This window comes from Xanthomonas sp. GW (assembly GCF_014236815.1).
Lineage (GTDB): Bacteria > Pseudomonadota > Gammaproteobacteria > Xanthomonadales > Xanthomonadaceae > Xanthomonas_A.
Window position 1 is genome coordinate 1 of record NZ_CP051189.1, and the last position, 56,292, is coordinate 56,292.

Sequence of the window (56,292 nt, forward strand, 5' to 3'; positions counted from 1 at the left end):
ATGGATGCTTGGCCCCGTTGCCTGGAACGTCTGGAAGCTGAATTTCCAGCCGAGGACGTTCACACCTGGTTGAAACCGCTGCAAGCCGAACAGCGCCATGACAACAGCATGGTCCTGTACGCCCCGAACGCCTTCATCGTCGAACAGGTGCGCGAGCGCTACCTGGCGCGGATCCGCGAGCTGATGACCTATTTCGCCGGCAGCGGCGAAGTGGCGTTGCAGGTCGGCTCGCGTCCGCGCGCGCCGGAGCCGGTGGCCCCGGTCGCCAGCGATGCGGCCGCCGCGCGCACGCCGCCGGCGCCGTTGCTGGAACCGTTCGCCGGCAATCTCGATTCGCACTACACCTTCGCCAACTTCGTCGAAGGCCGCAGCAACCAGCTCGGCCTGGCCGCGGCCACGCAGGCAGCGCAGAAGCCCGGCGACCGCGCGCACAACCCGCTGCTGCTGTACGGCAGCACCGGCCTGGGCAAGACACACCTGATGTTCGCCGCCGGCAACGCCATGCGCGAGCAGAACCCCAACGCGCGGGTCATGTACCTGCGCTCGGAACAGTTCTTCAGCGCGATGATCCGCGCGCTGCAGGACAAGACCATGGACCAGTTCAAGCGCCAGTTCCAGCAGGTGGACGCGCTGCTGATCGACGACATCCAGTTCTTCGCCGGCAAGGACCGCACCCAGGAAGAGTTCTTCCACACCTTCAACGCGCTGTTCGACGGCCGCCAGCAGATCATCCTGACCTGCGACCGCTACCCACGCGAGGTTGAAGGCCTGGAGCCGCGGCTGAAGTCGCGCCTGGCCTGGGGCCTGTCGGTGGCGATCGACCCGCCCGACTTCGAGACCCGCGCGGCGATCGTGCTGGCCAAGGCGCGCGAGCGCGGCGCCGAGATCCCCGACGACGTGGCGTTCCTGATCGCCAAGAAGATGCGTTCCAACGTGCGCGACCTGGAAGGCGCGCTCAACACGCTGGCCGCCCGCGCCAACTTCACCGGCCGTGCGATCACCACCGAGTTCGCCCAGGAGACGCTGCGCGACCTGCTGCGCGCGCAGCAACAGGCGATCGGCATCCCCAACATCCAGAAGACCGTGGCCGACTACTACGGCCTGCAGATCAAGGACCTGCTGTCCAAGCGCCGTACCCGCTCGCTGGCGCGACCGCGGCAGGTGGCGATGGCGCTGACCAAGGAACTGACCGAACACAGCCTGCCGGAGATCGGCGATGCGTTCGCCGGCCGCGACCACACCACCGTGCTGCACGCCTGCCGGCAGATCAAGCACCTGATGGAGACCGACGGCAAGTTGCGCGAGGACTGGGACAAGCTGATCCGCAAGCTGAGCGAGTAGCGGGCCGGCACTGCGCCGGAAAGGCGCGGATCGGCACCCTCGCGAGCGCTCCGGTGCGGCATGCCGGAAGCGGCGGATAAATCGGTGCATGACTTCGCGACAAATCCGGTAGAAACTGTGGATAAAGTGCAGCGCGGCGGCGCCGGCAAAACTATCCACAGGTTTCCCCACCCCTACAGGGGCAGTAATACCCGGGATTGAAGGGCCGAAAAACCCTTTGAATCCAAATAGTTAATCTACCTTTGCACCGAAAATCGCTCTACCATCACCACCAAGCTTTTGATTTATTCCATATCTTTTTAAAGCATAGGGGCACGGAACCACATGCGTTTCACACTGCAGCGCGAAGCCTTCCTCAAGCCATTGGCGCAAGTCGTCAATGTGGTCGAACGCCGCCAGACCTTGCCGGTTCTGGCCAACTTCCTGGTGCAGGTGCACGACGGGCAACTGTCGCTGACCGGTACCGACCTGGAAGTGGAAATGGTGTCGCGTATCGCGGTCGACGACGCACAGGACGGCGAAACCACGATTCCGGCACGCAAGCTGTTCGAGATCATTCGGGCGCTGCCCGACGGCAGCAAGATCACCGTCTCGCAGACAGGCGACAAGATCACCGTGCAGGCCGGGCGTAGCCGCTTCACCCTGGCCACGCTGCCGGCCAACGATTTCCCGTCGGTCGATGAAGTGGAAGCCACCGAGCGCGTGCTGGTGCCGGAAGCGGCGCTGAAGGAACTGATCGAGCGCACCGCCTTCGCGATGGCCCAGCAGGACGTGCGCTATTACCTCAACGGCCTGCTGTTCGACCTGCGCGACCAGACGCTGCGCTGCGTGGCCACCGATGGCCATCGCCTGGCGCTGTGCGAGACCGAACTGGAGAACGCCGGTGGCGCCAAGCGCCAGATCATCGTGCCGCGCAAGGGCGTGACCGAGTTGCAACGCCTGCTGGAAGGCGGCGATCGCGAGGTCGAGCTGGAAGTGGGCCGCAGCCACGTGCGGGTCAAGCGCGACGATGTCACCTTCACCTCGAAGCTGATCGACGGCCGTTTCCCCGATTACGAAGCGGTGATCCCGATCGGTGCCGACCGTGAGGTCAAGCTGGATCGCGAGGCCCTGCGCGCGGCGCTGCAGCGTGCGGCGATCCTGTCCAACGAGAAGTATCGCGGCGTGCGCGTGGAAGTCTCGCCGGGCCAGCTGAAGATCAGTGCGCACAATCCCGAGCAGGAAGAAGCGCAGGAAGAGATCGAGGCCGACACCAAGGTCAGTGACCTGGCGATCGGCTTCAACGTGAACTACCTGCTCGACGCGCTGTCGGCGCTGCGCGAGGAGTTCATCGTGATCCAGCTGCGCGACGCCAATTCTTCGGCCCTGGTGCGCGAAGCCAGCAGCGCCCGCTCCCGCCACGTGGTGATGCCGCTGCGTCTCTGACGCTAGCCAAATGCCGTGTTCCACGTGGAACACAGTCGAGAAACCCGGCCTTCGCGCCGGGTTTTCTTTTGTCCGAGGCTCAGAGGCGCTTCCGAGCCCACGAAAGCCTCCTGTGGGAGCGACTCCAGTCGCGACGGGCCTTACCGACCAGGTTTGATGTCTTCACCGAGACTCAATGGGTTCCCTGGATTGCCTCGCGGTAGCAACCACCCGCCCGCCCACCGCCCGCATCGAATTCAGCCCGCCCACCAAGCTGCACTCGCGACAGGACGTTCGCAGCCGCTTTGGGTATGCTGCCGCCCTACCCTGATGAGCCGACCCGCGTGCGCCCGGTGCGAGCGCCTCGCCCCGATTCCGCGTATGCACGTCTCCCGCCTCGATCTTCATCACCTACGCCGCTTCGCCGCGTTGGAGCTGGCGCCTGCGCCCGGCTTGAACTTGATCACCGGCGACAACGGGGCCGGCAAGACCACTATCCTCGAGGCCATGCACCTGATGGCCTACGGCCGCAGCTTCCGCGGGCGGGTGCGCGATGGCCTGGTCAGCCAGGGTCAGGACGCGCTGGACGTGTTCGTCGAATGGCAGGAACGCGGTCCAGAGCCGCAGCAGCCACGCCGCCGCCGCGCCGGGCTGCGCCACAGCGGCCAGGACTGGCGTGGCCGGCTAGATGGCGAGGACGTGGCTTACCTGGGTACGCTCTGCGCCGCGCTGGCGGTGGTCACCTTCGAACCGGGCAGCCATGTGCTAGTCAGCGGCGGTGGCGAACCTCGCCGTCGCTTCATCGACTGGGGCTTGTTCCACGTGGAACCTGACTTCCTGGCACTGTGGCGCCGCTACGCGCGGGCGCTCAAGCAGCGCAACGCCTTGCTGAAAAGCGGCGGCGGTGGCGCGGCCCTGGATGCCTGGGACCACGAGCTGGCCGAGGCCGGCGAACCGCTTACTTCGCGCCGCGAGCAGTACCTGGAGCGCCTGCTGCAGCGCCTGTTGGCGCTGGGGCCTGAATTGGCGCCAGCGCTGGGCATCCAGCACCTGCAGTTCGCGCCGGGGTGGCGCCGCCACGAGGTGCCGCTGGCCGATGCGTTGTTGCTCAACCGCGAGCGCGACCGTCAGTACGGCTATACCTCGGTCGGGCCGCACCGTGCCGACTGGAGCCTGGAGTTTGCCACCATCCCCGGCCGCGACGCCCTGTCGCGCGGCCAGGCCAAGCTCACCGCCCTGGCCTGCCTACTGGCCCAGGCCGAGGACTATGCCGAGCAACGCGGCGAATGGCCGGTGATTGCCCTGGACGATCTGGCCTCGGAACTGGACCAGCATCACCAACGGCGCGTGCTGCAGCGGCTGCAGGCTGGGCCGGCGCAGGTGTTCGTCACCGCCACCGAAACCCCGCAGGCGCTGGCCGACATGGCGTTGCCGATTGCGCGGTTCCACGTGGAACATGGACAGGCCGTGGCCCGTTCCTAGCCACCGCGAGGCTTGAGGGCCGGGGCTGCTATAATTCGCCGCAATCCCCTATCCATCGGCGCGACCGGGCTCCTGCCCGCCGTCGTCCGACTCGTGGAGCCTACGGCAAGCGCATGACCGAAGAACAGAATCCGCCAACCTCGCCCGCCAACACCACCTACGACTCCAGCAAGATCACCGTGCTGCGTGGGCTGGAAGCGGTCCGCAAGCGTCCCGGCATGTACATCGGCGACGTGCACGACGGTACCGGCCTGCACCACATGGTGTTCGAGGTCGTCGACAACTCCATCGACGAAGCGCTGGCCGGCCATGCCGACAACGTGCTGGTCAAGATCATGGTGGACGGCTCGGTGCAGGTGTCCGACAACGGTCGCGGCATCCCGGTCGACATCCACAAGGAAGAAGGCGTGTCCGCGGCCGAGGTGATCCTCACCGTGCTGCATGCCGGCGGCAAGTTCGACGACAACAGCTACAAGGTTTCCGGCGGCCTGCACGGCGTCGGCGTATCGGTGGTCAACGCCCTGTCCGAGCACCTGTGGCTGGACGTGTGGCGCGACGGCCACCACTACCAGCAGGAATACAAGCTGGGCGAGCCGCAATACCCGCTCAAGCAGCTGGAAGCGTCCGACAAGCGCGGCACCACCCTGCGCTTCAAGCCGGCGGTGGAGATCTTCAGCGACGTCGAGTTCCACTACGACATCCTGGCGCGGCGCCTGCGCGAGCTGTCCTTCCTCAACTCCGGGGTCAAGATCACCCTGCAGGACGAGCGCGGCGAAGGCCGCCAGGACGTGTTCGAGTACGAAGGCGGCATCCGCAGCTTCGTCGAGCACCTGGCGCAGCTGAAGACCCCGCTGCATCCGAACGTGATCTCGGTGACCGGCGAGCAGAACGGCATCGTCGTGGACGTGGCCCTGCAATGGACCGACGCCTACCAGGAAACCATGTTCTGCTTCACCAACAACATCCCGCAGAAGGACGGCGGCACCCATCTGGCCGGCTTCCGCGCCGCGTTGACCCGCACCCTGACCAATTACATCGAACAGAACGGCATCGCCAAGCAGGCCAAGATCACCCTATCCGGCGACGACATGCGCGAAGGCATGATCGCGGTGCTGTCGGTCAAGGTGCCGGACCCGAGCTTCTCGTCGCAGACCAAGGAGAAATTGGTCAGTTCCGAGGTCAAGCCGGCCGTTGAGAACACGTTCGGTGCCCGTTTGCAGGAATTCCTGCAGGAAAACCCCAGCGAAGCCAAGGCCATCGCCGGCAAGATCGTCGATGCCGCGCGCGCCCGCGAGGCTGCGCGCAAGGCGCGCGATCTGACCCGGCGCAAGGGCGCGCTGGACATTGCCGGCCTGCCCGGCAAGCTGGCCGACTGCCAGGAGAAGGATCCGGCGCTGTCCGAGCTGTTCATCGTCGAGGGCGACTCGGCCGGCGGCTCGGCCAAGCAGGGCCGCAACCGCAAGAACCAGGCGGTGCTGCCGCTGCGCGGCAAGATCCTCAACGTGGAACGCGCGCGCTTCGACCGGATGCTGGCCTCCGACCAGGTCGGCACGCTGATCACCGCGCTGGGCACCGGCATTGGCCGCGACGAATACAACCCGGACAAGCTGCGCTACCACCGCATCATCATCATGACCGACGCCGACGTCGACGGCGCGCACATCCGCACCCTGCTGCTGACGTTCTTCTACCGGCAGATGCCGGAGCTGATCGAGCGCGGCTACATCTACATCGGCCTGCCGCCGCTGTACCGGCTCAAGCAGGGCAAGCAAGAGCTGTACCTGAAGGACGACAACGCGCTCAATGCCTATCTGGCCAACAGCGCGGTCGAGGGCGCGGCGCTGATCCCGGCCACCGACGAGCCGCCGATCACCGGCAGCGCGCTGGAGAAGCTGCTGCTGCTGTTCGCCAGCGCCAACGACGCGGTGGCGCGCAACGCGCACCGCTACGATCCGGCGCTGCTGACCGCGCTGATCGACCTGCCGCCGCTGGACGTGGTGCAGCTGGAGGCCGAAGGCGAGCAGCATCCGACCCTGGACGCGCTGCAAGCCGTGCTCAACCGCGGCAGCCTGGGCACCGCCCGCTATCAGCTGCGCTTCGAGCCGGGCAGCGAACAGCGTCCGGCGACCCTGATCGCGGTGCGCCGCCATATGGGCGAAGAGCTGACCCAGGTGCTGCCGATGGCGGTGTTCGAGAGCGGCGAGCTGCGCCCGCTGCGCGAAGTCGCGCTGGCGTTGAATGGGCTGGTCCGCGAAGGCGCGCAGATCGTGCGCGGCAACAAGACCCAGTCGATCAGCAGCTTCGCCCAGGCGCATGCCTGGCTGTTCGACGAGGCCAAGAAGGGCCGGCAGATCCAGCGCTTCAAGGGCCTGGGCGAAATGAACGCCGAGCAGCTGTGGGAAACCACGGTGAACCCGGATTCGCGCCGCCTGTTGCAGGTGCGCATCGAGGACGCGGTGGCCGCCGACCAGATCTTCAGCACCTTGATGGGCGACGTGGTCGAACCGCGCCGCGATTTCATCGAGGAAAACGCGCTGAAGGTCGCCAACCTCGACATCTGACGCGGCATCGCCGCCCCCGGCGCGCGCCGGGGGCCGGCCTCGTTCCGCTTCCCTACGCCTGCTCTCGCCCAGGATCGCGATGACCTCGCTGCCGTCGCACATGCCCGCCCCGCCCCCGCTGACCAATGCCGCGCCACCGCCGTCCGGCTGGGGCAAACCGGTGCTCGGTTTCGTCCTCGACGTGCTGCTGGCCGCGGTCGTGCTGTTGGCCGTCAGTGTGCTGTCCGGCCTGGTGTGGGGCGTGGTGCGCGGCTTCCAGATCACCATGGAACTGCGTGCGCAGGGCATTCCCGCCGATCGGCTGGCCACCGCCGTCGCCTCCCAGATCGGCCAGCCGGGAGCGCTGGCGCAGCTGCTGATCGCCCTGGTCAGCACCCTGTCCGCGGCCTTGCTGCTGTACTTCCTGCGCCGCCCGGCCAACGCCGCCGAGCGCCGTGCCTCCTGGCAGGCCGCGCGCGCGCCGGCGACCTGGGGCTGGGTGCTGCTGGTCGCGGTGGCGGTATTCGTGGGCAGCAGCGTGCTGTCCAACCTCGGCGCGCAGCTGGGGATCAAGCCGGTGCCGACCAACCTGCCGCTGATGCGCGAAGCGATGACGCAGATGCCGCTGTTCCTGGTCGTGTTCGCCGTGCTGATCGCCCCGGCCTACGAGGAACTACTGTTCCGCCGCGTGCTGTTCGGGCGCCTGTGGGATGCCGGCCGGCCGCGGCTGGGCATGGCGCTCAGCGGCGCGGCCTTCGCGCTGGTGCACGAATTGCCCGGCACCACCGGCAATGGCGTGGCCGAAACCCTGCAGCTATGGTTGGTCTACGGCAGCATGGGCGCCGCGTTCGCATGGCTGTACAAGCGCACCGGCACCTTGTGGGCGCCGATCGCCGCGCACGGGCTGAACAACGCCGTCGCTGTAGCGGCTTTGTACTGGTTTGGCACAACTTGAAGATTTGTTTGACGAAAAGTTAAGACGTGTGCCACCACACTGCGATGCGTGTCATAGGGGGACCCGTATGAAGAGTGTTGTACTGGGGGCATCGATCGCGGTGCTGCTGACAGCGTGTGCGACTACCACCTCGCCGACCGGGCGTACCCAGGTCGTGGGTGGCGTATCGCAGCAGGAACTGGATCAGCTTGGCCTGAAGGCCTTTGCCGAGACCAAGGCCAAGGAGCCGATCGACAACGATCCGAAGCGCAACGCCTACGTGCGCTGCGTGGTCAACACGCTGGTCGCGCAATTGCCGCCGCAGTGGCGCGGCACGGCGTGGGAAACCGCGCTATTCGACGACAAGGAACCCAACGCGTTCGCGCTGCCCGGCGGCAAGGTCGGCGTCAACAGCGGCATCTTCACCGTGGCCAAGAACCAGGATCAGCTGGCGGCGGTGCTCGGCCACGAGATCGGCCACGTGATCTCGCGCCACCACGAAGAACGCATCACCCGCCAGATGGGCACCCAGACCGGCCTCAGCGTGCTCGGTGCGCTGGCCGGCGCGCGCTACGGCAGCGCCGCGGCCGACACGGTGGGCCAGGTCGGCGGCATGACTGCGCAGGCCGCGTTCCTGCTGCCGGGTTCGCGCACCCAGGAGAGCGAGGCCGACGTGGTCGGCCAGCGGCTGATGGCGCAGGCCGGTTTCGACCCGGCGCAAGCGGTGGATCTGTGGAAGAACATGATGGCTGCCGGCGGCCAACGCCCGCCGCAATGGCTGTCCACCCACCCCGATCCCAGCGCCCGCATCGGCGAACTGCAACGCGATGTCGCTACGCTTGAGCCCGTGTATGCGCAGGCGCGCAGTGCCGGGCGGACCCCGAAGTGCGGTTGAGCGCATCGGCGCCGCCGCGCATGGGCGTGCGCCGTGCATGGCAATGCGTCCTAAAAACGTTTTCACCGCGTATAGGTTTCTGTTAGTTTTGCTGGCTCGGCCCAGGATGGCCGCTCCGTCTTCCGTGCCGCTCAGGGCGGTTCCACCGAGGTGATCCATGAAATTCAGTATCCGCAAGCAAGCGCTGTTGTCCCTGGTGATCACTGCTGCCCTCGGCGGCGCGGTGGTGACCGACGCCGTCGCGCAGTCCGATCGCTCCGAGCAGCGCTCCTCGCGCAAGTCCAAGAACGAAAAGGCCGCGGTGATGTTCCCCAACGCCACCCGCCAGGAGCCGACCGGCAAGCCGTCGGCCAAGCTCGGCAGCAAGCTGCAGAAGCTGATCGACACCTACAACAAGGGTGAGGACTACGCCGGCGTGCGCACCCAGGCCGACGAGATCCTGGCCAATAGCGCGGCCAACGAATACGACAAGTCCATCGCCGCGCAGCTGGCCGCGCAGGCCGCCTACAACCTGGACGACAGCAAGGCCGCCAAGCAGTACCTGCAGCAGGCGATCCAGTTCAACGGCCTGGACAACAACGGCCACTTCCAGTCGATGCTGATGCTGGCGCAGCTGCAGCTGCAGGACGACGAAACCGCCGCCGGTCTGGCCTCGCTGGACAAGTTCCTGGCCGAGTCCAAGTCGACCCGCCCGGAAGACCTGATCCTCAAGGGCCAGGCGCTGTACCAGACCGAGCGCTACCAGGAGGCGATCCCGGTGCTGCAGCAGGCCATCGCCGCCTCGCCCGAGCCCAAGGACAGCTGGAACCAGCTGCTGATGGCGTCCTACGCCGCCGCCGGCCAGACCGGCGAAGCGGTCAAGGCCGCCGAGACGCTGGCGGCGAAGACGCCGAACGACAAGAAGGCCCAGCTCAACCTGGCCAGCATGTACATGCAGGCCGACCAGATGGACAAGGCCGCCGCGGTGATGGACAAGCTGCGTGCGGCCGGGCAGTTGACCGACGAGAAGGAGTACAAGCAGCTGTACTCGATCTACGCCAACACCGACAAGAAGGAAAAGGACGTCATCTCGGTCATCAACGAAGGCCTGCAGAAGGGCATCCTCAAGCCCGACTACCAGACCTATCTGGCGCTGGCGCAGTCGTATTACTACACCGACCAGGTGCCGCAGGCGATCGAGAACTGGCAGAAGGCCGCGCCGATGTCCAAGGACGGCGAAACCTATCTGAACCTGGCCAAGGTGCTGCACCAGGAAGGCCGCACCGCGGAAGCCAAGCAGGCCGCGCAGCAAGCGCTCGCCAAGGGCGTCAAGAAGCCGGAAGACGCCAAGAAGATCATCAATCTGAAGTAAAAAGCAAAAAAAGCCCCCGAAAACCAGTGCTTAAAGTAGTGCAGGTCACAGGGATTGGTATAAGCTTGGAGGTTCCTGCGGTGTCAAGCCGCCTGAACTGGGATTCAGATTCTTCGCGAATCCCGGCCCCCCTAAATCGAGTCATTGGCGCATGACGGAACAATTGGTCATCAATCGGCATTACGACAGAGATGAAGCTTCCGGCCTCAGCTGGCCGCGCATCATCGGTATTGCCTTCGTAATCGCGCTGCATCTAGCAGCGCTGATGTTGTTGCTGATTCCAGCCGTTGCGCCGAAGGCGGCAGCGGAGAAGGAACGCAACATCGTCGTCACCCTGGTCGACGCCCCGCCGCCGCCGCCACCCCCGCCGCCGCCGCCGCCGAAGCCGCCGGAGACGCCGCCGCCGCCGGTCAAGAACCTGGCGCCGCCGAAGCCGACCCCGTTGCCGCCGCCGCCGGAAGCCCCGGTGATCGACGTGCCGGAGCCGCGCCCGAGCGATATCGCCACGCCGCCGTCGCCGCCGGCACCGCCGGCACAGCCCAGCGATATCGGCGCCAGCGTCGATATCTCGTCGAAGAACATGAACCCGCCGAAGTACCCGCCGTCCGCATTCCGGTCGGGCGCCGAAGGCGAGGTGATCCTGATCATCGACGTCGACGCAAACGGTAACGTCACCAACGTCGCCGTCGAGAAATCCAGCCGCAACCGCGACCTGGACCGCGCCGCCATGGAAGCAGCGCGCAAGTGGCGGTTCAACGCCGCTACCGCCAATGGACAGAAGACCGCCGGCCGCGTCCGCGTTCCGGTCAACTTCGCGCTGAACTGATACAAAGGCAGCAGGCCGGCGCACCCGCCGGTCTGCAGGCCCTGTCTACTCTTTGCACCACCCTCATCACCACACACAACAAAGGTAAGCGTCATGCTGCAGGAAATTTTCATCGCCGCTGCTGCGGGGGGCAACAACGCATCGAACGCCCTGTCGCAGATGGGCTTCGAGCACCTGATCACCGAGATGACCTCCAAGCCGGGTGACTTCGCCGTCTCCTGGGTGGTGCTCATCACCCTTATCATCATGTCGGCGTCGTCCTGGTACTGGACCGTCATCAACATCTTCCGCGCCACCCGTCTGAAGGGCCAGGCCGACCGCGTCACCAGCCTGTTCTGGGACACCCCGAACGCGCAGGACGCCATCCGTGCGATGGAAGAGCAGCCGGCCAGCGAGCCGTTCTCGAAGATCGCGCTCGACGCCGCTCAGGCCGCTGCGCACCACCAGCGCGCCGAAGCCGGTGCCGGCACCGGCCTGGGCGAGACCCTGAGCCGTTCGGAGTTCGTCGACCGCGCCCTGCGTCAGGCCGTGACCCGCGAAAGCACCAAGCTGCAGTCGGGCATGACCCTGCTGGCCACCGTCGGTGCGACCGCGCCGTTCGTCGGTCTGCTGGGTACGGTGTGGGGCATCTACGGCGCGCTGATCAAGATCGGTGCCACCGGCTCCGCCTCGATCGACGCCGTTGCCGGCCCGGTGGGTGAAGCGCTGATCATGACCGCGATCGGTCTGTTCGTCGCGATCCCGGCCGTGTTCGCGTTCAACTTCTTCAGCAAGGTCAACAGCTCGACGATCGCCAAGTTCGATACGTTCGCCCACGACCTGCATGACTTCTTCGCCACTGGTTCGCGCGTTCGCTGATCCGCGGTCGAGTAGTCCACGCAACGATTAACGGAGCCCGTTATGGCTTTCAGTAGTGGTAACAGCGGCGGCCCCATGGCCGACATCAATGTCACGCCCCTCGTGGACGTGATGTTGGTGCTGCTGATCATCTTCATCATCACGGCACCGCTGATGTCCCACAAGGTCAAGGTGGAGCTGCCCCAAGCCAACCTGAAGCAGGATCCGGACAAGGACGAAAAACGTTCCAATCCGATCACGCTGTCGGTCAAGGAAGACGGGTCGCTGTACTGGAACGACGAGCCGGTTTCCAAGGAAGCATTGGAATCGCGCTTCTCCACCGCTGCCCAGCAGACCCCGCAGCCGCCGCTCAACCTGCGTGGCGACCGCACGACCAAGATGCGTACGATCAACGAGATCACCAAGATCGCGCAGGGTCAGGGCATGCTGGACGTCGGCTTCGTTGCGACCAAAGAGAAGGGGAACTGAGCCATGGCATTCAGCTCAGGAGGCGGCCGTGGTCCCATGGCCGACATCAACGTAACGCCGCTGGTCGACGTGATGCTGGTGCTGTTGATCATCTTCATCGTGACCGCGCCGATCATGACCTATCCGATCGACGTGGACCTGCCGCAGCGAGTGATCAACCCGCCGCCGCAGTTGCGCGACCCGCCGCCGCCGATCGATCTGCGTATCGATGCGTCGAACCAGCTCTTCTGGAACAACAGCCCGGTGGCTGTGACGGCGCTTCCGCAAATGATGGAAAACGAAGTACAGCGCGATCCGACCAACCAGCCGGAACTGCGCATCGATGCCAATCCGGATTCCGAATACGAAGTGATGGCCAAGGTGCTGGCCGCCGCCAAGAATTCGGACATGAAAAAGATCGGCTTCGTGCAGCAATAAACTCTACCGCAACACCTCAGTCATGACGCGACTGCAACGCCACCGGAAACGGTGGCGTTTTTTTTGCGATGTCGTGCACACCGGCAGGATATCGACGCGGGCATACAACTGCGCGCAAGTTCGGCAATGCGCCGTGGGACCGATCGTGGGAGCGACTCCGGCTGGCCTCGGGCCATCAGTCCCGACGGGCTGCACCTTCAATGCAATGTCTGCCCCGACCGAGGCCATTTGCGCCGGAAGCCGCTGCTTCCCCGTCTGCGGCCTTCAAGCAGAAAAACGCGTTGGCAGACAGCTGTGCGATGAGCCACGATGCCGCAACGCCACCGATCCCGCCCCACTGCATCTCCAGTTTCTTGCGCCTGGCCCCTCGCCCGACGTCCCGTCTCAGGTGTAGGCTGGAGACGCAACACCACAACCACAGGACAGGAGGCACGCCATGGCTTTCAGTACCGCAGGGAACCGGGGACCGTTGTCGGAAATCAATGTCACGCCGCTGGTCGATGTCATGTTGGTGCTGTTGATCATCTTCATCGTGACCGTACCGCTGGTGACGCGGCCGATCACCATGAACCTGCCGCAGCGTGTCGACACGCCGCAGCGGCCGCTCGAGCCGCCGCCGCCGATCCAGTTGCGCCTGGACGCCAGCGGCCAGCTGTTCTGGAACGCCAGTCCCCTGCCCCTGGCCGAGCTGCAGCCGCGGCTGCAAGAAGCGATGGCGCAGGCCGCCGGCAACACCCCGGAGCTGCGCATCGAAGCCAACCCCGATGCCGAATACGAGGTGATGGCCAAGGTGCTGGCCGCGGCCAAGAACGCGCAGGTGGACCGCATCGGCTTCGTGCAGTGATGCGCTTTTAGCGCAGCAGCTCCGCCATGACGGACTGCAAACGCCACCGGCAACGGTGGCGTTTTTCCGATGCAGGGTGCGCAAGCCGATCCCGGGGTCCCGCCAATGCCGGCGAGGCGTGATCCGCGAACGAGGCGTCAGCTATCGCTAGCTAGGCCACGCGAAGTAGTCGCAATGACCTTTTCCGCCGTGGCAGAAAAATACCCAGGCAGTGTTGCTGTCCTCATAGGTCCAGGCAGAGAATCCCCTGTCCGAGTAACCCTGGACGGTTGCTGCCCAGCCCTCGAATGGGGCGTCTGCTCTGATTCCGGACACCAAGGCATGGAAGAGGACCGGTGCCTCCGCCGGGATGAAGTTGAATGCTCCCACGGACGTGCTGAGGTCGAGATTGTTCGACGTGCGAATGCGAACCGTCGATGGGGGAAGAACGTCGGGAAGCCACCCCCGTTCGAATAGACGGTCGGCGCGGGCATCAGCCAACGTGGAATATCGAGTGGTCACCGTGTCCAGGGAGCAGCCGTACAGGCCCAAGGTAATAGATAGGACGAGACCAGTTGCTCTCATACGGCCGACACCCCTAGTTCAGCAGACCCACGAAGCGGGTCCAGCTTGAACGTCGCGATGAAGAACAACGAAAACAGCATGCCAAAGCCCAGCAACACGAGCCTGAGGAGATGTGCGATCACAACGTCTTCGAAGTACTGCTTGTCCAGTTGCGGCATCGGCTCTCAGTGACCTGACGCGCTAGCGAATGGTGGCCAGGATCGCCAGGTAGGTTTTCACTGTAGCGCCCAACCCTGCATATAGCGCCTCGCCGATCAGCGCATGCCCGATCGACACCTCCAGCACCTGCGGCACCGCGGCCAGGAACGCGCCGAGGTTGGCCTGGGCCAGGTCGTGGCCGGCATTGACGCCGAGCCCGGCGGCTTGCGCGCGGCGCGCGGCGGCGGCGAAGGCGGCCGGCGCTGCGGCGTCGCCGCGGTCGAACGCTTCCGCATACGGTCCGGTGTACAGCTCGACGCGGTCGGCGCCGAGTTCGGCGGCGCGTGCCAGGTCGGAGTTGTCGGCATCCACGAACAGGCTGACCCGGCAGCCTAGCGCCTTCAGTTCGGCGATCAGCGGACGCAGCCGTTCGCTGTCGCGAGCGAAGTCGAAGCCATGGTCGGAGGTCAGCTGGCCGTCGCCGTCCGGAACCAGGGTGGCCTGCGCCGGGCGCACCTGCGCGCACAGCGGGATCAGCCCTGGGTAGCCCGGCCGTGGCGGCGCGAACGGGTTGCCTTCGATGTTGAATTCCACGCCGCGCGCGCGGGTCAGCTCGGCCAGCGCCAGCACGTCCTCGGCATGGATGTGGCGCCGGTCCGGGCGCGGGTGCACGGTGATGCCGTGCGCGCCGGCGTCCAGGCAGGCGCGTGCCGCTTCGAGTACGCTCGGCAGCTCGCCGCCGCGCGAGTTGCGCAGCACCGCGATCTTGTTGACGTTGACGCTGAGTCGGGTCATCGGCGGACGACGCTTACGAGGACAGCGCGTCGTCGCTGGCCGCGGCGGCCGCAGCGCGGCGCGCCTCGGCCTGTTCGCGCAGCCGGCGCAGCTCGGCCGGGTCGATCATCGGCGCGGCATCGCGTTGGCTGGCGTCGCCGATCTTGGCCACGTACCAGCCGCGCGCCCAGGCCAGCAGGAATCCCAGCGCCGCCAGCAAGGCCAGCACCAACAACGACATGTGCGGCGTGGAGAACGCCAGGACGAAGGCACCCAACGCGAGCAGCAGAAAAAGCCAGTACATGACGATCTCCCCAAGGATGCGCGCAGTGTAGCGCCGCCCGGGTGACCGGTTCCACGGCGAACCGCCGGAACGGGCGCCACGCGGCCATCCAAGCCGGACCCGCAGGGCCGCACGCATACGGCGGAGGCCCATTCGTCGCCCGGGCGTGGACGGGACGTACCCGTTCGGTGGCAGGTGCAGGCACGGCGCGACCTATCGGGGAGCGACGGCGTGGCTACAGCAGCGGGGAGGTCAGCCGCGCCATCGCCTCGGGCAACCGGTAGCGCCACAGCGAGCGCTTGCGATCGTCGCGCACCTGCACCGCATCGGCGATCTCGCGGGCGATCAACGCGGCCAGTTCCTGGGTCATCTGCCGGTCGCGGAACATCGCCGAGACTTCGAAATTGAGGCGGAAACTGCGGTTGTCGAAGTTGGCGCTGCCGACGATGCACAGTTCCTCGTCGACGATCAGCGCCTTGCTGTGCAGCATGCGTGGACCGTACTCGTAGATCTTGACCCCGGCCTGCAGCAACTCGTCGAAATACGAGCGCGCCGCCAGCGTCACCAGCCGCGAATCGCTGCGCTTGGGCACCAGCAGGCGCACGTCGAGCCCGCCCAGCGCGGCCGAGGTTAGTGCCATGCGCGCGGCCTCGCCCGGGACGAAGTACGGCGTCACCAGCCACACTCGCCGCTGCGCCTCGTAGATCGCCGCCACCTGCATGCGGTGGATGCTTTCCCACGACGAATCCGGACCGGACACCAGTACCTGCGCCTGGATCGCGCCGTCGTCGCGGCCGGGCATGTCGTGCGGCCAGATCTGCGCCATGTCGAAGGCATCGCGGCCCTGCCGGGTGGCGTACAGCCAGTCCTCGACGAACACCAGCTGCAGGCTGCGCACCACGTGGCCCTCGCACCGCACGTGCAGGTCGCGATAGGCGTCGGGGCGCAGCGCCTCGTTCTCTTCGTCGGTGACGTTGATGCCGCCGGTGAAGCCGATGCGCCCGTCGATCACCACGATCTTGCGGTGCGTGCGCAGGTTCACCCACGGCCGCTTGAACTTGAACGGGCGCAGCAGCTGGGTGGGATGGAACCAGGCCGCCTCGCCGCCGGCGTCCAGCAGCGGCTGCAGGAAGCGCTTGCGTACCTGCGAGGAGCCCACCGCATCCAGCAGCAGGCGCACCTTGACCCCGGCGCGGGCGCGTTCGACCAGCGCGTCGCGGATGCGCGTGCCGCTGCGGTCGGGGTTGAAGATGTAGTACTCCAGGTGCACGTGGTGCTGCGCGGCGGCGATGTCGCGCACGATCGCGTCGTAGGTGGCGGCGCCGTCCACCAGCCATTGCGCGGCGGTCGCCGAACTGGGCGCCAGGCCGGTGGTGGCCTGGGCGATCTTGGCCAGCTCGGTGCAATCGGCGTCGGGCGGGCAGACGCTGCTGTAGTGCTCCATGCCCGAGCGCGAACGGCCGCGGCGCAGGCGTTGCCGCTTCACCTTCTGCGGCCCGAGCAGGTAGTAGATGACGAAGCCCAGGTACGGCAGCGCGGCCAGCGACAGCACCCAGCTCAGCGTCGCCGCCGGCTCGCGTTTCTGCAGCACGATCCAGCCGCTCAGCCACAGGATGTACAGCAGATAGGCGGCGGTGAGGTAGGCGCCGAAATGGGGAATGCCGGTCAGCCAGTCCCAGGTGTTCTGCAGGGTCGCGAATACGAACATCGGCGGATTCTACGGGGCCGGCGCGGCTCCTGCGCGTGGCGCTGAAAGATTCAGCCCCGCAGCGTCGCCGTCGCAGCGGCCGAGACGGCAGCGGCGTAGCCTGTGCGGATGAGCACGGCCATCAAGGGACGCGGCGCCGGCAGCCACCTGCCGGGCCGCTTCGAACGCACCATCAGCCAGGCCGAGGACGACGGCTGGCATCCCGACGACAGCGAGGAATTCGCCGCGCCGCGGCTGCGCACCGAGGTGCGCGAGGAGACCGCGCGCAGCATCATCAGCCGCAACCAGTCGCCGGACGTGGGCTTCTCGCAGTCGGTCAATCCGTACCGCGGCTGCGAGCACGGTTGCAGCTACTGCTTCGCCCGGCCCAGCCACGCCTATCTGAACCTGTCGCCGGGGCTGGACTTCGAGACCCGCCTGTTCGCCAAGACCAACGCGCCGGAACTGCTGCGCCGCGAACTGGCCAAGCCCGGCTACGTGCCCAGCCCGATCGCGCTGGGCATCAACACCGACGCCTACCAGCCGATCGAGCGCAAGCTGCAGCTGACCCGCCGGCTGATCGAAGTGCTGTGGGAAACCCGCCATCCGTTCTCGCTGATCACCAAGAACGCGCTGGTCGAGCGCGACCTGGACCTGCTGGTGCCGCTGGCGCGCGAGAACCTGGTCAGCGTGCATTTCTCGGTGACCTCGCTGGACCCGCGCCTGTCGGCGCGGCTGGAGCCGCGCGCCTCGGCGCCGCATGCGCGGCTGCGCGCGATGCGCACGCTGCACGAAGCCGGGGTGCCGGTGGGGGTGATGGTGGCGCCGGTGATCCCGTGGATCAACGACCACGAACTGGAAGCGGTGCTGGAGGCGGCGCATGCCGCCGGCGCCGACTCCGCCGGCTACGTGCTGCTGCGCCTGCCGCACGAGGTCGCGCCGCTGTTCCGCGACTGGCTGCAGGCGCACCATCCCGACCGTGCCGCGCACGTGATGAGCACGGTGCAGCAGCTGCGTGGCGGCAAGGACTACGACGCCACCTTCGGCAAGCGCATGCGCGGCGAAGGCGTCTATGCCGACCTGCTGACGCGGCGCTTCGCGCTGGCGCACAAGCGCCTGGGCTATGCCGAACGCGCGCGCCCGGCGCTGGACTGCAGCCGCTTCGTCAGGCCGCTACCGCCGCGTGCGCCTTCACCGCAGGGGGAATTGTTTTGAAGCCGGGATTGGGGATTTGGGATTGGGGATTCGTAAAAGCAAGCAAGGCTTGCTGCACTAGCCGCTGACTTCATCCCGAATCCCGGCCGGAAGGCGGCCGCGTTGATCGAAACAGATCCGACTGGCGACGAGAACGTGCGCCAACCCGCAGCCAAACGAAGGCCGACAGACGAACAGCCGCCGCATCCCGCTTTTGCGAATCCCCAATCCCCAATGCCTAATCCCGGCCGTAAAGCGCCTGCGCCGACTGGAACAGGATCCAGCTGGTAGCGATGAACTTGTCGCCGCCCTGCGGGCGGTTGCCGCGGTGGGTGTGGGTGAACGCGGTCGGCGCGATCAGCAGGCTGCCGGCGCGCGGCGCGATCTTGCGCTGCTGGAACAGGAACTCGGTTTCGCCGTCCTGGAAATCGTCGTTGAGGTACAGCGTCCACAGCAGATGCCGGTGCAGGGTTTCGCCGCCGGGATCGCGCGGGTACAGCTCGCAGTGCCAGTATGGATAGCCGCCCTCGCCCGCGGCGTACCACTGCAGGTTGATCGCGCCCGGACGCAGACAGGTGCGGGCCAGGTTGGACAGCGCCGCGTCGTCGAGCAGCGCAAAATCGTCGGCGCCGAGCCGGTGCGGTTGGCCATCGGCGCCGGGCACCTGCAGCATCAGCGGCGAGATCAGTGCCTGCGGGTACTTGCGCAGATAGCCGAGCAGGCCGGCGAACACCGCCTGCTGCAGCCGCTGTTCCACGTCGCGCCACGGCTCCAGGCCGCTGATGCGCAGGTCGCGGCTATGCTTGAGCTCGGGGAACACGCCGCTGCCCACCTCGCCGGGCTGCAACTGCGCACTGCCGCGCAGGCGGCGCATGATCGCGGCGCAGTCCTCGCGGGACATGGCGTCGTCGAAGACCTCGATGAAATCGGCATTGGGTTCGGACATCGCGCGACCTTACCAGCGATCCCGCGGCATCGCAGCTGTGGCGTTGGCATGCCTCCATGTGCGCGCCGACAATGAGAGCCCCTCTGCCCACCTGCCCGTGCCGATGATCCGCACGCTGTACCTCGCCGGCCCCGACGTGTTCCGCCCCGATGCCGCCGCCCGCGGCGATGCCTTGAAAGCGCTGTGCCGCGAATTCGGATTCGAAGGCCTGTTCCCGCTGGACCAAGCGCTGCCGGCGCAGATCGCCGATCCCGCCGCGCAGGCGCGCTGGATCTATGAGGCCAACATCGGACTGATCGCGCAGGCCGATGCGGTGCTGGCCAACCTGGACTTCTTCCGCGGCCCGGAGCCGGACAGCGGCACCTGCTTCGAAGTCGGCTACGCCGTCGCTCTGGGCAAGCCGGTGTACGGCTACATCCCCGACGACGGCAGCTTCGCCCAGCGCATCCGCGCCCGCCATCCCGGCGCGATCGGCGCCGACGGCCGCGTCGACACCCACGGCTGGCACTTCGAGGAATTCGGCCTGCCGCTCAACCTGATGCTGGCGGTCCCGGCGCCTCTGGTGGTCGGCGACGCGCGGCGCGCGTTGGCGCGGTTGCGGGAGGATCTGGACATGGAGGGATAGGTACAGGCGCGCTGGGCGAAGCAGCATAAGGACCGGTCGCGCGCGCCGTTCGTGTCAACCAACAACCATAGAAATCGTGACCATAGATTCGACCGGATGGACCAGCCGCAACCACTACCGGTACCGCCACGAAGGAACGTTGATCTCATGGAAGCTCAGCTTCCTTTCGAAGAACTTCCACGAATCGAATAGCCGAGCAACACCAGCCACGCGATCAGGGCCAGCAGCGTCGGCAACTGGAACTTGCTCGACGTGCCGAGGGTGAAACTCCTCGCCGCAAAGAAGATGAGCACCCACAGCGCCAGGTTGGCGATCACGATCGGCCGGCGCGAACGGTGCCGGGTGAGCCAGGAAATGACGCTCGGCATCAGCGCGACCGGCGCCGTGGCGAAGAAGAACATGAGAAAGACCGTCTGGTTCATCGCAATCTTGTTCCCTGCCGCCCTCCCAAGGTGGGGCGTTTCACGTTGAATGGTGCCTTCTTGGGCGGGCTCAGGCGACGCGAACGGACGGCGCGACGGACCAGAACGCGGCGGCACCGGCAGGCAGTGTCGCCAATACCCGGTCCAGCTCGGCGTTGTCGACGTTCCTGCGCAATGCCTGGGCGACCGCCTGCACCGCATTGGGCGGAGCGAAATTGTGCGCGGCGCGAACCGAACGGACTTCCGCCAACAGCTCCTCGTCCGGGCCGAACGCCAGAATCGGCGCTTCGCTGTCCCAGCCTTCGACGAACAGCGCGCGCAGCACCGGCGGCAGGATGTCGGCGAAACGGAGCCCTTGCTGGACAGTGAGGCGGCGCCGGAAGGCATGCAGCACGCCGACCACCATGTTCCAGGCCATGTTGGTCGTGGCCAGATCCGAAGCGTCGCGCGCATCGACCATGAAACGTTCGAACTCCAGCGATGCGTTTTGGTATGCGAAGGGCCATGTCATGCGTGGATTGCCTGATGCTGTGGCCAAACCGGGCGCCGCAGCGGCCTGGCCGGAGTGAAGGGGTCCCTGCTTGCCAGCGCAATCGACGGCGGGCTGCGGCACCCCGTCCGCCGCCGCGATCCTGTCGCTACTGCGGCCGGAAGCGCAGCAGCACGATGCCGAACCCGATGAAGATGGTCCCGACGACGCGGTCGAACAGCCGACGCAGGCCAGGCCGGGACAGGTAGCGGCGGATGCCGTGCCCGCCGATGCCGTAGACCGCGTACCAGAACAGCTCGCACGCGGCGAAGGTGGCCACCAGGATCGCGAATTGCGGCCACTGCGGCTGGGTCTTGTCGACGAACTGCGGCAGGAACGCGGCGGCGAACAACAGCAGCTTGGGATTGCTCAACCCGATCGCCAGCCCGCCACGAAACAGCTGCAGCGGCGACAGCGACGCCGCCAGGGGCGGTGCGCCTTGCGGGTCCAACGGCGCTTCCCCGCTGCGCCAGGCGGCGATTCCCAGCCACAGCAGATAGCCGACGCCTGCGTAGCGCAGCACCTCGAACACGCGCGGCGACGCGTCCAGCACCGCGCCCAGGCCCGCCGCCGACGCCAGCAGCACCAGTACCACCGCCAGCAGGCAACCGGCCATCGCCAGCAGGCTGCGGCGTACGCCGAAACGCACGCTGCGCGTCATCACGTGCAGCATGTTCGGCCCTGGCGTGCCCGACAACACGAACACCGTCAGCAGGAACATCCACCAGACATGCAGGCTCATGGCGTAGCGGCTCGCGGGAAATGACATTGCATCGTAGCAACGGCGCGGAACGCACGCCATGCGGGGAGCGCCGTTCCATGGCCGCTGACGTGGCGCCGCACGAATATTGAAGATTGATGCCGCTGCGGGCCTGCGTACGGCGACAGTGAAGCGGGAATCGACGGCGGTCGTATTCAGTTCTTTTCCGGTCGCCGATGACTACTGCACGAGTCACTTCTTCCAACGAGCCAGCGACGCATATTAAATAATACGGCATGCACCATGCGTAGCCGGGACGACGCCACGGCTCTCTATCGAGGTGGTGAATCGAGAATTAGATAATCCCAAGTATTGCCGCAGCACACATTCAGGCGACTGTCCCGCGATTAATACGCGTAATGGTAAGGGTAGGAGCATTGATACGTGGAAGTCGAGAAACCTGGTTTTTGATCTCGTTGAGGGTGAAGAACATGTTGTCGAACGCCATCATGTAGCGCTTTCGTGGGTCAGATTCGACGTCATCGCGAACGTCTGGTACAGCGCTCAGATTAGGTAGCGCAAGTTTCAAGACTTTCGTACGAATATGCTCAGAGCGGAACGAAACGTTGTCCAATATGCCATGAGCGAACGAATTTCGAATCTCGATCAGAAGCCTTAGGTTTGATGCGACTTCATCGGAAATGAGGCCGAGTCGATGAGAATTTATGATGCCCATCGATAGCCGGCCCTTTGGCATGAATTGTTTGGCGTCCTTAAGGCCTCCAGGCAACAGCGCGCCTAGTAGATGAGCAAGCCCTTCTTCGAGCAAACAAACCGTCAGGATCGCGCAGCCACGGTCAGACTCGCCGCTAAATTCTTCGTCAAGTCGATTTCGTAAGTCAAATGTTGTCGTCATTGCATAAGATCCGTCTAATACCCTACTAAGCGGGCCCGCATCATAGCGGCGACTGGACGAAAATATGGCCGCACGCTTCAACCTAGGAGCCGCCCGATTTTGGCTAGATTTGAATAAATTATTGGCTAATTATCTATCCCGAGATCCGTCCAGTGCCGACGCACATGTTGCATTCCTGCCCTTTGAAAGTACCTGAGCCCTCGCAGTCATGGCAGATAATGGTATTTGATGGTGATTTTGCCTCCTCTAAATCAAATTCCCAATCTGCTTCTGCTAAATCAATTGCGTTCTCGGCATCTTCCTCAGATTCAAAATACCCAAGATCACGATCTTTCTCTCCGAGTCTTACGGTGGCGTGAAATTTGCACGTAATCACGCCGTTGCCATAATTTGTCATGCAAATCTCCTTGGCCTAAAATTATTAAACTACCCAATCAAAGTTTAAATGCCAGCCTTATCGATAATGGTGGACTTCTGAATTTGTTCTGACCCTTCGAACTGTCGGACTACCTCTGGGCTCAGCCCCAAACGACAGTTTTGCTATGCGGCTTTTTGCTAGTCTAACTATTACACCCGCTAGAGAGCGGGTGCAATGGACATATCCAGATTGTCGACGGCTTGAAGCGAAGATTCAGCCCCCTGCCCGGTCATGCTCCACGTGGTACCGCACCGCCTCAGCCACTTCATTCTTCGAGCCCAGGAACACCGGCACGCGCTGGTGCAGCTGCTCCGGTTGCAGGCCGAGGATGCGTTCGCGGCCGGTGCTGGCGGCGCCGCCGGCCTGTTCGACCAGCAGGCCCATCGGGTTGGCTTCGTACATCAGGCGCAGCTTGCCGGCCTTGCCCGGGTCCTTCTTGTCCCACGGATAGATGAAGATGCCGCCGCGGGTCAGGATGCGGTGCACGTCGGCGACCATGCTGGCGATCCAGCGCATGTTGAAGTTCTTGCCGCGCGCGCCCTCGCTGCCGGCGAGCAGGTCGGCCACGTAGTGCTGCATCGGCGCCTCCCAGTGGCGCTGGTTGGACATGTTGATCGCGAACTCGGCGGTGTCCTCGGGAATGCGCATGTTGGCCTGGGTCAGCAGGAAGCTGCCTTCCTCGCGTTCCAGGGTGAAGGCGTGGGTGCCGTGGCCCAGGGTCAGCACCAGCATCGTGCTGGGGCCGTAGATGCAGTAGCCGGCGGCGACCTGGGCGGTGCCCGGTTGCAGGAAGTGTTCGTCGCCGGGCTTGTCGGTGCCGGGCGGCGCGCGCAGCACCGAGAAGATGGTGCCGACGGAGACGTTGACGTCGATGTTGGAGCTGCCGTCCAGCGGGTCGAACAGCAGCAGGAAATCGCCGCTGGGATACTTGTCCGGCACCGGCTGGCTGTGATCCATCTCCTCCGACGCGCACGCGGCCAGATGCCCGCCCCAGGCGTTGGCCTCGAGCAGGATGTCGTTGCTGAGCACGTCCAGTTTCTTCTGCGCCTCGCCCTGCACGTTGCCGGTGCCGGCGTCGCCGAGCACGCCGCCCAGGGCGCCTTTGCTGACCGCGATGGAGATGCGCTTGCAGGCGCGCGAGACGATGGTGATGAGCTGGCGCAGTTCCGGGCCGATGCGGCCGGCGTGCTGTTCTTCGATCAGGAAGCGGGTCAGCGAGGTTCGCGACATGGGCGCAGGCAGCCTTTCGTGGGGGAAGGCGCCTATTGTCGCGGCTGTTGCATGAGATTTCGATTAGCGGCAGAGCGATGGCGTGCAGACGCGCTGCATCGCCAAGGGCCGAGGGAGATTGGTGCGTGCGGAAGGTGCCATGCGTCGGGGCTGCAGCCTCTCCCACACCAGGCGGGCAATCGCAGGCACAAAAAAGCCGGAAGCGCGCGCTTCCGGCTTGGTGTTGCGGTACCGCGTGCGATCAGCCCTTGTGCACGGTGGCCACGGCCTGGGTCACGTAGTCCAGGTTGGCCTGGCTCAGCGCGGCCACGCAGATGCGGCCGGTACCGACGGCGTAGATGCCGAACTCTTCGCGCAGTCGGTCCACCTGCGCCTTGCTCAGGCCCGAGTACGAGAACATGCCGGCCTGCTGCTGGATGAAGCCGAACTCCGGGGCGCCGAGGGCGGCCAGCTTCTGCACCATGCCGGCACGCAATGCGTGGATGCGCTCGCGCATCTCGGTCAGCTCCTGCTCCCACATCGCGCGCAGCTCGGGGCTGGTGAGCACGCCGGCCACCAGCGCAGCGCCGTGCGTGGACGGGCTGGAGTAGATGGTGCGGATGATGCGCTTGACCTGCGACTGCACCGCCTTGCTCTCGGCCGCGGTGGCCGACACCACCGACAGCGCGCCGACGCGCTCGCCGTACAGCGAGAACGACTTGGAGTACGAGCTGGCGACCACGTAGCTGTCCACGCCGGCTTCGGCCAGCAGGCGCACCGCGTAGGCGTCTTCGTCGATGCCCTTGTCGAAGCCCTGGTAGGCGATGTCGACGAACGGGAACAGGTTGCGTTCCTTCAGCAGCGCGGCGACGGTGCGCCACTGCTCCTGGGTCAGGTCGGCGCCGGTCGGGTTGTGGCAGCAGGCATGCAGCAGCACCACGGTGCCCGGCGCGAGCTTGTTCAGGTCGGCGAGCATGCCGTCGAAGTTCAGGCCGTGCGTGGCCGCATCGAAATAGGTGTAGTCGACCACGTCGAAGCCGGCGGCCGAGAACACCGCGCGGTGGTTCTCCCAGCTGGGGTTGCTGATGGCGATGGTCGAGGTGGACAGCAGCTTCTTCAGCAGGTCCGCGCCCACGCGCAGCGCGCCGCTGCCGCCGATGGTCTGCGAGGTGGCGACGCGGCCGGCGGCCAGCAACGGCGACTCGGCGCCGAACAGCAGCTTCTGCGTGGCCAGGTCGTACGCCGGCAGGCCGTCGATCGGCAGGTAGCCGCGCGGTTTGGCGTCCTGCGCCAGCTGTCGCTCGATCTGCTGGACGGCGCGCAGCAGCGGGATACGGCCGCTCTCGTCGTAATAGATGCCCACGCCCAGGTTGACCTTGGTCGGGCGGGAATCGGCGTTGTAGGCCTCGGTCAGGCCCAGGATCGGGTCGCCTGGGACCTGTTCCACGTTTGCAAAGAAGGACACGGCGGTACTCGTTTGGTGGCGAAAGGTGGGGGCCGGGAGGGACCGGAGCCGGCACGGTCAAACACCCCATCCTAGCAAACGCAGGCCTTGCGTGGCGGGGCTTTGCGCTAAGGCGGGTCATCAATCCCCAAGCAGATCGCGCAGCTCGTGTGCGTGCACGAGGCAAGCAATAGAAGGCGTGGAGGATGGTTCCGCCCGGGCGATGACGTAGCGCCGATGGCGCACAAGAGCGGCCCTGTGGGTTGGGTCTGTCAGGCCGCCAGTCGGCACCGCGCGGCTTGACCTGACCGCCAGTCAGGCGCTGCGCCACGCAGCACCGGCTGGCGACCTGACGGCCCAACGCGATCTACTCGGGAATCGATGACACGCCCTAGGCCGCGTGCGGCCGGGCGGCGCATGCGCGATGATGCGCGCATGCCCAATCGCCATCCTCTCGCTCTGCTCTGCGGCCTCTGCGCCGCGGGGCTGTCGCCCGTCGTCTGCGCCGCCGAGGCCGATGCCGATCCCGCCACCCTGCCGGTCGTGCAGGTGCAGGCCGCACGGGTCAGCGGAGTGGACGATTTCGACCTGCCCGCCTCGCTAACCGCGATCAGCGTCGGCGACAGCAACCGCACCGGCGTGCAGGTCGCCGAGGCCTTGGCCGGCGTGCCCGGGTTGCTGGCGCGCGACCGCCAGAACTATGCGCAGGACACCCAGTTGTCGATCCGCGGCTTCGGCGCGCGATCGGCGTTCGGGGTGCGCGGCGTGCGCTTGTTGCTGGATGGCATCCCGGCGACGATGCCGGACGGCCAGGGCCAGCTGTCGCACTTCAACATGCTGGGCGCCGAGCGCATCGAGGTGCTGCGCGGCCCGTTCTCGGCGCTGTACGGCAACTCCTCCGGCGGCGTGGTGCAGTTGTGGAGCGCCGACGGCGCGCCCGACGACCCGTGGCGGCTGCGCAGCACCGTCGGCAGCAACGGCACGTATAGCGCCGGGGCGCAGCTGCAGGGCCAGCAAGGCGACGTGCACTACAACGTGGCCGCCACCCATTTCCGCACCGACGGCTACCGCGACCACAGCCAGGCGCGGCGCGAATCGGTCAACGCCAAATTCGGGTTCGACCTGGCCCCCGGCCGGCGCCTGGACCTGGTGCTGAACTACCTGGACGCGCCATGGGCGCAGGATCCGCTGGGCCTGACCCGCGCCCAGTTCCATGCCGATCCGCAGCAGGCCACCGCCGTGGCGACCCAGTTCGATACGCGCAAGTCCACGCGCCAGGCGCAGGCCGGGGCGATCTTCACCCAGCAGGTGGACCAGCAGACCTGGCGGCTGATGGGCTATGCCGGGCGCCGCGACGTGCAGCAGTACCTGGCGGTGCCGGTGGCGGTGCAGGCCAACCCGCTGCATGCCGGCGGGCTGATCGACCTGGACGGCGACTACGGCGGCGTGGACGCGCGCTGGGCGTGGCAGGGCGAGCTCGGCGGGCGCCCGTTTCAGCTCACCGTCGGCGCCAATGCCGACCGCCAGAAACAGCACCGCACCGGTTACGAGAACTTCGTCGGCAGCACGCTGGGGGTGAAGGGCCGGCTGCGCCGCGACCAGGAAGACCAGGTGCAGAACGTGGACCAGTTCGCCCAGGCCTGGTGGCAGTTCAGCGAGCGCTGGTCGCTGCTGGCCGGCCTGCGCCACAGCCAGGTGCGCTTCCGCTCCGACGACGCCTACATCGTTGGCCGCAATCCGGACGACAGCGGCCGCACCGATTATTCGGCGACCACGCCGGTGGCCGGGGTGGTGTTCCGCGCCAGCGACGACCTGCGCTTCTACGCCTCGGCCGGCCGCGGCTTCGAGACGCCGACCTTCAACGAGCTGGGCTATCGCAACGACGGCGGCGCCGGCCTGGCGCTGGACCTGTCCGCGGCCAAAAGCGAGAACCTGGAACTGGGCGCGAAATGGCGCGACCAGGCCGGCGCCGCGTGGGAAGCGGCGCTGTTCCGCGCCAATACCGACGACGAACTGGCGGTGGCCAGCAACACCAACGGCCGCAGCACCTACCGCAACATCGGCCGCACCCGCCGCCAGGGCGCCGAGGCCAGCTATCTGCTGCCGCTGGGCGACACCGCGCAGCTGCAGCTGTCCTACACCTGGCTGCAGGCGACGGTGCGCCAGGCCTACCTGACCTGCGCCAGCAGCGGCTGCGCCACGCCCACCGCGCAGGTGGCGGCCGGTTCGCGCCTGCCCGGGGTGCCGCGCCAGCAGTTCTTCGCGCGCTGGCAGTGGCAGCCGCGCGCGTGGCAGTTCGCGGTCGCCGCGGTCGCCGCGGGCGACACCGTGGCCAACGACCTTGCTACCGAAACCGCACCCGGCTACGCGCTGCTGAACCTGGAGGCCTCGCGCCGCTGGAGCACCGCGCACGGCGCGCTGCGCACCTTCGCGCGCATCGACAACGCGCTCGATCACGCCTACATCGGCTCGGTCATCGTCAACGACAGCAATGGCCGCTACTACGAGCCGGGACCGGATCGCGGCTATACGGTCGGGCTGCAGTGGGATTTCGCGCATTGAGGTTGTCGTGGCGGTGGCGCTGCGCGGACACGGGCGCTGCGCGACCGCCCTCGCCCGTTCTTTGGATAGGCCTCTTCCGGAGACGCTCATGAAGATTGCCGTGCTGCTGATTCTCGCCGCCCTCGCACCGGCCACTGCGCTGGCCGCCGCCGTCACCGGCACGCTGGTCGGCGGGGGCGGCGTCGACGACATGACCATCGTCGTGCGCGCGGCCAATGGCCAGGAAGTCGAAGCGTATTGCGCGACCCGCTGCGGCGACTGGTTCGTCGCCGAGCCGGAGAGCGACGTGTTCGCGTTGAAGAAATCGGTCAAGGGCAAGCGGGTGGCGCTGGATTACGCGACCGAAGCCAACGGCGACCGCATTGCTGGCCCGGGTCCTGACGATCGGTTTCTGTTCGTGAAGAGCGTCCGCATCGTTCCGTGAGGCCATGCTGGCGCGACGCGACGCGACGCGACGCGTTGCGCATCGCCGTGACGTGCAGGTGTCCAGATGACGCAGTCGCGACGCGTCTGCGCGCCAGCGCCAGCCGCGCCGGATGCACCGCATCGCGCATGTTGTTTCACAAACGGCCGCTAGCGACGCTTAGACGTTAGCACCGATCGCGAACGGCGCTCCACGTGCGGGCGGACATACGTCTACGGCCCGAATGCCGCGTGGAATGCCGTCGCCATGGGTGCCGCTGCATGGATGGTCCATGCAGGCGCCGACCTCGCCGAGGCGTTGCCGTGGAAGACAAACTCGATCGGCTGCTGGCCGATATCGCTCGCCTCAAACAGACGCTCGAGGCGGACAAGACCCCGGCCAAGCGCCTCTTCTGGATCATGGAGAAGACGCTGGCGCCGCTGGCGATCGCGGTACTGGCGTTCTACGGCAATGCCGCCGCCGACAAGATTTCCGCAGGCCAGCTGGCGCTGGCCAGGCTCAGCGTGCAGGACAAGCAGAACGAGTTCGCGCGCACGCTGCAGAGCAAGTACGTCGAGCTGTTCTATGCCGATATCACCTCGGGCGACCCAGATCGGCAAGGCAATGCGCTGGGCCTGCTGCGGCTGATGGATCCGCAGCTGGCGCTGCAACTGGCGACGTTCGTCGCGTCCAATCCCGCCGCGTCGCCGGCAATCAGAACTCGGGCCGAAGCCACCCGGCTGCAGATCCAGCGCGATGGCAGGCACGGTGGGTTGGCGCCGCAAATGCATAGCTCGCCGCCGCCGGATGTCGCATCTGCGCCGAACGAGGACGAACGTATCCGTGCGGCATTGCAGTGATATGCAGCTGTCCATGGCTGCTGTTTCTCGCGCACGCTTACGGCAGGTCTGTAGGAGCGGCTTCAGCCGCGACAGACATTCCGGCAGAGCCTGTCGCGGCTGAAGCCGCTCCTACAGGGTGCATTGCCGGCACGTGCACGAGAAAACGTTGCCGCGCCGGGTCGCAGCGGATGCGGTCGATGGAGCCCATCGCCACGCATCGCGTCGTCGGCCGCGCCCGCGGTCGTGTCCGGACCGTGTGTCTCTTCGGCCGCCGGCGCTCAGTGCGTGCCGAGTCCGAGCCGGCGGTACAGCGTGCTGCGGCTGACGCCGAGCTGGCGCGCGGCGCGAGCGACGTTGCCGCCGCACGCATCCAGCGCCTGGCGCATCGCCGCCAGGGCGAGGCTGTCCAGATCAGTCGTGTGCGCAGAGGCGCGCGCAGGCACCGCAGGCAGTTCGCCGTGTGCTCCGCCCTGCCCTGGCACCGCATCGCCGCCGCCCGCGCGCATGCCGCGCGCCGCGCCGGGCAGATAGGCCGGCAACGCATCGACGTCCACCACGGCGCCGGCATCGCTCAGCGCGACTAGCGTACGCAGGCAGGCCACCAGCTGGCGCAGGTTGCCCGGCCACGGATAGGCGCTCAGCGTGGCCAGCGCCGCATCGGTCAGGCGCCGGCCCTGCCCTACCCGCGCCCACAGTTCCTGTACCAAGGCATGCCGATCCGGATGCGCGCTCAGCGCCGGAATCTGCACGCTGTGATGGGCGATGCGGTAATACAGGTCGGGGCGGAAACGCCGCTCGGCCATCGCCTCGTCCAGGTCGCGATGGGTGGCGCAGATCAGCGCGAAATCCAGCTTCACCGGCTTGCCGCCGCCCAACGGCAGCAGCTCGCGTTCCTGCAGGACGCGCAGCAGGCGCGGCTGCAGCGCCGGCGGCATGTCGCCGATTTCGTCCAGGAACAGCACGCCGCCGTCGGCCTGGCGCAGCAGGCCGGGGCTGCCGTGCTTGCGCGCGCCGGTGAAGGCGCCGTCTTCGTAGCCGAACAGTTCGGCTTCGATCAGGCCTTCCGGCAGCGCCGCGCAGTTGACCGCGACGAATGGCTTGCCGGCGCGCGCGCTGCGCCGATGCAGCTCGCGCGCGAACACTTCCTTGCCGGTGCCGGTCTCGCCCTGCACCAGCACCGGCAATTGCGCATCGAGCACGCGCCGCGCGCGTTCCAGCGCCAGTTCCTGTGCGGCATCGAACAGCGGCGCATCGGCGCCGTGCTGCGCGCGCGTGGCCGCGGACACGGTGATCGGCGGCTGCTGCGAACGCCGCCGCGGCCGCGCGTCGCCGATGCTGTCGACACGTCCGTGCAGGGCGCGGCCTTGCAGGTCGAACACGCTGCCCTGCTGGCGCAGCCGCGACAGCGGCTCCTCGAACAAGGCTGCGTAGGGCGCGCGGCCCAGGTCGTGCCGCTCCAGCCCGAACAGGCGCAGGCCGGCCTGGTTGGCCGCGACCAGCTTGCCGTTGCGGAACGCGAGCAGGCCTTCGCGCGCAGTGCCGAGCAGCGCTGGATCGTGGTGCACACGCAGCAGTTCGCACTCGGCGATGCCGTCGTCGAAATAGCGGTGCTCGATGCTGGCCACTGCCATCCGCGCCAGGCCCAGCGCGTGCATGTGCTGCACGCTGGCGTCGCCGGAAATGTCCAGCACGCCGGCCAGCTGGCCGTAGGGATCGAAGATCGGCACCGCGGCGCAGCTGAGGATCTGGTGCGGCGCGAAGTAATGCTCGCCGCCGCGCACTTCCAGCGAGCGGCTCTCGACGATGGCGGTGCCGATCGCATTGGTGCCGACCTGGGTCTCGCTCCAGCATGCGCCCGGCATCAGCGCCACGCGCCCGGCCTTGTCGAGGAAGCCCGGGCTGCCTTCGGCGTCGAGGATCCAGCCGGCCTCGTCGGTCAGCAGCACGATGCTGCCGGTGGCGGCGGCATCGCCGGCCAGGCCTTCCAGTTCGGCGCGGGCCAGCCGCCACAGGCGCTCGTGCGCCTCGCGCAGTTCGCGCAGGCGCGGCGCGCTGACCGGCTCGATCGGCGGCGTGCCCTGCGCCGCCAGGCCCAGGCGCTGGCAGCGCTGCCACGACTGCAGGATGGTGTCGGGCACCTGGCCGACCGGGGCGCCGCCGCGCTCGAAGAAGATCCGGCGAGCGTGGCCGAGCTGGTGCTGCGATTGCTGTTGCGCCATGACGGCTCCGCTGTCGCAAATTGCGACAGGTGTTGGGACAGGTGTTCCGATAAACACCACATCCGCCGCCGCCGCGCAATCGCCACGCGTGACGCGCTGCAACAGGAATGCAGGCGCCGAGTCGACTGGCCGCGGCGCGCAGCCATGACGCAGCGCAACAGCCAAAACCTGGCATCGCTCTTGCGGTTACCGCCTACCTGGATGGGCGTGTCCCATTCCTTTCCCACCGCCGCAGGAGACCACCGATGAACGCCGTCACCACCGCCAAGCCGCATGCCACCGATCCGCAATCCATCTTCAAGTCGCGCTACGGCAATTTCATAGGCGGGCAATGGGTGGAACCCAAGAGCGGCCAGTACTTCGAAAACACAACGCCGATCACCGGCAAGGTGTTCACCTCGGTGGCGCGCTCCAACGCGCAGGACATCGAGGCCGCGCTGGACGCGGCGCACGCGGCCAAGGACGCCTGGGGCAAGACCTCGGCCACCGAGCGCAGCAACGCGCTGCTGAAGATCGCCGACCGCATCGAGCAAAATCTCGAGCTGCTGGCCTATGCCGAGACCTGGGACAACGGCAAGCCGCTGCGCGAGACGCTCAACGCCGACGTGCCGCTGTGCGCCGACCACTTCCGCTATTTCGCCGGCGCGATCCGCGCGCAGGAAGGCGGCATCTCCGAGATCGACAGCGACACCATCGCCTACCACTTCCACGAGCCGCTGGGCGTGGTCGGGCAGATCATCCCGTGGAACTTTCCGCTGCTGATGGCGTGCTGGAAGCTGGCGCCGGCGATCGCCGCCGGCAACTGCGTGGTGATGAAGCCGGCCGAGCAGACCCCGGCCTCGATCCTGGTGCTGATGGAGGTGATCGGCGACCTGCTGCCGCCGGGCGTGCTCAACGTGGTCAACGGCTTCGGCCTGGAAGCGGGCAAGCCGCTGGCCAGCAGCCCGCGCATCGCCAAGATCGCCTTCACCGGCGAGACCACCACCGGCCGGCTGATCATGCAGTACGCCAGCCAGAACCTGATCCCGGTGACGCTGGAGCTGGGCGGCAAGTCGCCGAACATCTTCTTCGCCGACGTGATGGCCGAGGACGACGATTTCCTGGACAAGGCAATCGAAGGCTTCGTGTTGTTCGCCTTCAACCAGGGCGAGGTATGTACTTGCCCGTCGCGCGCGCTGATCCAGGAATCGATCTACGACAGGTTCATGGAAAAGGCGCTCAAGCGCGTGGCCGCGATCAAGCAGGGCAATCCGCTGGACCCCAATACCATGGTCGGCGCGCAGGCCTCCAGCGAGCAGCTGGAGAAGATCCTGTCCTACATCGATATCGGCAAACAGGAAGGCGCCGAGGTGCTGATCGGCGGCGAGCGCAACGCCCTCGACGGCGAGCTGGCCGGGGGCTTCTACGTCAAGCCGACCGTGTTCAAGGGCCACAACAAGATGCGCGTGTTCCAGGAGGAGATCTTCGGACCGGTGGTGTCGGTGACCACGTTCAAGGACGAGGCCGACGCATTGGCGATCGCCAACGACACCTTGTACGGATTGGGCGCCGGCGTGTGGAGCCGCGATGCGTCGCGGCTGTACCGCATGGGCCGCGCGATCCAGGCCGGACGGGTGTGGACCAACTGCTACCACGCCTATCCGGCGCATGCCGCGTTCGGTGGCTACAAGCAGTCGGGCATCGGCCGCGAGAACCACAAGATGATGCTCGACCACTACCAGCAGACCAAGAACCTGCTGGTCAGCTACTCGCCGAAGGCGCTGGGCTTCTTCTGAGCGCGGCGCGGGGCGGGGCGGCGGCGCGCCTGGAACCGCCGCCCGCTGCTGCGCGGCCCGAATGATCTGGATCAAGGCACCCCGTCGCCGGACGCGCGATGGTGACGGCATCGTTTTCCACAGGAGCGTTTCGATGGACAAGACAATGAAGGCCGCGGTGGTGCGCGAATTCGGCAAGCCGCTGACGATCGAGGAAGTGCAGGTGCCGCGGCCGCAGGCCGGCGACATCCTGGTCAAGATCGAAGCCTGCGGCGTATGCCATACCGACCTGCACGCGGCCGAGGGCGACTGGCCGGTGAAGCCGAACCCGCCGTTCATTCCCGGCCACGAGGGCGTGGGCCATGTGGTCGCGGTCGGCGCCGGCGTGGGCCACGTCAAGGAAGGCGACCGGGTCGGCATTCCGTGGCTGTATTCGGCCTGCGGGCATTGCGAGCACTGCCTGGGCGGCTGGGAGACGCTGTGCGAGGCGCAGCAGAATTCCGGCTACTCGGTCAACGGCGGTTTCGCCGAGTACGCGCTGGCCAACGCCAACTACATCGGCCACCTGCCGAAGAACATCGGTTTCGTCGAAATCGCGCCGATCCTGTGCGCCGGCGTCACCGTGTACAAGGGCCTGAAGGTCACCGATACCAAGCCCGGCAACTGGGTGGTGATCTCCGGCATCGGCGGACTCGGGCACATGGCCGTGCAGTACGCCAAGGCGATGGGCCTGAACGTGGCCGCGGTGGACGTGGACGACGCCAAGCTGGCGCTGGCCAGGCGGCTGGGCGCCACGGTGACGGTGAACGCGCTGACCACCGACCCGGTGGCCTACCTGAAGAAGGAGATCGGCGGCGCGCACGGCGCGCTGGTCACCGCGGTGTCGCCGAAGGCGTTCGAGCAGGCGATCGGCATGGTCCGCCGCGGCGGCACGGTGTCGCTGAACGGGTTGCCGCCGGGCCAGTTCCCGCTGGACATCTTCGGCATGGTGCTCAACGGCGTGACCGTGCGCGGCTCCATCGTCGGCACCCGTCTGGACCTGCAGGAATCGCTGGAATTCGCCGAGCAGGGCAAGGTCGCCGCGACCGTGGCCACCGCCACGCTGGAGAACATCAACGAAGTGTTCGCACGCATGCGCGCTGGCCAGATCGAAGGCCGCATCGTGCTGGACATGGCCGCCTGATGGACGCCGCCGCGCCCGAATCCGGCGTGCCGCTGCAGGTGCTGGCGACGTTGCCGGCGCTGCAGCTGATCGACACGCTGCGTGCGCGGCACGGGCCGGTGCTGTTCCACCAGTCGGGCGGCTGTTGCGACGGGTCCTCGCCGATGTGCTATCCGCAGGACGACTTCATTGTCGGCGACCGCGACGTGCAGCTGGGCGAGATCGGCGGCGCGCCGTTCTACATCAACGCCTCGCAGTTCGAATACTGGAAGCACACCCAGCTGATCATCGACGTGGTGCCCGGGCGCGGCGGCATGTTCTCGCTGGAGAACGGCGAGGGCGTGCGCTTCCTGGTGCGCTCGCGTCTGTTCGGCGACGCGGAGTATGCGGCGTTGCAGGCGGCGGGGAAGGTGTGAGAAGCCGGGATTGGGGATTGGGGATTCGTTGACGGCGGGAGCTGCCGAAGAGCTGTAGGAGCGGCTTCAGGGCACCTCTAAAAACCTCCTTCTTTGGCATCATATGGTCAGAAGAGAGAGCCGAGGCCCCGCGATGATCAGCCTGTTTGCCGGACACGAACGCGAAGCCAAGCGCCAGCAGATAGGCGACCCGCTGACCCTGCTTTCGCGCCATATCGATTTCGCAACGATTGCCCAAGCCGTCGATGCGAAGCTGTCCTTGGGCACCGGCACGCGCGGGGGCCGTCCGGCCTGGCCGACGGTGGTCATGATCAAACTGCTGCTGTTGCAGCAGCTATACAACCTCTCTGACGATGCGCTGGAGTACCAAGTGCTGGATCGGCGCAGTTTCCAGCAGTTCCTTGGACTGGAACACAGCGGCAAGGTGCCTGACGCCAAGACGATCTGGGTGTGGCGCGAGCGGCTCAAGGCGCAGGATGTGATGGGCGACATCAGCGCAGCGGTCGGCGTGCAATTGCAGCGGGCGGGATTCATCGCGCGTGGCGGTCAGATCATCGATGCGAGCATCGTCAGCGCCCCGATCCAACGCAACACGCGCGAGGAGAACGCACAGATCAAGCAGGGTGGCGAGGTAGGCCAAGACTGGAGCGACGCCAAGCGGGCACAGAAGGATGTGCAAGCCCGCTGGACCCGCAAGCACGGCAAGGCGCATTACGGCTACAAGCTGCACGCCAGCACCGATCGGCGTTGGGGCTTCATCCGCCGACATGCGGTGAGCGCAGCCAACGTGCATGACAGCCGACACTTCGAGGAGGTGCTGGACCCCAGCAATCACGGACGCACGGTGTGGGCCGACAGTGGCTATGCCGACGCATCGAGGGAGGCCGATCTGACGCAACGCGGCTATCGGGCGGCCATTCAGCACCAGGGCCAGGCGCGCAAGCCGCTAAGCGCGGCCGAACAGCGCCGCAACCGGCGGCTTGCCAAGGACCGGGTGTTCGGCGAACACCCGTTCGCGCGGCTGGCGCAGCAGGGCGGTAAATACCTGCGCACCATCGGGTTGGCACGGGCCACGGTGGTGATCGGGTTGAAGGTCGCCAGTCACAACCTGATGCGGCTGGCACGACTGCAGCAGCGGGCCATGGCGCCCGCGTGAGCGGGTGAGGCGGCCAATCCGGCCGCTCTTCCTACATCCAGGACCCCTGCGAAGCACGTTGGCTTCCTCGAACAGCCGTAACGGCAGCGCCTTTGCAGCTCACTTCAGTGAAATGACGGGTTGTTCGAGGTGCCCTTCAGCCGCGACAGGCTGCATGAAACGACAGATCCTGTCGCGGCTGAAGCCGCTCCTACATGGGGCGACGGCCGACAGGCCTACGGCGCCTTGGATGGCACGAACGGCGAGACCGGATCGCTGGCCGGGAAGGTCTCTTCCAGCGCTTCGTCCTGGTTGGCATCGGCATGGTGCTTGTGCGCGTGTTCCTCGGTGGCGCTCTCCGCCGCGTGGGTGTCGGGCGCAGGGCGGTCCGCCCCGGTGCGCGGCTCGTGTTCGACGATGGTGTCGGGGCGGTCGCCGGCGCCGCGGTCCTCGCGGTCCTGGGCGTCGCGCTTGCCGCGTTGTTCGCCGGGAACCGGGTCGTTGCGACGCAGCGGGTCGGTGGGTGTGGACATGGCCGATTCCTCCTGTTGGGGTTGGGAACGTGCGTACAGTGCAGCGCGATGGCGGTGAAGCCGCTGCGAATCGCAATGCGTCCACATCGCTGTCACGAACGCCTAACGGCGCCGGCGCTACTGCTGCCCATCCCCATGCCGCCGATGCCGCCCGGAGCTTCCGCCATGTGCCCCAGCGCCCGCCCCGATCCACTGTTGTTCAATGCCCACTTGGATCCATTGCCGGCCACGCTGCCGCACGGTCCCGACGCTGCAGGTCCGCGTCCGCACGACGCCGCGGACTACCGCCAATACAGCCTGGCCGACTATCGCCAGCGCCGCGATCGCCACGGCACCCCGTGGCGCGACCTGTGCCCGGCCTATGCGTTCGCGCTGCGCACCCATGCCGGCGGCTGGCCACGCGCGCCCATGGCCGACACCGACGGCGAACTGGCCGCGCACTGGGAGCAGGTCCGCGGCGAATCGCAGCTGGACTGGGGCCAGGCACGGCCGGTGATCGAGGATGCGTGGCAGGCGCTGGACCATCTGCCGGCGCCGGCGCTGCACCTGGAGGCGCACTGATGGCGCGTCCGATCTGGACCGGCACCCTGTCCTTCGGCCTGCTCAACGTGCCGGTGGCGCTGATGTCCGGCGAACGCCGCGTCGACCTGCAGTTCCGCATGCTCGATGCGCGCGACAAGCGCCCGATCCGCTTCGAGCGGGTCAACGCCGACACCGGCGAAGAGGTGCCGTGGAAGGACATCGTCAAGGCGTTCGAATACAGCAAGGGCAACTACGTGGTGGTCGAGCAGAAGGACATCGCTTCGGCCGCGCCGGAAAGTCACGAGACGGTGGAGGTCGAGGCCTTCGTCGACGCCGCCGACATCGACCTGCGCTATTTCGAGAAACCCTACGTGCTGGTGCCGGGCAAGAAGGCGGAGAAGGGCTACGTGCTGCTGCGCGAGACGCTGCGCGCCACCGGCAAGGTCGGCATCGCGCGGGTGGTGATCCGCACCCGCGAATACCTGTCGGCGGTGCTGCCGCAGGAAGACGCGCTGGTGCTGATCCTGCTGCGCTATCCGCAGGAACTGGTCGCGCTGGACGACTACACGCTGCCCAGCGGCAAGGCCGCCGACTACCGGATCAGCGCCAAGGAAACCGAGATGGCCGCACAGCTGATCGACTCGATGTCCGGCAAGTGGGACCCGGCGTCCTATCACGACGAATTCCGCGAGCGCCTGCAGGCGGTGATCCAGAAACGGATCAAGGCGCAGGAAGGCACCGCGCAGGTGGACGACGAGGCCGACACGCCGCAGCGCGAGGATGCCGCCACCAACGTGGTCGATTTCATGTCGCTGCTGCAGAAGAGCCTGGACGCCAAGCGCCGCACTCCGGCGAAGAAGGCGGAGGTGGCGCTGCCGGTCAGCAAGACCGCGAAGAAGCCGGCCAGGAAAGCGGCGAAGAAGGCCGCCAAGCCCGCCGCGAAATCCGCGAGCAAGGCCAAGCCGGCGAAGAAGACCGCCGCAAGCAAGGCGCCGGCGCGGCGCAAGGCGGGGTAGGGCACGATGACGCTGCGCGAGTACGCCCGCAAACGCCGCTTCGGCGCAACCCCGGAACCGGCCGACGACAGCGTCTCGACGCCGTCGCGGCGCCCGATCTTCGTGGTGCAGCTGCACCAAGCCAGTTCGCGCCACTACGATTTTCGCCTGGAAGCCGACGGCGTGCTGAAGAGTTGGGCGGTGCCGAAGGGGCCGTCGCTGCGGGTCGGCGAAAAGCGGCTGGCGGTGCAGGTGGAAGACCACCCGCTGTCCTATGCCGGCTTCGCCGGCGATATTCCCGAGGGCCATTACGGTGCCGGCCATGTCGATGTGTTCGACCACGGCACCTGGTCGTGCGACGGCGAACCGCTGGCCGCGATCGCCGCCGGCAAGCTGGATTTCGTGCTGCACGGCGAGCGCCTCAACGGCAACTGGAAACTGGTGCGCACCGCGTTGCGCGGCAAGCAGCCGCAGTGGCTGCTGATCAAGCGCGACGACGCGTTCGCCGCCGATCGCGATGCCGACGACCTGCTGCAGGAGCCGGTCTCCGCGCCTGCGCCGAAGCGCGCGGCCAAAGCCGCCAAGCCCACCAAGGCCGGCAAGGCCTCCAAGCGTGCGCGCGATGCAGCCACGGCCAAGCCTGCCGCCGCTGGCGCTGCGGCTCCGTCGGCCGCGCGGCCGCGGCGCAGCGATGCGGCCTGGCGCAAGCGCGCGCTGGCGCTGGACGGTGCGCGCGATCGGCCGTGTCCGCCAGGCGAGCGCGCGCAGCTGACGCTGCTGCGCGACCGCGCCCCCGACGGTGCGCAATGGCTGCACGAGATCAAGTGGGACGGCTATCGCCTGCTCGCCGATCTCGATGCCGGCCAGGCGACGCTGCGCTCGCGCAACGATCAGGCCTGGACCGAGACCTTCCCCGAGGTCGCGCACGCGGTGCAGGCCTTGCCGGTGAGCGAGGCGCGGCTGGATGGCGAACTGGTGGTGCTCGATGCCGACGGCCGCAGCGATTTCTCCGCCTTGCAACGGGTCATCGAGGGCAGCTCCAAGCAGCCGCTGCGCTACCTGGTGTTCGACCTGCTCGGCGTGGCCGGCGTGGACCTGCGCGAGGTCCCGCTGCTGCAACGCAAGCAACTGTTGCGCGCGCTGCTCGGCGACACGCCGGGCGTGCTGGCCTACAGCGACCATGTGCTCGGCCATGGCCCGGAGGTGTTCGCCGCGGCGGCGGCGAAGGGCTACGAAGGCGTAGTCAGCAAGCGCGCGGACGCGCGCTATCACGGCGGCCGCGGCGGCGACTGGGTCAAGACCAAGCACGAGAACAGCGACGATTTCGTCATCGTCGGCTACACCGATCCCAAGGGCGCGCGCAGCGGCTTCGGTTCCTTGCTGCTGGCGCAGCGCAGCGATGGCGGCTTGCGCTATGTCGGCCGGGTCGGCACCGGTTTCGACGAATCGGGCCTGCGGCGCTTGCTTGCGCAGCTGCAGGCGCTGCACAGCGAGCAGGCGGTGGTGGATATTCCCGCGCATGCGCCATTCCCGCGACGCAGCGTGCACTGGGTGCGGCCGCAACTGGTGGCCGAAGTCGCCTTCCGCGGCTGGGCCAAGGAAGGATTGTTGCGCCAGGCCGCATTCAAGCGCCTGCGCGAGGACAAGCCGCTGCAGGATCTCGGCGGCGATCGTGCGCCGGCACCGGCGGCAGCCCCAGGCAGCCATGTCGTGGCGGCGCGCGCTGCGGCATCGGCGAAGAAGACCGCGCCGGCCGCGCGCGGGCCGGCCACGCCGGCAAAACGCAGCACATCGAAAGGCGATGCTACGAAAAACGGTGCCGCCAAGCGCAAACCGGCAACTGCCAAGTCCGCGCCGCGCGCAAGCACCGCGGCGCGGAAGGTCGCTTCCTCCGCCAGCGCCGACGCCGATGCCGCGGCGGTCGTCATCACCCACCCCGAGCGCGTGGTGTACCCGGGTGCCGGCATCAGCAAGGGCGAGGTCGCCGAGTACTACCGTGCCATCGCGCCATGGTTGCTGCAGGAAGTCGCTGGGCGTCCGCTGTCGTTGCTGCGCTGCCCCGATGGCGCCGGCGGCGAATGCTTCTTCCAGAAGCACAACAACCGCGCACTCGGCGAGCATGTACACGCGATCGCACTGAAGCAGAAGAGCGGCACCGAGGACTACCTGTACATCGACGATCTCGCCGGCCTGCTGGAGCTGGTGCAGATGAACACCCTGGAGCTGCATCCCTGGGGGTCGACCGTGGATGATCCCGAGCATCCCGACCGGCTGGTGTTCGACCTGGACCCGGGCGAGGGCGTGAGCTGGACGCAGATCAAGGCCGCGGCGCGCGAGATCCGCATCCGCCTGCGCGAGACCGGACTGGAAAGCTTCGTGCGCCTGTCCGGCGGCAAGGGCCTGCACGTGGTGGTGCCGATCGTGCCTGGCGCGGATTGGGAGCAGGCCCGCGATTTCTGCGAAGCCTTCGCCCAGGCGCTGGCCGGCTCTGCGCCCGAGCGCTACGTGGCCACGATGAGCAAGGCCAAGCGCAATGGAGTGATCTTCGTCGATTGGCTGCGCAACGGCCGCGGCAACACCAGCGTGTGCTCGTGGTCGCTGCGCGCGCGCGAGCACGCCACCGTGGCGGTGCCGCTGCGCTGGGAGGAACTGGCGCGGATCGCCTCGCCGCAGGCGTTCCCGCTGGCCAAGGCGCTGCAGCGCGCCGCGCGCCTGCGCGAGCATCCGTGGAAGGAGATGGAGACGTTGCGGCAGCGGCTGCCCGGAAGCTGATTCCTCCGGCCCCCGTGTGTGCCGCCCGCGCTGCGCGCCCGATGCCGCCACGGCGCCCGCGCCGGCACCGCGCGCGGCCATGCTAGGCTGCGCCGCTTCTGGATAGCGACGAAAGGATTCGACCATGCTGCGGATGCGACTGTGCGTTTTCGTGCTGGCCTGGCTGTGCGCCGTGCCGGCCTTCGCCGCGGACCGCCTCGATGCGGTGCTGACGGCGATCCAGGGCAGCGCCACCGACGCCGAGCAGGTGCGTGCCTCGGTGCAGGCCTCGCCGTCGCTGCGCGGGCAACTGCTGCAGTTGGCCGATGCCGGTCAATTGCAGCGCATCCGCATTGTCGCCGAGCAGCCGGTGGTGAAGGACCATGCGTTCGCCGCCGCGGCGCTCGACAACGACCTGGTGCTGACCAGCGCGCTGCTGCAGCAACTGCGCGACGCGCCACGCCCGCATGAGCTGCGCAGCGGCGACGTGGCCGCCGACAACCTGGTGTTCGTGCTCGCGCACCTGGCGGTGCACCTGGCGGTCGGCGAACGCCAAGCCCAGTTCGATCGCGCGCTGGCCGAAAAGGTCGCCACCGGCATGCGCGAAGCGCAGGCCAAGGGCACCGACTTCGACGCCACGCCGGTGGCGCAGGAGGCGCTGAACCACAACATGGCGATCGAGGCCAACGCCTACATCGCCGGCTGGAATGCGGTGGTCGACGCCGCGCAGCAGCAACAGCGCGGCACCGCCGACACCGCGCCGGACGAAGCGCAGCGCGCCATGCTGCTCGGCCCGCTGATTCTGAGCCTGCGCTACGGCAAGGTGCTGGAGCGAGCGATGGACGGTGCCGAGGACAAGCGCGTGGTGCTCGGCGCCGATGGCATCCGCCCCGACGCCCGCAACGTGTACGCCATCGCCACGGCGCTGATGGACGGCGGCATGCTCGAGATCGAATGACCACGACGCGCAGCGGTGTTCTCCTGCCGCGCGCGGTGCGTATCGGTGCGCTCAGCCATGGTCGCCGTCGCAGGCGTGCCAGTGCTTGCCCTTCGGCGTCTGCCCGATCCCCGGATTGAAGCTGTTGGTCGGGTCCAGCGCGCGGTAGAACGCCGCCAGCGCCGGCTTGGCGCGGTACAGGTGGCCGACGTTGTGCTCGGCCGGATATTCGGCGCCGCGCCGGTCCAGCAGCGCCCACATCGCATGCTCGATCGCCAGCGGATCGTGGCCCTTGCGCACCAGGTAGTCCTGGTGGAACACGTGGCAGAAGAAGTGGCCGTAGTAGAGCTTGCCCAGCAGCGCGCGCTCCAGTTCCGGCGGCAGCGTCTCGCGCCAGTCGCGGTCGTTGCGTCGCAGCGCCACGTCCAGCGCCACGATGTCCTCGACCGTGTCGCGATGCACCTGACGGTAGCGCACCGCCGCGCCGGCCACGGCGAAGCGGTGCAGGAACGCCTTGCGGCCTTCGTCGGCGTCGCAGCGGAAATAGGCGCCGCGGTCGCTGCCGGCGAAGTTGTCGGCCAGGAACGCGTCGGTCGCGGCGGCGTCCCGCGCGGACACGCGCAGCAGCAGGTGGTGTTCGAAGCGGTCGCGGTAGGCGCGCAGGCGCGGCGGCAGGTGTTCGGGCAGCCGGTCGGTCAGCGCCTGCAATGCGCGGTCAGCCAAGCCGCGCAGGCCCAGCGCCTCGCACCAGCCGTCCACGCGGCTCTTCAGCGCGAACGCCTTGGGCACCGCGCCGGTGCCGAAGCGGTCGATCAGCAGGAAGGTGTCCTTGCCGTAGCGCGCGCCGATGTCGAACGCGTCGCGGTGCAGGTATTCGCCGCTGATCGGCGGTTGCGCGAAGGCGGTGAGTAGGCCGCGGCGCAGCGTGGTCAGGTCGTCGGTGGCGTTGCTGCCGATGTAGAAGACCGTGCTGTCCTCGCGCGGGAACGTGTCCAGCCGCACCGCGAACACGCACAGCCGCCCGGCCGAGCCGGACGCCTCATAGTGCCGCGCCGGGTCGGCGTTGAAGCGGGCCGGCGTATCCGCGTCCACGTCGCGCACATGCGCGGCGTAGTCCGGGTCGGAGGCGGCGAGGGCAGGGTCGTCGTGGATGTCGGCGGCGCCGTAGTCGCCCGTCTGCAGCCGGGCCAGGATCTGCTCGGGCGTGTCGCCCAGCGCGATGCCGAGATGGTTCACCAGGCGTAACTGGCCGTCGGCGCCGAGCTGCGCGAACAGCGCCAGCTGGGTATAGGCAGGGCCGCGCCGCACCAGCGCGCCGCCGGAGTTGTTGCACACCCCGCCCAGCACCGAGGCGCCGATGCACGAGGAACCGATCACCGAATGCGGCTCGCGCCGCAGCGGCTGCAGCTGCCGTTCCAGCGCGTCCAGGGTGGCGCCGGGCAGGCAGACGACCTGGCGGCCGTCGTGCAGTAGCTGCACGCCACGCAGGCGCAGCGTGCTGACCAGCACGATCTGCCGGTCGTAGCCGTCGCCGTCCGGAGTGGAGCCGCCGGTGAGGCCGGTGTTGGCGGCCTGCACGATGACGATGCGTTCCGCTGCCACCACGGCTTGCAGCACGTTCCACAGTTCCAGCAGCGTGCCCGGCCGCGCCACCGCCAGCACCCAGCCCTCGCCGAAGCGGTAGCCCTTGCGGAAGCGACGCGTGGCGCGGTCGCCGACCAGCACGTGGCGACGGCCCACCGCGTCGCGCAGCTGGCGCAGCAGGCGTGCTTCGGCGAGCGGCGCGTGCATGCGCTCAGCGACCCTACGGCGACACGGTGCTTTCGCGGGTGACCCGCGCCAGCGAATCGCGCGAGATCGCCGCGATCGACTTGGCCCCGGTCAACGTCATCGCCACCCGCATTTCCTTCTCCACCAGGGTCAGCAGGTTCTCCACCCCGGCCTGACCGGCCGCGGCCAGCGCGTAGACGAAGGCGCGGCCGAGCAGCACCGCATCGGCGCCGAGCGCGAGCATGCGCACCACGTCCAGGCCGCTGCGGATGCCGGAGTCGGCCAGGATCTTCAGCTCGCCCTTCACCGCGTCGGCGATCGCCGGCAGCGCGCGCGCACTGGACAGCACACCGTCGAGCTGGCGCCCGCCATGGTTGGAGACCACGATGCCGTCGGCGCCGAAACGCACCGCGTCGCGCGCATCGTCCGGGTCGAGGATGCCCTTGATGACCATCGGCCCGGTCCAGAACTCGCGAATCCATTCCAGGTCCTTCCACGAGATCGACGGGTCGAAGTTCGCGCCGAGCCAGCCGATGTAGTCGGCCAGCCCGGTCGGGCTGCCGCGGTAGGTTGAGATGTTGCCCAGGTCGTGCGGGCGCCCCAGCAGGCCCACGTCCCAGGCCCAGCGCGGATGGGTCACGGCCTGCAGCATGCGCCGCAGCGGCGCGTGCGGCCCGCTCATGCCCGAGTGCGCATCGCGGTAGCGCGCGCCGGGCGTGGGCATGTCCACGGTGAACACCAGCGTGGTCACGCCGGCGGCCTTGGCCCGCTCCAGCGCGTTGCGCATGAAGCCGCGGTCCTTGAGCACGTACAACTGGAACCACATCGGCCGGTCGATCGCCGGCGCCACTTCCTCGATCGGGCACACCGACACCGTGGACAGGGTGAACGGCACGCCCTTGGCCGCCGCCGCGCGCGCGGCCTGCACCTCGCCGCGGCGCGCGTACATGCCGGTCAGCCCGACCGGGGCCAGGGCCAGCGGCAGCGCCAGGCGCTCGCCGAACAGCTCGGTCTCCAGGCTCAGCGCGGCCATGTCGCGCAACACCCGCTGGCGCAGCGCGATGTCGGCCAGGTCGGTCACGTTGCGGCGCAGCGTGTGTTCGGCATAGGCGCCGCCGTCGATGTAGTGGAACAGGAATGGCGGCAGCCGCGCTTCGGCGGCGGCGCGGTAGTCGGAAGCGGCGGAAATGATCATCGGCGCGGGTCGTCGGGAGAGGAGGGGAGGCGCGAGGCGCGCGCACGGCGCGCTTCGTCTTCGTCGAGGCTGCGCAGCGCGGTGTGCACGAAGGACAGGTGCGCGTGCGCGGCGTCGCGCGCGCGCTCCGGCTCGCCGGCCAGGATCGCGTCGCGCAGCGCGCGGTGTTGGGCCAGCAGCGGGGCGAAGGTGCGCGGCGACTGGAACAGCTTGTGCCGGCTCTGCGAGATATTGGTCTGCAGCAGGTCGAACAGCCCGCGCATCACCTGCAGCAGCACGCGGTTGTGCGCGGCCTCGGCGATGGCCAGGTGGAAGTCGGCGTCGGCGCGCGCCTCGGCGGCCGCATCGCCCTGCGCATGCGCCTGCAGCATCGCCTCGAACGCGGCGGCGATGCGCGCGCGGTCGGCGTCGGTGGCGCGCAGCGCGGCGTGCCAGGCGGTGGCGCCTTCCAGCGCGTGGCGGGTCTCCAGCACGTCGAAGCGGTATTCCGGATCGCCCTGCAGCAGCGGCAGGAACGGCTGCAGCGGCGCCACCACCTGCTCTTCGGGCGTGTGCGGGCGCTGCACATAGGTGCCGCCGCCGGCGCGGGCGCGCAGCAGTCCCTGGCTGGCGAGCTGGGCGATCGCCTCGCGCAACGCGGTACGCGACACGCCCAGTTCCAGCGCCAGCGCGCGCTCGGCCGGCAGGCGCTGCTCGGGCTGCAAGCCGCGTTCTGCAATCAGCGCACGCAGCTGCGCGGCAACGCGATCGCTGAGGCGGCCGCCGCCGGGAGACGACGCGACAGCCGGCGGCGGTGCATCGCGCGAGCCGCGACTTGCCGCTGGCGGGGTCGTCCCGCCTGTCGTCGCGGGTGCTGATGGATTGGTCATACCAATAATGCCGATGGCGTACCGAGGCAGCCATTAGATCGCCGCGCATTCCGCAAAGTCAACTGCGGAAGGGAGTTTGCCTCAAAATTTGGTCATACCAATCACGGCATGCCATAGCGCGCCATCGTCGCGGCCAGCACGAACAGCAGTGCCAGCAGGGTCAGTTCGGCGCTGACGATGCGGTGCAACGCGGCCACCTGCGCCAGCGGCGGCACGAACCCCGGCTGCAGGCGGGCCTGGCGGCGCCAGCGCAGCAGGCGCCGCGTCGGCAACAGCGACAGCAGCCCGACCGCCGCGAACACCCCCAGCTTGGCCCAGAACCAGGGGTTGTGCAGGTAGTAGTCCGGGCCCTTGAGGCCGTAGCGCACGCGCAGGCCGCCGACGACCAGGATCAGAAACGCCGCCACCCCGTACGCGGCGTCCGCGCGCAGCAGCCGCGGCAGTCGCAGCGCGTACGGCGGCTCGCGCAGCAGCGTCCACTCGACCACCAGCGCGGCGGTCAGCAACAGGAACGCGAGGTGGTGGAGGACGGCGAGGGTCAGGTCGAGCGCGCGCATCGCCCGTCCCTCACCAGACGAACGGCAACAACCGCCAGCTGTGCGCGGCGTAGTCGGGGTACTCGTGCGGGAACGCCTGAGTCAGCGCCGCTTCCTCCACGCGGATGCGGCGCAGGAACGCCCAGGTCACCGGCAGCACGATCGCCAGCAGCGACAGCACGTTGCCCAGGCCGATCGCCAGCCCGTAGAACGCCAGCAGCGCGCCGGTGTACGAAGGATGCCGCAGGTAGCGGTATGGCCCATGGCGGATCAGCCGGTGGTCGTCCTGGATGGTCACGTCCACCGTGAACCAGCGCGCCAGCACCCGGATCGCCCACAGCCGCAGCGCCAGGCCGCCGGCCAGCAGCGCGCAGCCCAGCCAGCGTGCCGGTTCCTGCAGCGCCGGCGCATAGCGCCACACGCCGACGAAGGCCAGCAGCACGCCCACCGCCACCGCCGCGTACAGCACGCGCCACAGCAGCTGCAGCGTGCCCTGGTCGCGCGCGCCGCCATCGGCCGCGCGGCGGCGGTAGCTGAGCAGCATCTCGTAGACGCCCCAGCACACGCCCAGCACGGTGAACCACAGATCGGGATGTCGCAGGGTCAGGTGCATCGTCGTTTCCTCGTAGGGAGCAGTGTCGGTGTACGCCATCGCGCTGCAGGCTTGGTGAACATGCCGCCGCGGCATGAATGGCATGGCGTCAGTGTGGTCGCCATGCCGTGGCGGCACAGTGGCCGCTGGTCATCGATCCGACCTGCCGGAAGTCACTTTCTGCGCCGGCCCCATTGCCGGCGCCGCGCTGCGCGGTCAGCATCCGCGGCATGCACCGCGTCCTGCACGATCTGATCGACCCCAAGCGCCTGGCCGGCCTGGCCACCGTAGCCACCGTGCTGTGGTCGTTTCAGCTGCAGCACCAGGCACCGGCCGCCTTGCGTTGGCCGGCGGCCGGCCTGTTCGTGCTGCTGTTGCTTGGCTACCGCTACCTGCCCGCGCCGCGTCTGCGCGATGCCGCGCTGTGGCTGCAAGCCGCCGCGGCGCTGGTCCTGGTGTGGCTGGAACCGGGCGTCGGCACCGCGCCGGTGCTGCTGGTGGTGGTGGTGACGCAGGTGGCCTTGCTGTGGGAGCCGCGCTGGGTGCTGATGCTGGCGCTCCTGGTCAACCTGGGCACGTTCCTGTTGCTGTGCACGGCCGGTTTCAAGCGCGCGTTGCTGACCACCCTGATCTACGCCGGCTTCCACGCCTTCGCCGGGCTGTCCGCGCACTACGCGCGCACCGCCGAGCGCGCCCGCGAAGCGCTGGCCCGGGTCAATGCCGACCTGCTGGCCACGCGCGCGCTGCTGGCCGACAGCGCGCGCGATGCCGAACGCCTGCGCCTGGCGCGCGAACTGCACGACGTGGCTGGGCACAAACTGACCGCGATGCGGATCAACCTGCGCCTGCTGCTGACCGATCCGGACCTGGCGCGGCGCGAGGAACTCGGCGTGGTCGAGCGCCTGTCCGGCGAGCTGCTGGCCGACATCCGCAATGTGGTGCAGTCGCTGCGCGACGACCGCGGACTGGACCTGGAGACCGCGCTGCGCGCGCTGGCCGCGCCGTTCCCGCGGCCGCAGCTGCGGCTGCAGATCGCGCCGGACGTGCGCATCACCGATCCGCAACTGGCCGAGACCCTGCTGCGGCTGGTGCAGGAAGCGCTGACCAACGCCGCGCGGCATGCCGATGCCGATGAGGTCCATGTACGTCTGCATCACCAGGAGGGGCACTTGCGCGTGGACATCGAGGACGACGGCCGCCGCGCCGAGCGCATCCAGGAAGGCAACGGCATCGCCGGCATGCGCGAGCGCCTGGCCGCGCTGCGCGGCCGGCTCGACCTGGGCCGCACGCCGCTGGGCGGCATGCAACTGACCGCGCGGCTGCCGCTGTGAACGGCTTGCGCATCGCCCTGGCCGACGACCAGATCCTGGTGCGCGCCGGCCTGCGCGCATTGCTGCAGACCCAGGGCATCGTCGTGGCCTGCGAGGCCGACGACGGCGAAGCGCTGCTGGCCGCGCTGGCGGCCACGCCGGTGGACGTGGTGCTCAGCGACATCCGCATGCCCGGCCTGGACGGCATCCAGGCGCTGCAACGGCTGCGCGCGCGCGGCGACGCCACCCCGGTGCTGCTGCTGACCACCTTCGACGATGCCGACCTGCTGCTGCGCGCCACCGACGCCGGCGCGCAGGGCTTCCTGCTCAAGGACGCCGCACCCGAAGACCTGCGCGATGCGATCGTGCGCGTGGCCGCGGGCGAGACCCTGCTGCAGCCGGTCAGCACCGACCCGGTCCGCGCGCGCTACCGCTACCGCGACGAGGACGCGCCGCGCGACACCTTCAACGAACGCGAAGTGGCGATCCTGCGCCTGCTGGCCGGCGGCTACTCGAACAAGGAAATCGCGCGCAGCCTGTTCCTGGCCGAAGGCACGGTGAAGAACTACGTCTCCACGATCCTGGACAAGCTCGGCACCCGCGACCGCACCCGCGCGGTGCTCAAGGCGATCACGCTACGGATCATCTGAGCGGCTGTGGGTGCCGGTCGCGGCTGAAGCCGCTCCTACAGTGGTGGCAGAGGCCGCGGCGTACCCGTGGCAAGAGGCCGCGGCGTGCTCGCTGCACGCAGGTCATCGTGTAGGAGCGGCTTCAGCCGCGACACAGACCAGACGAACGCAGTCAAGCCAGCACATCACGCGACACGCACCGCCAACGCCAGCCAGCCATGCTTCGTCGCACGCCCGCACCAGCATCGCCGGTGCATAACGCCTCCATACCCCGCCGTCTGCAGCCTTCGGCCCTTCTGCATGCGCGCCGCAGACATTAAGATGCCGCGGGGCATCTTGCCGAGAGGACACCACGTTGATCATCCACCCGAAAGTTCGCGGTTTCATCTGCACCACCACGCATCCGCTCGGCTGCGAGCGCAACGTGCTCGAACAGATCGAGGCCACGCGTGCGCGCGGCGTGCGCAGCGATGGGCCAAAGAAAGTGCTGGTGATCGGCGCCTCCAGCGGCTACGGCCTGGCCTCGCGCATCACCGCCGCATTCGGCTTCGGCGCCGACACGCTGGGCGTGTTCTTCGAAAAGCCGGGCAGTGACAAGAAGGCCGGCACCGCCGGCTGGTACAACTCGGCCGCGTTCGACAAATTCGCCAAGGCGCAGGGCCTGTACAGCAAGTCGATCAACGGCGACGCGTTCTCCGACGAAGCGCGCGCACAGGTGATCGAACTGATCAAGACCGAGATGGGCGGCCAGGTCGACCTGGTGGTGTATTCGCTGGCCTCGCCGGTGCGCAAGCTGCCCGGCACCGGCGAAGTGAAGCGCTCGGCGCTCAAGCCGATCGGCCAGACCTACACCGCCACCGCGATCGACACCAACAAGGACGCGATCATCGAGGCTTCGATCGAGCCGGCCACCGAGCAGGAGATCGAAGACACCATCACCGTGATGGGCGGCCAGGACTGGGAACTGTGGATCGACGCGCTGGCCGCCGCCGGCGTGCTCGCGCCGGGCGCGCGCAGCGTCGCCTTCAGCTACATCGGCACCGAGATCACCTGGCCGATTTACTGGCACGGCGCGCTGGGCAAAGCCAAGGTGGACCTGGACCAGACCGCGCAGCGCCTGCACGCGCGCCTGCAGCAAAGCGGCGGCAGCGCCAACGTGGCGGTGCTCAAGTCGGTGGTGACCCAGGCCAGCGCGGCGATCCCGGTAATGCCGCTGTACATCTCCATGGTCTACAAGATCATGAAAGAGAAGGGCCTGCACGAAGGCACCATCGACCAGCTCGACCGCCTGTTCCGCGAGCGCATGTACCGCGCAGACGGCCAGGCCCCGGCCACCGACGAGCAGAACCGTTTGCGCCTGGACGACTGGGAACTGCGCGACGACGTGCAGGACGCCTGCAAGGCGCTGTGGCCGCAGGTCACCACCGAGAACCTGTTCCAGCTCACCGACTACGCCGGCTACAAGCACGAATTCCTCAAGCTGTTCGGCTTCGAGCGCAAGGACGTGGATTACGACGCCGACGTGAATCCGGACGTGAAGTTCGATTGCATCGAGCTGTAGGAACGGCCGGGATTCGGGATTGGGAATTCGGGATTGGAAGAGCCGGGATTCGGTATTGGAGAAGCGGCCGGCAGCGATGCCGGCCGTTTTGCGTTGGGTGTCTGTCGCGGCTAAAGCCGCTCCTACAGAAGCACGCATCTCCCCTGTAGGAGCGGCTTCAGCCGCGACCGGAACGAGGAAACGCCAGCGTCGAATCGGATTGGAGATGTGGCCGGCACCTAAGGCCGCCTTTCGTTGGGGTGCCTGTCGCGGCTGAAGCCGCTCCTACAGAAGCGCGCATCTCTCCTGTAGGAGCGGCTTCAGCCGCGACCGGAACGAGGAAACGCCAGCGTCGAATCGGATTGGAGATGCGGCCGGCGCCCGAGGCCGCCTTTCGTTGAGGTGCCTGTCGCGGCTGAAGCCGCTCCTACACAAGCGTGCATCTCCCCTGTAGAGCGGTGCCAGCCGCCACGGCCGGCATCGATCTTCGGCCACCGCGCGCTCAGCGGAAAAGAGCGATGTCGATCGCGTCCGCCATGGCGGCGTAGCCGGCATCGTTGGGATGCAGCCGGTCGCGCGAGGCGAAGCGGGCTTGAAGCTGGAGCGGATGCTCGGCATCGCGCAGGACCGTATCGAAATCGATCACTGCATCGAATGCGCCGCTGTTGCGTATCCATGCGTTGACCGCCTGCCGCGTCGCCTCTTTCTGCGGCGAGTAGAAGCCCGGGACTGTATTGCCGGCAAAGGGCGTCAGGGTCGCGCCGATCGCCTTGATCCCATGGTCGTGCGCGCGCGCGATCAATTGCCGGTAGGCCGCGATGACTTGCTCCGCGGTCCTGACCTCCGCCGGCGGCGCAAAGTAGCGCGATCCGATCTTGACCCCTGGTGCGGCGATATCGTTGATCCCTTCCAGGAGCACGAGATGCGTCACGCCCGGCAGCGACAGGACATCCCGGTCGAAGCGGGCCAAGCCGCTCGCGCCGTACCCCTCATGCGACAACTGGTTGCCCGCGATTCCGGCATTCACCACGGACAAACCGGGATCGGCGGCCGCCACGCGCCGCGCGAATTGCGCCGGCCAGCTGCGGTCCGCGTCGGTGGTGGATCCCGCACCGTCGGTGATCGAATCCCCGAATGCCACCAGCAACCGCTGCGAGCGCACCTGCGGCACCAATACCGCGGTGAGCGCGATGGACGAGGTGGATGTCGCGGCCGGCGCGATACTCGGCTCTCGCGTGTGGTCGCCGGGCGCGCTCACCACGGCGCGCTTCAGCGCCAGGGAGTGCAGCGTGCTGGATGCGACCCGCTCCGGAAAGAACAGGCTGATGCTGACCTGCGCGCCCGGCGCGACCGCCAGTTCGACCGGATCGCTGAGCATGGGGGCGCCCGCGGGAACGCTGACGGAGGAATTCCCGCCGAAGGTGAGCGGCCGCAGCGAATCTGGTTGCACGGTCGAAGCATCCGTCGCCACGGCGATGGATGCCGCACCGATCGTCAACGGCGATGAACCGAATTCGTTGGATAACCGGACCCGCAACCGGGCACCACCGACGGACATGCGAACCCGCTGCCGCACCGTCTGCCCGTCGAGGTTCGCCAGCGGCTCGTCCGCATCGGCTTCCCCGACCTGAGGACTGGTGGCCCAGCTGGCGATCCATCCCGGCTGCGCCGACGCCGCCTGTGCGTAGGAAGGGCGGGGGCATGCGCCGCCCAGCAGTGCAGCGACGAGGGCGGCGGCGATCGAGATGCGGCTCATGGGCGCACGACGGCCTGACGGGAAGCGTCCATTGAGGTCTCGGAAATGGCGGGAAGGGCCTGCAGTCTAGCGAGAACCGCCGGCCCCCCGGCGCGGCGCGGGAAACCAAGGCGGCCGCTGCGCCGGGCATTGCAGGACGGGCCGCGGCAATCCGCACATGGAAACCGCCCGGTACCTGAAGCGTGTCGCAGCTCGCGGCTGAAGCCGCTTCTGCAAAGGCGGGGATTTGGGATTGGGGATTTGGGATTCGTGTTGGCGTCGATGCCGCGTTTCCCATGGGCGCCTCGGCATCGCGACCGTCTCATTTTCCTGTCGCGGCTGAAGCCGCTCCTACAAAAACCGCGCGCGCTGCCCTGTAGGAGCGGCTTCAGCCGCGACAGGAAAAACGAACCGCCAACAACGCTGCACCACGCACAAAAAACCACCGCAACCAACGCTCTACGAATCCCCAATCCCAACTCCCCAATCCCAGCCCCTCACCGCTTCACATCGAACCGCGACGTCCCCACGCAGGCCTGCACGTCGGCCTCGCCCAGCGGATGGAAATCGCCCGGCACCGAGTGCTTCAGGCAGCCGGCGGCCAGGCCGAAGCGGATCGTGGCAGTGTCGTCCCAGCCCTGGCTCAGGCCGTGCAGCACGCCCGCGGCGAACGCGTCGCCGCCGCCGATGCGGTCGACGATGCCGGTCAGCTCCTCGCTCGGCGCCTGCGCCACGCTGCCGTCGCGGCGCAGCAGCATCGCGCCCAGGCTGTGGTGGTCCACGCTGTGCGCCACGCGCTGGGTGCAGGCCATCGCCTGCAGCTGCGGGAACGCGGCGAAGGCGTCGCGCGCGCCGGCCTCTACCCGCGCCTGCGCGCTGTCCTGCGGATACTGGTGGCCCAGCACCACGCCCAGGTCGCGGTAGTCGGCGAACAGCACGTCGGCCTGCGCCAGCAGCTGGTGCAGGATGCCCGGCGCGTCGCCGTTCCAGGCCTCCCACAGCTTGGGCCGGTAGTTGCCGTCGAACGACACGCGCACGCCGAGTGCGCGCGCGCTGCGCGCCGCCGCCAGCGCCGCGGCCGCGCCGCGTTCGCCCAGCGCCGGAGTCACCCCGGACAGGTGCAGCCACTGCGCACCCTGCAGCAGCGCCGGCCAGTCGTAGGCATCCGCCTCGGCCAGCGCGAACGCCGAGCCGGCGCGGTCGTAGGTGACCTCGCTGGGGCGGTGCCCGGCGCCGGTGGTCAGGAAGTACAGGCCCATGCGCCCGGGCACGAAGCGCACGCCGCGGGTGTCCACGCCGTGCCGGCGCAGTTCGCCGGCGGCCGCCTCGCCCAGCGGGTTGTCCGGCAGCACGCTGACCATCGCCACGTCGTGGCCGAAATGCGCCAGCGACACGCCGACGTTGGCCTCGGCGCCGCCGACATGCACGTCCAGCCGCGGCGACTGCAGCAGGCGTTCGTGGCCGGGGGCGCCCAGGCGCAGCAACAGTTCGCCGAAGCAGACGATGCGGGATGCGGTCATGGCGGGGAAGATCCTGATCGGTCGAAGAGGGCGCCCAGCATGCCGGGAACGGCGGCCCCGGCCAAGTCCATTGGCTATCGGTGTCATTTTTTGCGGCGTCCAATATTCCGCCGTCGCAGCGGCCGCGCCACGCCAGGCAAGGCTTTGTGTCGAAAGCCTGCAAATCCGCTGGATTTTCTGTTGCGCTGCAAGATGCCGCAATGTTTCGCAACTGTTAACGTCGGTTTTGACCAGCGGTGTCATCCGCGGCAACAGCCCGAAATATCACGCAGTTCATGTAACCCTTGGGAGGGGAGGACATGCAATCTCGTACCGAACGCCGGAAGACACCGGTTACCTTGCTCGCATTCTCGATCGGTCTGGCTCTGCAGGCCGGCGTGGTCCACGCCCAGGACGTTCCTGCGCAGGATCCTGCGCCCGCCGCCGGCTCTACCGAACCGGCCACCCAGCTCGACACGGTCACCGTCACCGGCTACCGCGCCAGCGTGGAGAAGGCGCTGGACCTCAAGCGCGGCGAGACCGGCATGGTCGACGCCATCGTGGCCGAGGACATCGCCGACTTCCCCGACCTCAACCTGGCCGAATCGCTGCAGCGCATCCCCGGCGTGGTCATCACCCGCGACGCCGGCGAAGGCCGCAGCATCTCGGTGCGCGGCCTGGGCCCGGACTTCACCCGCGTGCGGGTCAACGGCATGGAAGCGCTGACCACGGTCGGCGGCTCCGACCAGTCCGGCGGCTCCAACCGCAGCCGCGGCTTCGACTTCAACGTGTTCGCCTCGGACCTGTTCACCCAGCTGGTGGTGCGCAAGACCGCCTCGGCCGACGTCGAGGAAGGCTCGCTCGGCGCTACCGTGGACCTGAAGACCGCGCGCCCGTTCGACTACGACGGCTTCACCCTGGCCCTCAACGGCCAGGCCGGCTACAACGACATGGCCGACAAGGCAGACCCGCGCGTGGCCGGGCTGATCGCCAACACCTGGGCCGACGGCACCTTCGGCGCATTGCTGTCGGTGGCTTACTCGGAGCGGCAGATCCTGGAAGAAGGCAGCAACAGCGGGCGCTGGGCCAACGGTCCGAGCAACGGCAACTTCAGCGCCACCTCGCCGTTCGCCGCCGCGCGCGGCGCCAACGTGTTCCACCCGCGCTTCCCGCGTTACACGCTGATGGAGCACGAGCAAAAGCGCACCGGCGTGACCGGCTCGCTGCAGTGGAAGCCGAGCAAGGACACCCAGTTCTCGCTGGACGGCCTGTACTCCAAGATCGACGCCAAGCGCACCGAGAAGTACATCGAGGCGATCTCCTTCAGCCGTGGCGCCTCGCAGGGCGGCAAGCCGCAGACCATCGTCAAGGATGGCTACATCGATCCGAAGACCGGCGCGCTGCTGTACGGGCAGTTCGACGACGTGGACATCCGCTCCGAGCAGCGCTACGACGAGTGGAACACCGTCTTCAAGCAGCTCACCCTCAACGGCGAGCACAAGTTCAGCGACTCGTTCAAGATCGACGGCCAGATCGGTACCTCCAGCTCCAAGCACGAGAACCCGATCCAGACCACGATCATCATGGACAAGCTCAACGTCGATGGGTACTCATACGACTACCGCGGCAACAGCCGTTCGCCGGTCTTCAACTACGGCGTCGATCCCACCGACGGCAGCGGCTGGACCCTGGCGGAAATCCGCCTGCGTCCGCAGTACGTCGAGAACACCTTCGACACCGGCAGCCTGAACTTCGAGTGGACCCTGAGCCCGGGCTTCAGCCTGCGCGGCGGCGTGCTGGCCAAGGACTACTCGTTCAAGACCAAGGAACTGCGCCGCGCCTCGGAAGTGTCGGTCCCGGCCTTCGCCGGCGGTACCCGCATCGTGCCGGTCAACATGACCGAGCTGGCGACCCTCGGCGGCGTCAGCGGCAGCCCGGGCAGCTGGGTGGTGCCCGACCTCAACGCGGTGGGCAATGCGCTGGACATCTACAGCGGCACCGGCACCTTCGCCCTGGCCGAGCGCGCGGTGAACTCGCGCAGCGTCGAAGAGAAGGACCGCGGCGCCTGGTTGATGGGCCAGTTCGGCTTCGACATCGGCTCGATACCGGTCAACGGCAACCTCGGCGTGCGTTACGTCAAGACCAAGCAGGAATCCACCGGCTATGCCACGGTCGGTACCGGCGTGGTGCAGACCACGGTCAACCGCGAGTACAACGACACGCTGCCGTCGTTGAACCTGGTCGCCGAACTCTCGCCGGACTTCCTGGTGCGCTTCGGCGCGGCCAAGGTGATGTCGCGTCCGGGTCTGGGCAGCCTGACCCCGGGCGTCACCGTCAATGTGTCCGGCGGCGCGCGTACCGTCAGCGGCGGCAATCCGGATCTGGAACCGATCCGCGCCAAGACCGCCGACCTCGGCTTCGAGTGGTACTTCCAGGACGGCGCGATGCTGGGCGCGGCGGTGTTCTACAAGGACATCGAGAGCTTCGTGCAGACCACCCGCGTGACCCAGCCGTACTCGGCCAGCGGCCTGCCGGCCAGCCTGCTCGACGGCACCGGTGCCAGCGTCAACGACGACTTCGTGTTCAGCGTGCCGCTCAACACCCCCGGCGGCGACCTGAAGGGCGTCGAGCTCAACTACACCCAGCCCTTCGCGTTCCTGCCGGGCAAGTGGAGCAACCTCGGCGTGCAGTTGAACTACACCTACGTCGATTCGAAGATCCAGTACCTGACGGCGACCGGTGCGGCCTCGCTGGAAACCGACCTGACCGGCCTGTCGAAGAACTCGTACAACGGCACCCTGTTCTACCAGGGCGAACAGCTCAGCGCGCGGGTGTCCTACACCCACCGCGACGAGTACCTGACCCAGGTGCCGGCCACTGAAACCGGCTTCGACGTGCACGGCATGACCGCGGTCAACACGGTGGACGCCTCGATCAGCTGGAAGATCGACGAGCACCTGGAGCTGAGCCTGGAAGGCATCAACCTGACCAACGAACCGTCCGACGAATGGGTCGGCTCCACCTCGCAGCTGCCGTTGCAGTACAGCGAGACTGGCCGCCAGTACCTGCTGGGCGTGCGCTACAAGTTCTGAAGTCTGCGCCCGCCGGTGTCGCGCCCCGTGCGCGGCACCGGCAGCGCGCCGCTGCCTGCATACTCGCCGGATCGGGGGTAGGGAG

50 protein-coding genes are annotated in these 56,292 nt (G+C 67.7%); 29 read left to right on the forward strand and 21 right to left on the reverse strand.

Translation table 11 applies throughout. The features are described 5' to 3' along the window. The 12 genes from dnaA to HEP73_RS00060 all read left to right on the forward strand — a co-directional run bounded on the left by dnaA (nt 1) and on the right by HEP73_RS00060 (nt 13,360). Nucleotides 1-1,341 (forward strand): chromosomal replication initiator protein DnaA, encoded by a 1,341-nt coding sequence (gene dnaA / locus HEP73_RS00005; RefSeq protein ID WP_179570243.1) that lies wholly within the window; start codon nt 1-3, stop codon nt 1,339-1,341. 324 nt (nt 1,342-1,665) lie between these two features. Then, entirely contained in the window at nt 1,666-2,766 is a 1,101-nt protein-coding gene (dnaN, locus tag HEP73_RS00010; protein WP_179570245.1) for a DNA polymerase III subunit beta, read from the forward strand. 360 nt (nt 2,767-3,126) lie between these two features. Continuing rightward, entirely contained in the window at nt 3,127-4,227 is a 1,101-nt protein-coding gene (gene recF / locus HEP73_RS00015) for a DNA replication/repair protein RecF (RefSeq protein ID WP_185814641.1), read from the forward strand. A gap of 113 nt (nt 4,228-4,340) precedes the next feature. Next, complete coding sequence (gene gyrB / locus HEP73_RS00020; protein ID WP_185821639.1) at nt 4,341-6,788, forward strand: DNA topoisomerase (ATP-hydrolyzing) subunit B; 2,448 nt, start codon at nt 4,341-4,343, stop codon at nt 6,786-6,788. 79 nt (nt 6,789-6,867) lie between these two features. Beyond that, nucleotides 6,868-7,722: a CPBP family intramembrane glutamic endopeptidase gene (locus HEP73_RS00025; protein ID WP_458309638.1), complete on the forward strand. Its 855-nt coding sequence runs from the start codon at nt 6,868-6,870 to the stop codon at nt 7,720-7,722. 67 nt (nt 7,723-7,789) lie between these two features. Next, nucleotides 7,790-8,596, forward strand: a complete 807-nt coding sequence (locus HEP73_RS00030) for a M48 family metallopeptidase (RefSeq protein ID WP_185814643.1) — start codon at nt 7,790-7,792, stop codon at nt 8,594-8,596. A 157-nt stretch (nt 8,597-8,753) separates the two neighbouring features. After that, nucleotides 8,754-9,947, forward strand: a complete 1,194-nt coding sequence (locus HEP73_RS00035) for a tetratricopeptide repeat protein (protein WP_185814644.1) — start codon at nt 8,754-8,756, stop codon at nt 9,945-9,947. A 151-nt stretch (nt 9,948-10,098) separates the two neighbouring features. Continuing rightward, nucleotides 10,099-10,773: an energy transducer TonB gene (locus HEP73_RS00040; RefSeq protein WP_458309639.1), complete on the forward strand. Its 675-nt coding sequence runs from the start codon at nt 10,099-10,101 to the stop codon at nt 10,771-10,773. A 93-nt stretch (nt 10,774-10,866) separates the two neighbouring features. Further along, nucleotides 10,867-11,631 carry a TonB-system energizer ExbB gene (gene exbB, locus HEP73_RS00045; protein ID WP_179570259.1) on the forward strand — a complete coding sequence of 255 codons (765 nt, stop codon included), beginning with the start codon at nt 10,867-10,869 and terminating at the stop codon, nt 11,629-11,631. A 42-nt stretch (nt 11,632-11,673) separates the two neighbouring features. Continuing rightward, nucleotides 11,674-12,099 (forward strand): ExbD/TolR family protein, encoded by a 426-nt coding sequence (locus tag HEP73_RS00050; protein WP_003470008.1) that lies wholly within the window; start codon nt 11,674-11,676, stop codon nt 12,097-12,099. Nucleotides 12,100-12,102: 3 nt separating this feature from the next. After that, nucleotides 12,103-12,516 carry an ExbD/TolR family protein gene (locus tag HEP73_RS00055; protein ID WP_003470010.1) on the forward strand — a complete coding sequence of 138 codons (414 nt, stop codon included), beginning with the start codon at nt 12,103-12,105 and terminating at the stop codon, nt 12,514-12,516. Nucleotides 12,517-12,952: 436 nt separating this feature from the next. Continuing rightward, nucleotides 12,953-13,360 (forward strand): ExbD/TolR family protein, encoded by a 408-nt coding sequence (locus HEP73_RS00060; RefSeq protein WP_179570263.1) that lies wholly within the window; start codon nt 12,953-12,955, stop codon nt 13,358-13,360. Between the two features lie 560 nt (nt 13,361-13,920). Here HEP73_RS00060 and HEP73_RS00065 read toward each other — a convergent pair. The 4 genes from HEP73_RS00065 to cls all read right to left on the reverse strand — a co-directional run bounded on the left by HEP73_RS00065 (nt 13,921) and on the right by cls (nt 16,827). After that, complete coding sequence (locus HEP73_RS00065) at nt 13,921-14,082, reverse strand: hypothetical protein (protein ID WP_185821641.1); 162 nt, start codon at nt 14,080-14,082, stop codon at nt 13,921-13,923. Between the two features lie 22 nt (nt 14,083-14,104). After that, nucleotides 14,105-14,857 carry a pyridoxine 5'-phosphate synthase gene (locus tag HEP73_RS00070; protein WP_185821642.1) on the reverse strand — a complete coding sequence of 251 codons (753 nt, stop codon included), beginning with the start codon at nt 14,855-14,857 and terminating at the stop codon, nt 14,105-14,107. 13 nt (nt 14,858-14,870) lie between these two features. Beyond that, entirely contained in the window at nt 14,871-15,140 is a 270-nt protein-coding gene (locus tag HEP73_RS00075; RefSeq protein WP_185821643.1) for a hypothetical protein, read from the reverse strand. Between the two features lie 214 nt (nt 15,141-15,354). Next, the gene (gene cls, locus HEP73_RS00080; protein ID WP_185821644.1) at nt 15,355-16,827 is read right to left on the reverse strand and encodes a cardiolipin synthase; all 1,473 of its coding nucleotides are present in this window, start codon (nt 16,825-16,827) and stop codon (nt 15,355-15,357) included. A gap of 108 nt (nt 16,828-16,935) precedes the next feature. Between cls and HEP73_RS00085 the strand changes: the two genes are divergently transcribed. After that, nucleotides 16,936-18,021: a PA0069 family radical SAM protein gene (locus tag HEP73_RS00085; RefSeq protein ID WP_185821645.1), complete on the forward strand. Its 1,086-nt coding sequence runs from the start codon at nt 16,936-16,938 to the stop codon at nt 18,019-18,021. A gap of 217 nt (nt 18,022-18,238) precedes the next feature. Here HEP73_RS00085 and HEP73_RS00090 read toward each other — a convergent pair whose 3' ends face one another. Continuing rightward, nucleotides 18,239-18,946 (reverse strand): 2OG-Fe(II) oxygenase, encoded by a 708-nt coding sequence (locus HEP73_RS00090; RefSeq protein WP_185814649.1) that lies wholly within the window; start codon nt 18,944-18,946, stop codon nt 18,239-18,241. A gap of 103 nt (nt 18,947-19,049) precedes the next feature. Between HEP73_RS00090 and HEP73_RS00095 the strand changes: the two genes are divergently transcribed. Continuing rightward, on the forward strand, nt 19,050-19,571 hold the full coding sequence (locus tag HEP73_RS00095; RefSeq protein WP_185821646.1) for a nucleoside 2-deoxyribosyltransferase: 522 nt from the start codon (nt 19,050-19,052) through the stop codon (nt 19,569-19,571). Nucleotides 19,572-19,726: 155 nt separating this feature from the next. On the opposite strand, the gene HEP73_RS00100 is transcribed toward HEP73_RS00095, so the two are convergent. The 7 genes from HEP73_RS00100 to HEP73_RS00130 all read right to left on the reverse strand — a co-directional run bounded on the left by HEP73_RS00100 (nt 19,727) and on the right by HEP73_RS00130 (nt 25,230). Then, the gene (locus HEP73_RS00100; RefSeq protein ID WP_185821647.1) at nt 19,727-19,993 is read right to left on the reverse strand and encodes a hypothetical protein; all 267 of its coding nucleotides are present in this window, start codon (nt 19,991-19,993) and stop codon (nt 19,727-19,729) included. Between the two features lie 70 nt (nt 19,994-20,063). Continuing rightward, nucleotides 20,064-20,453, reverse strand: a complete 390-nt coding sequence (locus HEP73_RS00105; RefSeq protein WP_221899290.1) for a DUF2267 domain-containing protein — start codon at nt 20,451-20,453, stop codon at nt 20,064-20,066. Between the two features lie 178 nt (nt 20,454-20,631). Then, nucleotides 20,632-21,264: a LysE family translocator gene (locus HEP73_RS00110; protein WP_185821648.1), complete on the reverse strand. Its 633-nt coding sequence runs from the start codon at nt 21,262-21,264 to the stop codon at nt 20,632-20,634. A gap of 346 nt (nt 21,265-21,610) precedes the next feature. Next, nucleotides 21,611-22,138, reverse strand: coding sequence for a hypothetical protein (locus HEP73_RS00115; protein WP_185821649.1), 528 nt, complete (start codon nt 22,136-22,138; stop codon nt 21,611-21,613). Nucleotides 22,139-22,271: 133 nt separating this feature from the next. After that, nucleotides 22,272-22,535, reverse strand: a complete 264-nt coding sequence (locus HEP73_RS00120; RefSeq protein ID WP_185821650.1) for a hypothetical protein — start codon at nt 22,533-22,535, stop codon at nt 22,272-22,274. A 234-nt stretch (nt 22,536-22,769) separates the two neighbouring features. After that, on the reverse strand, nt 22,770-23,786 hold the full coding sequence (locus HEP73_RS00125) for a class 1 fructose-bisphosphatase (protein ID WP_185821651.1): 1,017 nt from the start codon (nt 23,784-23,786) through the stop codon (nt 22,770-22,772). Between the two features lie 241 nt (nt 23,787-24,027). Next, nucleotides 24,028-25,230 (reverse strand): amino acid aminotransferase, encoded by a 1,203-nt coding sequence (locus HEP73_RS00130; protein ID WP_179570288.1) that lies wholly within the window; start codon nt 25,228-25,230, stop codon nt 24,028-24,030. A gap of 414 nt (nt 25,231-25,644) precedes the next feature. Here HEP73_RS00130 and HEP73_RS00135 point away from each other — a divergent pair, with 414 nt between their 5' ends. From HEP73_RS00135 to HEP73_RS00145, 3 genes are all read left to right on the forward strand, one after another. After that, the gene (locus tag HEP73_RS00135) at nt 25,645-27,771 is read left to right on the forward strand and encodes a TonB-dependent receptor family protein (RefSeq protein WP_185821652.1); all 2,127 of its coding nucleotides are present in this window, start codon (nt 25,645-25,647) and stop codon (nt 27,769-27,771) included. Nucleotides 27,772-27,859: 88 nt separating this feature from the next. Further along, nucleotides 27,860-28,195, forward strand: coding sequence for a hypothetical protein (locus HEP73_RS00140; protein WP_185821653.1), 336 nt, complete (start codon nt 27,860-27,862; stop codon nt 28,193-28,195). Nucleotides 28,196-28,497: 302 nt separating this feature from the next. Then, a complete protein-coding gene (locus HEP73_RS00145; RefSeq protein WP_185821654.1) occupies nt 28,498-29,034 on the forward strand; it encodes a hypothetical protein in 537 nt (178 codons plus the stop codon). 260 nt (nt 29,035-29,294) lie between these two features. Here the strand turns inward: HEP73_RS00145 and HEP73_RS00150 are convergent, their stop codons facing one another. Beyond that, nucleotides 29,295-31,235: a sigma-54-dependent Fis family transcriptional regulator gene (locus HEP73_RS00150; protein ID WP_185821655.1), complete on the reverse strand. Its 1,941-nt coding sequence runs from the start codon at nt 31,233-31,235 to the stop codon at nt 29,295-29,297. 245 nt (nt 31,236-31,480) lie between these two features. On the opposite strand from HEP73_RS00150, the gene adh reads away from it, so the two are divergent. From adh to HEP73_RS00170, 4 genes are all read left to right on the forward strand, one after another. Next, on the forward strand, nt 31,481-33,010 hold the full coding sequence (adh, locus tag HEP73_RS00155) for an aldehyde dehydrogenase (RefSeq protein ID WP_185814660.1): 1,530 nt from the start codon (nt 31,481-31,483) through the stop codon (nt 33,008-33,010). Between the two features lie 133 nt (nt 33,011-33,143). Beyond that, nucleotides 33,144-34,172, forward strand: a complete 1,029-nt coding sequence (gene adhP, locus HEP73_RS00160) for an alcohol dehydrogenase AdhP (RefSeq protein ID WP_185821656.1) — start codon at nt 33,144-33,146, stop codon at nt 34,170-34,172. Then, nucleotides 34,172-34,567 (forward strand): DUF779 domain-containing protein, encoded by a 396-nt coding sequence (locus tag HEP73_RS00165; RefSeq protein ID WP_185821657.1) that lies wholly within the window; start codon nt 34,172-34,174, stop codon nt 34,565-34,567. Before adhP ends, HEP73_RS00165 begins: the two co-directional genes overlap by 1 nt. Nucleotides 34,568-34,700: 133 nt before the next feature. Then, nucleotides 34,701-35,723, forward strand: a complete 1,023-nt coding sequence (locus tag HEP73_RS00170) for an IS5 family transposase (RefSeq protein ID WP_185821658.1) — start codon at nt 34,701-34,703, stop codon at nt 35,721-35,723. Nucleotides 35,724-35,938: 215 nt separating this feature from the next. On the opposite strand, the gene HEP73_RS00175 is transcribed toward HEP73_RS00170, so the two are convergent. Beyond that, entirely contained in the window at nt 35,939-36,235 is a 297-nt protein-coding gene (locus tag HEP73_RS00175; protein ID WP_185821659.1) for a hypothetical protein, read from the reverse strand. A gap of 165 nt (nt 36,236-36,400) precedes the next feature. Between HEP73_RS00175 and HEP73_RS00180 the strand changes: the two genes are divergently transcribed. The 4 genes from HEP73_RS00180 (at nt 36,401) to HEP73_RS00195 (ending at nt 41,461) form a co-directional block, all read left to right on the forward strand. After that, a complete protein-coding gene (locus tag HEP73_RS00180) occupies nt 36,401-36,796 on the forward strand; it encodes a hypothetical protein (protein ID WP_185821660.1) in 396 nt (131 codons plus the stop codon). Continuing rightward, complete coding sequence (gene ku, locus HEP73_RS00185; protein ID WP_185821661.1) at nt 36,796-37,773, forward strand: non-homologous end joining protein Ku; 978 nt, start codon at nt 36,796-36,798, stop codon at nt 37,771-37,773. The genes HEP73_RS00180 and ku overlap by 1 nt, the downstream gene beginning before the upstream one ends. Before the next feature lie 6 nt (nt 37,774-37,779). Next, entirely contained in the window at nt 37,780-40,524 is a 2,745-nt protein-coding gene (gene ligD, locus HEP73_RS00190) for a DNA ligase D (RefSeq protein WP_185821662.1), read from the forward strand. 124 nt (nt 40,525-40,648) lie between these two features. Further along, a complete protein-coding gene (locus HEP73_RS00195; RefSeq protein ID WP_185821663.1) occupies nt 40,649-41,461 on the forward strand; it encodes a hypothetical protein in 813 nt (270 codons plus the stop codon). Nucleotides 41,462-41,512: 51 nt separating this feature from the next. Here HEP73_RS00195 and dld read toward each other — a convergent pair whose 3' ends face one another. The 5 genes from dld to HEP73_RS00220 all read right to left on the reverse strand — a co-directional run bounded on the left by dld (nt 41,513) and on the right by HEP73_RS00220 (nt 46,423). Beyond that, nucleotides 41,513-43,231, reverse strand: coding sequence for a D-lactate dehydrogenase (gene dld / locus HEP73_RS00200; protein WP_185821664.1), 1,719 nt, complete (start codon nt 43,229-43,231; stop codon nt 41,513-41,515). 13 nt (nt 43,232-43,244) lie between these two features. After that, entirely contained in the window at nt 43,245-44,405 is a 1,161-nt protein-coding gene (gene lldD, locus HEP73_RS00205) for an FMN-dependent L-lactate dehydrogenase LldD (RefSeq protein WP_185821665.1), read from the reverse strand. Next, nucleotides 44,402-45,109 carry a transcriptional regulator LldR gene (gene lldR / locus HEP73_RS00210; RefSeq protein ID WP_458309640.1) on the reverse strand — a complete coding sequence of 236 codons (708 nt, stop codon included), beginning with the start codon at nt 45,107-45,109 and terminating at the stop codon, nt 44,402-44,404. The genes lldD and lldR overlap by 4 nt, the downstream gene beginning before the upstream one ends. A gap of 266 nt (nt 45,110-45,375) precedes the next feature. After that, nucleotides 45,376-45,831 (reverse strand): DUF2214 family protein, encoded by a 456-nt coding sequence (locus HEP73_RS00215; RefSeq protein WP_185821667.1) that lies wholly within the window; start codon nt 45,829-45,831, stop codon nt 45,376-45,378. Nucleotides 45,832-45,841: 10 nt separating this feature from the next. Then, a complete protein-coding gene (locus tag HEP73_RS00220; protein WP_185823230.1) occupies nt 45,842-46,423 on the reverse strand; it encodes a methyltransferase family protein in 582 nt (193 codons plus the stop codon). Between the two features lie 209 nt (nt 46,424-46,632). Between HEP73_RS00220 and HEP73_RS00225 the strand changes: the two genes are divergently transcribed. The 3 genes from HEP73_RS00225 (at nt 46,633) to fabV (ending at nt 49,902) form a co-directional block, all read left to right on the forward strand. Further along, nucleotides 46,633-47,733: a sensor histidine kinase gene (locus tag HEP73_RS00225; protein WP_185821668.1), complete on the forward strand. Its 1,101-nt coding sequence runs from the start codon at nt 46,633-46,635 to the stop codon at nt 47,731-47,733. After that, nucleotides 47,730-48,362, forward strand: coding sequence for a response regulator (locus tag HEP73_RS00230; RefSeq protein WP_185821669.1), 633 nt, complete (start codon nt 47,730-47,732; stop codon nt 48,360-48,362). The genes HEP73_RS00225 and HEP73_RS00230 overlap by 4 nt, the downstream gene beginning before the upstream one ends. 334 nt (nt 48,363-48,696) lie before the next feature. Continuing rightward, on the forward strand, nt 48,697-49,902 hold the full coding sequence (gene fabV / locus HEP73_RS00235) for an enoyl-ACP reductase FabV (protein WP_185821670.1): 1,206 nt from the start codon (nt 48,697-48,699) through the stop codon (nt 49,900-49,902). A gap of 481 nt (nt 49,903-50,383) precedes the next feature. On the opposite strand, the gene HEP73_RS00240 is transcribed toward fabV, so the two are convergent. Both HEP73_RS00240 and HEP73_RS00245 read right to left on the reverse strand, forming a co-directional pair. Next, a complete protein-coding gene (locus HEP73_RS00240; protein WP_185821671.1) occupies nt 50,384-51,637 on the reverse strand; it encodes an SGNH/GDSL hydrolase family protein in 1,254 nt (417 codons plus the stop codon). A gap of 476 nt (nt 51,638-52,113) precedes the next feature. Continuing rightward, complete coding sequence (locus tag HEP73_RS00245) at nt 52,114-53,136, reverse strand: sugar kinase (protein WP_185821672.1); 1,023 nt, start codon at nt 53,134-53,136, stop codon at nt 52,114-52,116. 299 nt (nt 53,137-53,435) lie between these two features. On the opposite strand from HEP73_RS00245, the gene HEP73_RS00250 reads away from it, so the two are divergent. Continuing rightward, nucleotides 53,436-56,207, forward strand: a complete 2,772-nt coding sequence (locus HEP73_RS00250) for a TonB-dependent receptor (protein WP_185821673.1) — start codon at nt 53,436-53,438, stop codon at nt 56,205-56,207. Nucleotides 56,208-56,292: the final 85 nt, after the last annotated feature.

What these genes read in the sequence shown, in the direction of transcription:
- dnaA (WP_179570243.1), top strand. Translation starts at nt 1, where the DNA reads ATGGATGCTTGGCCCCGTTGCCTGGAACGTCTGGAAGCTGAATTTCCA.
- dnaN (WP_179570245.1), top strand. Translation starts at nt 1,666, where the DNA reads ATGCGTTTCACACTGCAGCGCGAAGCCTTCCTCAAGCCATTGGCGCAA.
- recF (WP_185814641.1), top strand. Translation starts at nt 3,127, where the DNA reads ATGCACGTCTCCCGCCTCGATCTTCATCACCTACGCCGCTTCGCCGCG.
- gyrB (WP_185821639.1), top strand. Translation starts at nt 4,341, where the DNA reads ATGACCGAAGAACAGAATCCGCCAACCTCGCCCGCCAACACCACCTAC.
- HEP73_RS00025 (WP_458309638.1), top strand. Translation starts at nt 6,868, where the DNA reads ATGACCTCGCTGCCGTCGCACATGCCCGCCCCGCCCCCGCTGACCAAT.
- HEP73_RS00030 (WP_185814643.1), top strand. Translation starts at nt 7,790, where the DNA reads ATGAAGAGTGTTGTACTGGGGGCATCGATCGCGGTGCTGCTGACAGCG.
- HEP73_RS00035 (WP_185814644.1), top strand. Translation starts at nt 8,754, where the DNA reads ATGAAATTCAGTATCCGCAAGCAAGCGCTGTTGTCCCTGGTGATCACT.
- HEP73_RS00040 (WP_458309639.1), top strand. Translation starts at nt 10,099, where the DNA reads ATGACGGAACAATTGGTCATCAATCGGCATTACGACAGAGATGAAGCT.
- exbB (WP_179570259.1), top strand. Translation starts at nt 10,867, where the DNA reads ATGCTGCAGGAAATTTTCATCGCCGCTGCTGCGGGGGGCAACAACGCA.
- HEP73_RS00050 (WP_003470008.1), top strand. Translation starts at nt 11,674, where the DNA reads ATGGCTTTCAGTAGTGGTAACAGCGGCGGCCCCATGGCCGACATCAAT.
- HEP73_RS00055 (WP_003470010.1), top strand. Translation starts at nt 12,103, where the DNA reads ATGGCATTCAGCTCAGGAGGCGGCCGTGGTCCCATGGCCGACATCAAC.
- HEP73_RS00060 (WP_179570263.1), top strand. Translation starts at nt 12,953, where the DNA reads ATGGCTTTCAGTACCGCAGGGAACCGGGGACCGTTGTCGGAAATCAAT.
- HEP73_RS00065 (WP_185821641.1), bottom strand. Translation starts at nt 14,082, where the DNA reads ATGCCGCAACTGGACAAGCAGTACTTCGAAGACGTTGTGATCGCACAT.
- HEP73_RS00070 (WP_185821642.1), bottom strand. Translation starts at nt 14,857, where the DNA reads ATGACCCGACTCAGCGTCAACGTCAACAAGATCGCGGTGCTGCGCAAC.
- HEP73_RS00075 (WP_185821643.1), bottom strand. Translation starts at nt 15,140, where the DNA reads ATGTACTGGCTTTTTCTGCTGCTCGCGTTGGGTGCCTTCGTCCTGGCG.
- cls (WP_185821644.1), bottom strand. Translation starts at nt 16,827, where the DNA reads ATGTTCGTATTCGCGACCCTGCAGAACACCTGGGACTGGCTGACCGGC.
- HEP73_RS00085 (WP_185821645.1), top strand. Translation starts at nt 16,936, where the DNA reads ATGAGCACGGCCATCAAGGGACGCGGCGCCGGCAGCCACCTGCCGGGC.
- HEP73_RS00090 (WP_185814649.1), bottom strand. Translation starts at nt 18,946, where the DNA reads ATGTCCGAACCCAATGCCGATTTCATCGAGGTCTTCGACGACGCCATG.
- HEP73_RS00095 (WP_185821646.1), top strand. Translation starts at nt 19,050, where the DNA reads ATGATCCGCACGCTGTACCTCGCCGGCCCCGACGTGTTCCGCCCCGAT.
- HEP73_RS00100 (WP_185821647.1), bottom strand. Translation starts at nt 19,993, where the DNA reads ATGAACCAGACGGTCTTTCTCATGTTCTTCTTCGCCACGGCGCCGGTC.
- HEP73_RS00105 (WP_221899290.1), bottom strand. Translation starts at nt 20,453, where the DNA reads ATGGTCGATGCGCGCGACGCTTCGGATCTGGCCACGACCAACATGGCC.
- HEP73_RS00110 (WP_185821648.1), bottom strand. Translation starts at nt 21,264, where the DNA reads ATGAGCCTGCATGTCTGGTGGATGTTCCTGCTGACGGTGTTCGTGTTG.
- HEP73_RS00115 (WP_185821649.1), bottom strand. Translation starts at nt 22,138, where the DNA reads ATGACGACAACATTTGACTTACGAAATCGACTTGACGAAGAATTTAGC.
- HEP73_RS00120 (WP_185821650.1), bottom strand. Translation starts at nt 22,535, where the DNA reads ATGACAAATTATGGCAACGGCGTGATTACGTGCAAATTTCACGCCACC.
- HEP73_RS00125 (WP_185821651.1), bottom strand. Translation starts at nt 23,786, where the DNA reads ATGTCGCGAACCTCGCTGACCCGCTTCCTGATCGAAGAACAGCACGCC.
- HEP73_RS00135 (WP_185821652.1), top strand. Translation starts at nt 25,645, where the DNA reads ATGCCCAATCGCCATCCTCTCGCTCTGCTCTGCGGCCTCTGCGCCGCG.
- HEP73_RS00140 (WP_185821653.1), top strand. Translation starts at nt 27,860, where the DNA reads ATGAAGATTGCCGTGCTGCTGATTCTCGCCGCCCTCGCACCGGCCACT.
- HEP73_RS00150 (WP_185821655.1), bottom strand. Translation starts at nt 31,235, where the DNA reads ATGGCGCAACAGCAATCGCAGCACCAGCTCGGCCACGCTCGCCGGATC.
- adh (WP_185814660.1), top strand. Translation starts at nt 31,481, where the DNA reads ATGAACGCCGTCACCACCGCCAAGCCGCATGCCACCGATCCGCAATCC.
- adhP (WP_185821656.1), top strand. Translation starts at nt 33,144, where the DNA reads ATGGACAAGACAATGAAGGCCGCGGTGGTGCGCGAATTCGGCAAGCCG.
- HEP73_RS00165 (WP_185821657.1), top strand. Translation starts at nt 34,172, where the DNA reads ATGGACGCCGCCGCGCCCGAATCCGGCGTGCCGCTGCAGGTGCTGGCG.
- HEP73_RS00170 (WP_185821658.1), top strand. Translation starts at nt 34,701, where the DNA reads ATGATCAGCCTGTTTGCCGGACACGAACGCGAAGCCAAGCGCCAGCAG.
- HEP73_RS00175 (WP_185821659.1), bottom strand. Translation starts at nt 36,235, where the DNA reads ATGTCCACACCCACCGACCCGCTGCGTCGCAACGACCCGGTTCCCGGC.
- HEP73_RS00180 (WP_185821660.1), top strand. Translation starts at nt 36,401, where the DNA reads ATGTGCCCCAGCGCCCGCCCCGATCCACTGTTGTTCAATGCCCACTTG.
- ku (WP_185821661.1), top strand. Translation starts at nt 36,796, where the DNA reads ATGGCGCGTCCGATCTGGACCGGCACCCTGTCCTTCGGCCTGCTCAAC.
- ligD (WP_185821662.1), top strand. Translation starts at nt 37,780, where the DNA reads ATGACGCTGCGCGAGTACGCCCGCAAACGCCGCTTCGGCGCAACCCCG.
- HEP73_RS00195 (WP_185821663.1), top strand. Translation starts at nt 40,649, where the DNA reads ATGCTGCGGATGCGACTGTGCGTTTTCGTGCTGGCCTGGCTGTGCGCC.
- dld (WP_185821664.1), bottom strand. Translation starts at nt 43,231, where the DNA reads ATGCACGCGCCGCTCGCCGAAGCACGCCTGCTGCGCCAGCTGCGCGAC.
- lldD (WP_185821665.1), bottom strand. Translation starts at nt 44,405, where the DNA reads ATGATCATTTCCGCCGCTTCCGACTACCGCGCCGCCGCCGAAGCGCGG.
- HEP73_RS00215 (WP_185821667.1), bottom strand. Translation starts at nt 45,831, where the DNA reads ATGCGCGCGCTCGACCTGACCCTCGCCGTCCTCCACCACCTCGCGTTC.
- HEP73_RS00220 (WP_185823230.1), bottom strand. Translation starts at nt 46,423, where the DNA reads ATGCACCTGACCCTGCGACATCCCGATCTGTGGTTCACCGTGCTGGGC.
- HEP73_RS00225 (WP_185821668.1), top strand. Translation starts at nt 46,633, where the DNA reads ATGCACCGCGTCCTGCACGATCTGATCGACCCCAAGCGCCTGGCCGGC.
- HEP73_RS00240 (WP_185821671.1), bottom strand. Translation starts at nt 51,637, where the DNA reads ATGAGCCGCATCTCGATCGCCGCCGCCCTCGTCGCTGCACTGCTGGGC.
- HEP73_RS00245 (WP_185821672.1), bottom strand. Translation starts at nt 53,136, where the DNA reads ATGACCGCATCCCGCATCGTCTGCTTCGGCGAACTGTTGCTGCGCCTG.
- HEP73_RS00250 (WP_185821673.1), top strand. Translation starts at nt 53,436, where the DNA reads ATGCAATCTCGTACCGAACGCCGGAAGACACCGGTTACCTTGCTCGCA.